Annotated in this window: 50 protein-coding genes and 2 pseudogenes (1 of these 52 running past the window's edge); 26 read left to right on the plus strand and 26 right to left on the minus strand. The window is 63.4% G+C overall.

The genetic code is table 11. The annotated features are described in order from the left end of the window. From PSOLE_RS23845 to PSOLE_RS17180, 12 genes and pseudogenes are all read right to left on the minus strand, one after another. Positions 1-105: pseudogene (locus PSOLE_RS23845) on the minus strand (IS110 family transposase); the annotation flags it as partial. 150 nt (positions 106-255) lie between these two features. After that, positions 256-1,488 (minus strand): multifunctional CCA addition/repair protein, encoded by a 1,233-nt coding sequence (locus tag PSOLE_RS17130; protein ID WP_074858723.1) that lies wholly within the window; start codon positions 1,486-1,488, stop codon positions 256-258. Between the two features lie 57 nt (positions 1,489-1,545). After that, positions 1,546-3,111, minus strand: coding sequence for a SpoVR family protein (locus PSOLE_RS17135; RefSeq protein WP_003463540.1), 1,566 nt, complete (start codon positions 3,109-3,111; stop codon positions 1,546-1,548). A gap of 9 nt (positions 3,112-3,120) precedes the next feature. Continuing rightward, positions 3,121-4,392, minus strand: coding sequence for a YeaH/YhbH family protein (locus PSOLE_RS17140; RefSeq protein WP_074858721.1), 1,272 nt, complete (start codon positions 4,390-4,392; stop codon positions 3,121-3,123). Between the two features lie 74 nt (positions 4,393-4,466). Continuing rightward, the gene (locus PSOLE_RS17145) at positions 4,467-6,389 is read right to left on the minus strand and encodes a PrkA family serine protein kinase (RefSeq protein ID WP_074858717.1); all 1,923 of its coding nucleotides are present in this window, start codon (positions 6,387-6,389) and stop codon (positions 4,467-4,469) included. Between the two features lie 283 nt (positions 6,390-6,672). Next, positions 6,673-7,002, minus strand: coding sequence for a thiosulfate sulfurtransferase GlpE (gene glpE / locus PSOLE_RS17150; RefSeq protein WP_003463537.1), 330 nt, complete (start codon positions 7,000-7,002; stop codon positions 6,673-6,675). A 39-nt stretch (positions 7,003-7,041) separates the two neighbouring features. Next, positions 7,042-7,860, minus strand: a complete 819-nt coding sequence (locus tag PSOLE_RS17155; RefSeq protein WP_003463533.1) for a symmetrical bis(5'-nucleosyl)-tetraphosphatase — start codon at positions 7,858-7,860, stop codon at positions 7,042-7,044. Then, complete coding sequence (apaG, locus tag PSOLE_RS17160) at positions 7,860-8,240, minus strand: Co2+/Mg2+ efflux protein ApaG (RefSeq protein ID WP_074858716.1); 381 nt, start codon at positions 8,238-8,240, stop codon at positions 7,860-7,862. The genes PSOLE_RS17155 and apaG overlap by 1 nt, the downstream gene beginning before the upstream one ends. Positions 8,241-8,269: 29 nt before the next feature. Further along, positions 8,270-9,079, minus strand: a complete 810-nt coding sequence (rsmA, locus tag PSOLE_RS17165) for a 16S rRNA (adenine(1518)-N(6)/adenine(1519)-N(6))-dimethyltransferase RsmA (protein WP_074858714.1) — start codon at positions 9,077-9,079, stop codon at positions 8,270-8,272. Positions 9,080-9,192: 113 nt separating this feature from the next. Next, a complete protein-coding gene (pdxA, locus tag PSOLE_RS17170; RefSeq protein WP_074858711.1) occupies positions 9,193-10,188 on the minus strand; it encodes a 4-hydroxythreonine-4-phosphate dehydrogenase PdxA in 996 nt (331 codons plus the stop codon). A gap of 96 nt (positions 10,189-10,284) precedes the next feature. Next, positions 10,285-11,577: a peptidylprolyl isomerase gene (locus tag PSOLE_RS17175; RefSeq protein WP_088339333.1), complete on the minus strand. Its 1,293-nt coding sequence runs from the start codon at positions 11,575-11,577 to the stop codon at positions 10,285-10,287. After that, a complete protein-coding gene (locus tag PSOLE_RS17180; protein ID WP_074858708.1) occupies positions 11,558-14,317 on the minus strand; it encodes an LPS-assembly protein LptD in 2,760 nt (919 codons plus the stop codon). Before PSOLE_RS17180 ends, PSOLE_RS17175 begins: the two co-directional genes overlap by 20 nt. Before the next feature lie 124 nt (positions 14,318-14,441). Between PSOLE_RS17180 and PSOLE_RS17185 the strand changes: the two genes are divergently transcribed. The 3 genes from PSOLE_RS17185 to PSOLE_RS17195 are packed head-to-tail and all read left to right on the plus strand — an operon-like array spanning position 14,442 to position 16,897. Beyond that, positions 14,442-15,467, plus strand: coding sequence for an aminoglycoside phosphotransferase family protein (locus tag PSOLE_RS17185; protein ID WP_074858705.1), 1,026 nt, complete (start codon positions 14,442-14,444; stop codon positions 15,465-15,467). Continuing rightward, entirely contained in the window at positions 15,464-16,135 is a 672-nt protein-coding gene (gene murU / locus PSOLE_RS17190; RefSeq protein ID WP_074858702.1) for an N-acetylmuramate alpha-1-phosphate uridylyltransferase MurU, read from the plus strand. The genes PSOLE_RS17185 and murU overlap by 4 nt, the downstream gene beginning before the upstream one ends. After that, entirely contained in the window at positions 16,136-16,897 is a 762-nt protein-coding gene (locus PSOLE_RS17195) for a DnaJ domain-containing protein (RefSeq protein ID WP_074858699.1), read from the plus strand. It begins immediately after the preceding gene. 21 nt (positions 16,898-16,918) lie between these two features. Here PSOLE_RS17195 and PSOLE_RS17200 read toward each other — a convergent pair whose 3' ends face one another. Further along, on the minus strand, positions 16,919-17,908 hold the full coding sequence (locus PSOLE_RS17200; protein ID WP_074858697.1) for an alpha/beta hydrolase family protein: 990 nt from the start codon (positions 17,906-17,908) through the stop codon (positions 16,919-16,921). A 113-nt stretch (positions 17,909-18,021) separates the two neighbouring features. Here PSOLE_RS17200 and PSOLE_RS17205 point away from each other — a divergent pair. From PSOLE_RS17205 to trpE, 13 genes and pseudogenes are all read left to right on the plus strand, one after another. After that, positions 18,022-20,426: pseudogene (locus tag PSOLE_RS17205) on the plus strand (PAS domain-containing sensor histidine kinase). Then, entirely contained in the window at positions 20,423-21,052 is a 630-nt protein-coding gene (locus tag PSOLE_RS17210) for a response regulator (RefSeq protein ID WP_003463520.1), read from the plus strand. Before PSOLE_RS17205 ends, PSOLE_RS17210 begins: the two are co-directional and overlap by 4 nt. A 261-nt stretch (positions 21,053-21,313) precedes the next feature. Continuing rightward, positions 21,314-22,411 (plus strand): ABC transporter ATP-binding protein, encoded by a 1,098-nt coding sequence (locus tag PSOLE_RS17215; RefSeq protein ID WP_074858694.1) that lies wholly within the window; start codon positions 21,314-21,316, stop codon positions 22,409-22,411. A 53-nt stretch (positions 22,412-22,464) separates the two neighbouring features. After that, positions 22,465-23,496 carry an ABC transporter substrate-binding protein gene (locus PSOLE_RS17220; protein WP_074858691.1) on the plus strand — a complete coding sequence of 344 codons (1,032 nt, stop codon included), beginning with the start codon at positions 22,465-22,467 and terminating at the stop codon, positions 23,494-23,496. Between the two features lie 154 nt (positions 23,497-23,650). Beyond that, positions 23,651-24,898: an ABC transporter permease gene (locus tag PSOLE_RS17225; RefSeq protein ID WP_074858687.1), complete on the plus strand. Its 1,248-nt coding sequence runs from the start codon at positions 23,651-23,653 to the stop codon at positions 24,896-24,898. A 204-nt stretch (positions 24,899-25,102) separates the two neighbouring features. Then, a complete protein-coding gene (locus PSOLE_RS17230; RefSeq protein WP_021488781.1) occupies positions 25,103-25,930 on the plus strand; it encodes an ABC transporter permease in 828 nt (275 codons plus the stop codon). A gap of 103 nt (positions 25,931-26,033) precedes the next feature. Beyond that, positions 26,034-27,398: a sigma-54 interaction domain-containing protein gene (locus PSOLE_RS17235; RefSeq protein WP_074858684.1), complete on the plus strand. Its 1,365-nt coding sequence runs from the start codon at positions 26,034-26,036 to the stop codon at positions 27,396-27,398. A gap of 177 nt (positions 27,399-27,575) precedes the next feature. Further along, the gene (locus tag PSOLE_RS17240) at positions 27,576-28,724 is read left to right on the plus strand and encodes an iron-containing alcohol dehydrogenase (RefSeq protein WP_074858681.1); all 1,149 of its coding nucleotides are present in this window, start codon (positions 27,576-27,578) and stop codon (positions 28,722-28,724) included. A 77-nt stretch (positions 28,725-28,801) separates the two neighbouring features. Then, on the plus strand, positions 28,802-30,181 hold the full coding sequence (locus PSOLE_RS17245; RefSeq protein ID WP_074858678.1) for a hypothetical protein: 1,380 nt from the start codon (positions 28,802-28,804) through the stop codon (positions 30,179-30,181). Between the two features lie 59 nt (positions 30,182-30,240). Next, entirely contained in the window at positions 30,241-31,701 is a 1,461-nt protein-coding gene (gabD, locus tag PSOLE_RS17250) for an NADP-dependent succinate-semialdehyde dehydrogenase (protein ID WP_003463511.1), read from the plus strand. A gap of 359 nt (positions 31,702-32,060) precedes the next feature. Beyond that, positions 32,061-32,735 (plus strand): ribulose-phosphate 3-epimerase, encoded by a 675-nt coding sequence (gene rpe / locus PSOLE_RS17255; RefSeq protein ID WP_013717380.1) that lies wholly within the window; start codon positions 32,061-32,063, stop codon positions 32,733-32,735. After that, positions 32,732-33,412 carry a phosphoglycolate phosphatase gene (locus PSOLE_RS17260; RefSeq protein WP_074858675.1) on the plus strand — a complete coding sequence of 227 codons (681 nt, stop codon included), beginning with the start codon at positions 32,732-32,734 and terminating at the stop codon, positions 33,410-33,412. Before rpe ends, PSOLE_RS17260 begins: the two co-directional genes overlap by 4 nt. Positions 33,413-33,686: 274 nt before the next feature. Further along, positions 33,687-35,165: an anthranilate synthase component I gene (gene trpE, locus PSOLE_RS17265; RefSeq protein WP_074858672.1), complete on the plus strand. Its 1,479-nt coding sequence runs from the start codon at positions 33,687-33,689 to the stop codon at positions 35,163-35,165. A gap of 223 nt (positions 35,166-35,388) precedes the next feature. On the opposite strand, the gene PSOLE_RS17270 is transcribed toward trpE, so the two are convergent. Genes PSOLE_RS17270 through PSOLE_RS17290 form a run of 5 tightly spaced genes read right to left on the minus strand, consistent with a single transcriptional unit; the run spans position 35,389 to position 41,564 of the window. Further along, on the minus strand, positions 35,389-37,119 hold the full coding sequence (locus tag PSOLE_RS17270; protein WP_074858671.1) for an acetyl/propionyl/methylcrotonyl-CoA carboxylase subunit alpha: 1,731 nt from the start codon (positions 37,117-37,119) through the stop codon (positions 35,389-35,391). Continuing rightward, the gene (locus tag PSOLE_RS17275; RefSeq protein ID WP_074858669.1) at positions 37,116-38,729 is read right to left on the minus strand and encodes a 5-oxoprolinase subunit B/C family protein; all 1,614 of its coding nucleotides are present in this window, start codon (positions 38,727-38,729) and stop codon (positions 37,116-37,118) included. Before PSOLE_RS17275 ends, PSOLE_RS17270 begins: the two co-directional genes overlap by 4 nt. Before the next feature lie 9 nt (positions 38,730-38,738). Next, positions 38,739-39,545: a putative hydro-lyase gene (locus PSOLE_RS17280; protein WP_074858666.1), complete on the minus strand. Its 807-nt coding sequence runs from the start codon at positions 39,543-39,545 to the stop codon at positions 38,739-38,741. Continuing rightward, on the minus strand, positions 39,542-40,312 hold the full coding sequence (locus PSOLE_RS17285) for a LamB/YcsF family protein (RefSeq protein WP_003463498.1): 771 nt from the start codon (positions 40,310-40,312) through the stop codon (positions 39,542-39,544). Before PSOLE_RS17285 ends, PSOLE_RS17280 begins: the two co-directional genes overlap by 4 nt. A gap of 16 nt (positions 40,313-40,328) precedes the next feature. Continuing rightward, positions 40,329-41,564, minus strand: a complete 1,236-nt coding sequence (locus tag PSOLE_RS17290) for an NRAMP family divalent metal transporter (RefSeq protein WP_074858664.1) — start codon at positions 41,562-41,564, stop codon at positions 40,329-40,331. Between the two features lie 275 nt (positions 41,565-41,839). Here PSOLE_RS17290 and PSOLE_RS17295 point away from each other — a divergent pair, with 275 nt between their 5' ends. From PSOLE_RS17295 to trpC, 4 genes are all read left to right on the plus strand, one after another. Continuing rightward, on the plus strand, positions 41,840-42,502 hold the full coding sequence (locus PSOLE_RS17295; RefSeq protein WP_039965204.1) for a GntR family transcriptional regulator: 663 nt from the start codon (positions 41,840-41,842) through the stop codon (positions 42,500-42,502). A gap of 270 nt (positions 42,503-42,772) precedes the next feature. Next, the gene (locus PSOLE_RS17300) at positions 42,773-43,369 is read left to right on the plus strand and encodes an aminodeoxychorismate/anthranilate synthase component II (RefSeq protein ID WP_074858729.1); all 597 of its coding nucleotides are present in this window, start codon (positions 42,773-42,775) and stop codon (positions 43,367-43,369) included. Then, entirely contained in the window at positions 43,366-44,412 is a 1,047-nt protein-coding gene (gene trpD / locus PSOLE_RS17305; RefSeq protein ID WP_074858662.1) for an anthranilate phosphoribosyltransferase, read from the plus strand. Before PSOLE_RS17300 ends, trpD begins: the two co-directional genes overlap by 4 nt. Then, on the plus strand, positions 44,409-45,248 hold the full coding sequence (gene trpC / locus PSOLE_RS17310; RefSeq protein WP_074858659.1) for an indole-3-glycerol phosphate synthase TrpC: 840 nt from the start codon (positions 44,409-44,411) through the stop codon (positions 45,246-45,248). The genes trpD and trpC overlap by 4 nt, the downstream gene beginning before the upstream one ends. Positions 45,249-45,297: 49 nt before the next feature. Here the strand turns inward: trpC and crp are convergent, their stop codons facing one another. Then, complete coding sequence (gene crp, locus PSOLE_RS17315) at positions 45,298-45,942, minus strand: cAMP-activated global transcriptional regulator CRP (RefSeq protein ID WP_055985421.1); 645 nt, start codon at positions 45,940-45,942, stop codon at positions 45,298-45,300. Positions 45,943-46,176: 234 nt separating this feature from the next. Here crp and PSOLE_RS17320 point away from each other — a divergent pair, with 234 nt between their 5' ends. Continuing rightward, entirely contained in the window at positions 46,177-46,599 is a 423-nt protein-coding gene (locus tag PSOLE_RS17320; protein WP_017675647.1) for an OsmC family protein, read from the plus strand. Between the two features lie 45 nt (positions 46,600-46,644). Here PSOLE_RS17320 and coq7 read toward each other — a convergent pair whose 3' ends face one another. Together coq7 and PSOLE_RS17330 are read right to left on the minus strand one after the other, a co-directional pair. Continuing rightward, positions 46,645-47,292, minus strand: coding sequence for a 2-polyprenyl-3-methyl-6-methoxy-1,4-benzoquinone monooxygenase (coq7, locus tag PSOLE_RS17325; protein WP_074858656.1), 648 nt, complete (start codon positions 47,290-47,292; stop codon positions 46,645-46,647). Positions 47,293-47,497: 205 nt separating this feature from the next. Further along, the gene (locus tag PSOLE_RS17330; RefSeq protein ID WP_244597220.1) at positions 47,498-48,268 is read right to left on the minus strand and encodes a formylglycine-generating enzyme family protein; all 771 of its coding nucleotides are present in this window, start codon (positions 48,266-48,268) and stop codon (positions 47,498-47,500) included. A 191-nt stretch (positions 48,269-48,459) separates the two neighbouring features. Here PSOLE_RS17330 and PSOLE_RS17335 point away from each other — a divergent pair, with 191 nt between their 5' ends. Continuing rightward, positions 48,460-49,941 (plus strand): AAA family ATPase, encoded by a 1,482-nt coding sequence (locus PSOLE_RS17335; RefSeq protein WP_088339332.1) that lies wholly within the window; start codon positions 48,460-48,462, stop codon positions 49,939-49,941. On the opposite strand, the gene PSOLE_RS17340 is transcribed toward PSOLE_RS17335, so the two are convergent. The 5 genes from PSOLE_RS17340 to hemJ all read right to left on the minus strand — a co-directional run bounded on the left by PSOLE_RS17340 (position 49,942) and on the right by hemJ (position 54,487). Further along, entirely contained in the window at positions 49,942-50,730 is a 789-nt protein-coding gene (locus PSOLE_RS17340; RefSeq protein ID WP_074858650.1) for an SDR family NAD(P)-dependent oxidoreductase, read from the minus strand. Between the two features lie 9 nt (positions 50,731-50,739). After that, on the minus strand, positions 50,740-51,702 hold the full coding sequence (locus tag PSOLE_RS17345; RefSeq protein ID WP_039965202.1) for a DUF805 domain-containing protein: 963 nt from the start codon (positions 51,700-51,702) through the stop codon (positions 50,740-50,742). A 124-nt stretch (positions 51,703-51,826) separates the two neighbouring features. Then, positions 51,827-53,089, minus strand: coding sequence for an alanine racemase (locus tag PSOLE_RS17350; RefSeq protein ID WP_074858647.1), 1,263 nt, complete (start codon positions 53,087-53,089; stop codon positions 51,827-51,829). Continuing rightward, on the minus strand, positions 53,086-54,048 hold the full coding sequence (locus PSOLE_RS17355; protein WP_074858644.1) for an NAD(P)H-dependent flavin oxidoreductase: 963 nt from the start codon (positions 54,046-54,048) through the stop codon (positions 53,086-53,088). The genes PSOLE_RS17350 and PSOLE_RS17355 overlap by 4 nt, the downstream gene beginning before the upstream one ends. A gap of 10 nt (positions 54,049-54,058) precedes the next feature. Continuing rightward, entirely contained in the window at positions 54,059-54,487 is a 429-nt protein-coding gene (gene hemJ / locus PSOLE_RS17360; protein ID WP_017675639.1) for a protoporphyrinogen oxidase HemJ, read from the minus strand. A gap of 134 nt (positions 54,488-54,621) precedes the next feature. Here hemJ and argC point away from each other — a divergent pair, with 134 nt between their 5' ends. From argC to erpA, 4 genes are all read left to right on the plus strand, one after another. Then, complete coding sequence (gene argC / locus PSOLE_RS17365; protein ID WP_003463435.1) at positions 54,622-55,656, plus strand: N-acetyl-gamma-glutamyl-phosphate reductase; 1,035 nt, start codon at positions 54,622-54,624, stop codon at positions 55,654-55,656. Further along, complete coding sequence (locus tag PSOLE_RS17370) at positions 55,653-56,396, plus strand: DUF6776 family protein (protein ID WP_242408763.1); 744 nt, start codon at positions 55,653-55,655, stop codon at positions 56,394-56,396. The genes argC and PSOLE_RS17370 overlap by 4 nt, the downstream gene beginning before the upstream one ends. After that, positions 56,386-56,796: a bactofilin family protein gene (locus tag PSOLE_RS17375; RefSeq protein ID WP_074858641.1), complete on the plus strand. Its 411-nt coding sequence runs from the start codon at positions 56,386-56,388 to the stop codon at positions 56,794-56,796. The genes PSOLE_RS17370 and PSOLE_RS17375 overlap by 11 nt, the downstream gene beginning before the upstream one ends. A gap of 72 nt (positions 56,797-56,868) precedes the next feature. Beyond that, on the plus strand, positions 56,869-56,897 hold the 5' portion of the coding sequence (gene erpA / locus PSOLE_RS17380) for an iron-sulfur cluster insertion protein ErpA (RefSeq protein ID WP_003463426.1). The gene runs 322 nt beyond the window's last position; 29 of the gene's 351 nt are visible here — the first part of the coding sequence; the start codon lies at positions 56,869-56,871; the stop codon falls past the right edge of the window.

Here is a 56,897-nt window from a genome sequence, read left to right on the forward strand (position 1 = left end):
ATGCCGTTTGAGTTGCTTGCGGCATTTGACCTGCTCATGGCTGTCGACACCATGAACTTGAAAAACCTGCTTTGCCAAATCCACGCCTATGCGTTTAAGTTTCATGCGGGCTCCCCCTCCGGGATTGTTTGTTTCGTAACCTTCAGTCTGGCGCAATGACGCCGTAGGAGGGAGGAGTCCATCTCATTGGGCTACGGCTGTTGCGGCGGTCTGTAGGAGCCGGCTTGCCGGCGATGATCGCCCGCAAGCGGGCTCCTACGAGGGGGCATGTTGCGCCTTGTAGGCCTTGAGCGCTTGCAGGCGCTCGCGGTTGAGCGCTTCGCCCAGCTCCGCCCCTTTGAATCCCTTCTCCACGAGCGGTTTGACCGGCACCTGCCGCGCTGCTTCGGCAGCACCGAGCAGGTAAGCAGCTTGTGGATAATCGCGCTGCTCCAGACCCAAGCGGCCACGCGCGTCCATCTCGCAGGCGGCGACGAATTCGACGAATCGCTGCGGGCGGCGGAACACGTCGAAGCGTTGCAGCAGTTCCAGTAGTGTCGAGGGTCGCAACTCCAGTGCGCGATGACCGTGGGTATGAAACTCACCGACCAGCATGGCCAGCTCGGCGCAGTCACGCGGCGCCTTGCAGCGCGCGTTAATCGCCTGGATCAGGCGCAGTCCCTTGTGCTCATGGGCGATATGCCGTGGCCACTCGGCTTCCGGTGTCAGGCCTTTGCCGACGTCATGCAGCAGGCAGGCCCAGCGCACGTTCAGCGGCTGGTCGTGCTCGGCACACTGGCGCAGGACGCTGAGCACATGCACGCCGGTATCGATCTCCGGGTGGTGTGTTTGCGGTTGCGGTACACCGAACAGATCGTCCACTTCCGGCAGCAGGGCTGCCAGGGCACCGCAGTCGCGCAGTACCTGGACGAACACGTCTGGACGCGGCTCCATCAGGGCGCGGGAGATTTCTTTCCAACTGCGTTCAGCGGTGAGGTGGGTCAGCTCGCCGGATTCGGCCAACTGACGCATCAGTGCCAGGGTTTCAGGTGCGACGCTGAAACCCAGCGGCGCATAGCGTGCGGCAAAGCGGGCGACGCGCAGGACGCGCAACGGATCTTCGGCGAATGCCGGCGAAACGTGGCGCAGGATGCGGGCTTCAAGATCATGCTGGCCACCGTAGGGATCGATCAGGTTGCCGTGATCATCCTCGGCCATGGCGTTGACGGTGAGGTCGCGGCGGATCAGATCCTGTTCCAGGGTGACGTCGGGGCTGGCGTGGAAGGTGAAGCCGCCATAGCCGCGCCCGCTCTTGCGCTCGGTACGGGCCAGTGCGTACTCCTCGCCCGTTTGCGGGTGCAGGAACACCGGAAAGTCGGCGCCCACCGGGCGATAGCCGAGTTCGAGCATCTGCTCGGCGCTGGCGCCGACCACGACCCAGTCCACTTCACTTACGGGACGGCCAAGCAGGCGATCGCGCACAGCGCCGCCGACTTTGTAGATCTGCATGTATGTTCCTCCACTGAGCGCAGAGGATACCGAAGAACGTGCCGGGTGCGCAGGCGCTCAAATCGGCGGGATGATCAGGTCCAGCCTCGGGTAGTCGCTTTCGCCCTCCGAGCTGCCGCGCGGTGGCACATGCTGAGTGGTGATCAACTGATCGCCCTGGCACACCTCCAGATGAATGTCGAAGCCCCACAGCCGATGCAGGTGCTTGAGCACTTCGCCAGTGGAGTCGCCCAGTGGTTTGCGGTCGTGCTGCTGGTGGCGCAGGGTCAGCGAGCGGTCGCCACGGCGGTCGATGTTCCAGATCTGTACGTTGGGTTCGCGGTTGCCCAGGTTGTACTGGGCGGCGAGCAGTTCACGGATGGTGCGGTAGCCGGGTTCGTCATGAATGGCAGGCACCAGCAGTTCGTCCTTTTGGTCGTCGTCGAGAATGCTGAACAGTTTGAAGTCGCGAATCACCTTGGGCGAGAGGAACTGCAGGATGAAGCTCTCGTCCTTGAAGCTGGTCATGGCGAACTTGAGCGTGGTCAGCCAGTCGCTGCCGGCGATGTCGGGGAACCAGCGCTTGTCTTCCTCGGTGGGGTTCTCGCACATGCGGCGGATGTCGCGGTACATGGCAAAACCCAGAGCATAGGGATTGATGCCGCTGTAGTAGGGGCTGTCGAACGGTGGCTGGTAGACCACGCTGGTGTGCGACTGCAGGAACTCCATCATGAAGCCGTCGGTAACCAGGCCTTCGTCATACAGGTCGTTCATCAGGGTGTAGTGCCAGAAGGTGGCCCAGCCTTCGTTCATCACCTGGGTCTGGCGTTGCGGGTAGAAGTACTGGGCGATCTTGCGCACGATGCGGATCACTTCGCGCTGCCAGGGCTCCAGCAGAGGTGCGTGCTTTTCCAGGAAGTAGAGGATGTTCTCCTGTGGTTCGGCGGGGAAACGCTTGCTGTCCTTCTCGCCGCCTTTGTCCGCACTTTTGGGAATGGTGCGCCACAGATCGTTGATCTGCTTCTGCAGGTGTTCTTCGCGCTCCTTCTGCCGGCGCCGCTCTTCCTCGGCGGAGATGGGATAGGGCCGCTTGTAGCGGTCGACGCCGTAGTTCATCAGGGCATGACAGGAGTCGAGCAGTTCCTCCACCGCGTCGATGCCGTAACGCTCCTCGCACTGCATGATGTACTGCTTGGCGAACACCAGGTAATCGATGATCGAGCTGGCGTCCGTCCAGGTGCGGAATAGGTAGTTGCCCTTGAAGAAGCTGTTGTGGCCGTAGCAGGCGTGGGCGATCACCAGCGCCTGCATGCAGATGGTGTTCTCCTCCATCAGGTAGGCGATGCACGGATCGGAGTTGATCACGATCTCGTAGGCCAGGCCCATCTGCCCGCGCTTGTAGCCTTTTTCGGTGGCCAGGAAGTGTTTGCCGTAAGACCAGTGGTGATAGCCCAGCGGCATGCCGACCGAGGCATAGGCATCCATCATTTGCTCGGCGGTGATCACTTCGATCTGGTTGGGGTAGGTGTCCAGCGCATAACGTTCGGCGATGCGCGCGATTTCCTTGTCGTATTGGCGAATCAGGTCGAAGGTCCATTCCGAACCGGTAGAGATCGGTTGGCGTTTCTTGGCGGTGGCGCTCATGGCAACTCCTCAACTCACCAGACGGCGCTGGAACAGTTCGCGGAACACCGGGTAGATGTCCGCGGCGGACACCAGTTGCTGCTGGGCGAAGCTGTCGGCGAAGGCTTCGGCAACTTGTTCGTACTCGAACCACAACGCCTGGTGTTCGCGTGGGGTGATCTCGACGTAGGTGAAGTACTGCACGAACGGCATGATCTGGTTGATCAATATATCCCGGCATACCGGTGAATCGTCATTCCAGTTGTCGCCGTCCGATGCCTGGGCGGCATAGATATTCCATTCGTTGACCGGATAGCGCTCGGCCATCACCTCCTGCATCAGCTTCAGGGCGCTGGAGACGATGGTGCCGCCGGTCTCGCGAGAGTAGAAGAACTCCTCCTCGTCCACTTCCTTGGCACTGGTGTGGTGACGGATGAACACCACGTCGATCTTGTCGTAGTTTCGTTTGAGGAACAGGTACAGGAGGATGAAGAAACGCTTGGCCACATCCTTGGTGGCCTGGGTCATGGATCCGGAGACGTCCATCAGGCAGAACATCACCGCCTTGGAGCTGGGGTTGGGCTGCTTGGTCAGTAGGTTGTACTTGAGGTCGAAGGTGTCGAGAAACGGCACACGATGGATGCGTGCACTGAGCCGCTCGATTTCCTCCTGAATGGCCTGGATATCGCCGAAGTTGTCCGGCTCTTCCCGGCGTAGTCGTTCCAGTTCGGCCTTGGCTTCGCGCAATTTGGCGCGGCTGGAACCAGACAGGGCGATGCGCCGTGCGTGGGCCGAACGCAGGGTGCGCACGATGTTGATGCGCGAGGGGTTGCCCTCGTTGCTGATACCGGCGCGCACGGTCTTGAAGGTTTCCGCACCGGTCAGGTGGCGCTTGACCAGATTGGGCAACTCCAGGTCCTCGAACATGAAATCGAGGAATTCCTCCTGGGTGATCTGGAAGACGAACTCGTCCATGCCTTCGCCGGAGTTGCTCGCCTTGCCACTGCCGCGGCCGGCGCCGCCGCCTTGCGGGCGTGGAATGCGCTCGCCAGTGGTGAACTCCTTGTTGCCGGGGTGGACGATGGTCTGCTTGCCGCCACGGCCATGGTGCAGCACCGGCTCGTCGATATCACGGCCAGGAATGCTGATCTGCTCGCCGTGCTCCATGTCGGTGATGGAGCGCCGGCTGACGGCTTCCTCCACCGCCTTCTTGATGTGTTCACGGTAACGCCGCAGGAAGCGCTGGCGGTTAACCGTGCTCTTGTTTTTGCCGTTGAGGCGTCGGTCGATCACGTAGCTCATGACGTCTCCCTAGCCTGCCCATAGCCACAGGCAGGCAGCGAATGACCCGGCACGCGCCGCGCGCCGGATTAGGCTTACTGAGACTTGCGAACCCGCAGGTACCACTCCGATAGCAGACGTACCTGCTTCTCGGTGTAGCCGCGCTCGACCATGCGTTTGACGAAGTCGTTGTGCTTCTGCTGATCCTCCTTGTTGCCCTTGGCGTTGAAGCTGATGACCGGGAGCAGGTCCTCGGTGTTGGAGAACATCTTCTTCTCGATGACCACGCGCAGCTTCTCGTAGCTGAGCCAGGAGGGGTTCTTGCCATTGTTGTTGGCACGGGCACGCAGCACGAAGTTGACGATCTCGTTGCGGAAGTCCTTCGGGTTGCTGATGCCGGCCGGCTTCTCGATCTTCTCCAGTTCCTCGTTGAGCGCCACGCGGTTGAGGATTTCGCCGGTTTCCGGGTCGCGGTATTCCTGATCCTGAATCCAGAAGTCGGCGTACAGCACATAGCGGTCGAAGATGTTCTGCCCGTATTCGCTGTAGGACTCCAGGTAGGCGGTCTGGATTTCCTTGCCGATGAACTCGATATAGCGCGGCGCCAGGTATTCCTTGATATAGCGCAGGTAGCGCTCGCGCACCTCGGCGGGGAACTGTTCCTGCTCGATCTGCTGCTCCAGCACGTACAGCAGATGCACCGGGTTGGCGGCGATCTCGTGCGGATCGAAGTTGAACACCTTGGACAGGATCTTGAAGGCGAAGCGGGTCGACAGACCATTCATGCCCTCATCGACACCGGCGCTGTCGCGGTATTCCTGGATCGACTTGGCTTTCGGGTCGGTGTCCTTGAGGTTTTCGCCGTCGTAGACGCGCATCTTCGAGTAGATGTTGGAGTTGTCTGGCTCTTTCAGGCGCGACAGGACGGAGAACTGCGCGAGCATCTTCAGCGTGTCCGGCGCGCAATGCGCCTTGGCCAGCGAGCTGTTGATCAGCAGCTTGTCGTAGATGCGGATTTCATCGGTCACGCGCAGGCAGTACGGCACCTTGACGATGTAGATGCGGTCGATGAAGGCCTCGTTGTTCTTGTTGTTGCGGAAGCTGTGCCATTCCGATTCGTTGGAGTGGGCCAGCAGGATGCCGCTGTAGGGAATCGCACCGAGGCCTTCGGTGCTGTTGTAGTTGCCTTCCTGGGTGGCGGTCAGCAGCGGGTGCAGCACCTTGATCGGCGCCTTGAACATCTCGACGAATTCCATCAGGCCCTGGTTGGCCCGGCACAGCGCGCCCGAGTAGCTGTAGGCGTCGGCGTCGTTCTGCGGGTATTCCTCGAGCTTGCGGATATCCACCTTGCCGACCAGGGCGGAGATGTCCTGGTTGTTTTCGTCGCCCGGCTCGGTCTTGGCCACGGCGATCTGGTTGAGGATTGAGGGGTACAGCTTGACCACGCGGAACTGGCTGATGTCGCCGCCGAACTCCTGCAGGCGCTTGGTGGCCCACGGCGACATGATCGAGCTGAGGTAACGGCGCGGGATGCCGTAGTCCTCTTCGAGAATGGCGCCGTCTTCGGTGGCGTTGAACAGCCCCAGCGGCGACTCGAACACCGGCGAGCCCTTGATGGCGTAGAAGGGCACCTTCTCCATCAGTTGCTTGAGCTTTTCCGCCAGCGAGGATTTACCGCCACCCACCGGGCCGAGCAGATAGAGAATCTGCTTCTTCTCTTCCAGGCCCTGCGCGGCATGCCTGAAGTAGGAGACGATCTGGTCGATGCACTCTTCCATGCCGTGGAAGTCGGCGAAGGCCGGATAGCGGCGGATGACCTTATTGGAGAAGATGCGTGACAGCCGTGAATCGCTGGAAGTGTCCAGCAGTTCCGGCTCGCCAATGGCCATCAGCAGGCGCTCGGCCGCAGTGGCGTAGGCGCTGCGATCCTGTTTGCACAGTTCGAGGTACTCCTGCAGCGAGTAATCCTCCTGGCGGGTCGCCTCGAAACGTTGTTGGAAGTGACTGAAAATGCTCATGACTTCACCTCGCTCGATGCTGAAAGCTGGCTCGGGATCGGTCGTGCGTGCAGGTGCTGGGTAACTCCGGCTCCGAAGAAGTCGGGAACAATCCCCCAAAACCCAAAAGTCGTTACCGATGGCCCGATGCCGGTTTGCCGGCTCTACCTTCAGTGGGATGGCCTGATTAACAGAATAGTTCGTTCTGCAGAGCGTCAAGGGCGGGACAGCGATAACGGGATGTTACCGTGCGTCGGGGAAGGGCGGCAGGCCAGAGCGGGCGCGGCCTGCCGGCTGAAGAAATTTATTCTTCGCTGCTTTGCGCGGTTTCGCTCGGGTAAGTGGCGTGCCACAACTCGAAACCACCGTCGAGGCTGTACACCTCGGAGAAACCCTGGGCGACCAGGTAGGCTGCGGCGCCCTGGCTGGAGTTGCCGTGGTAGCAGGAGACGATCAGTGGCGCGTCGAGGTCGGCGTGGCTGATGAAGTCATGCAGTGAGTGGTTGTCCAGGTGGCGCGAGCCGCTGATATGGCCATTGGCAAAGCTGTGCGGGTCGCGGATGTCGACCACGACGGCGCCCTGGGCGCGCAGTTCCTGCGCCTGTTGCGGGGAGATACGCTTGAATTCGCTCATGTTGGTGCCTCGCGTGATTCTTGGGGGCGCCTTGGGCGCTTATTCCTTGGGACAGGTGCAGCGGTGCAGTGCTCCGCTGTCGACGTCGAGCAGGGTCATCGCACCACCCCAGACGCAGCCGGTGTCCAGTGCGTAGAGGCCTGGTTCGCTGCAATTGCCTTCCAGCGCCGCCCAGTGGCCGAAGATGATCTTCTCGCCGCGCATCTTGCGCTGCGGGTGGCTGAACCAGGGGGCGAAGCCGGGCGGCGCGTTGTCGGCGCCTTCCTTGCTCTTGAGGTCCAGCGTGCCATCTGCCTTGCAGAAGCGCATGCGGGTGAAATAGTTGGTGATGACGCGCAGGCGGGTTACGCCATGCAGGTCCTTGTGCCACTTGGCTGGTTCGTTGCCGTACATGCCATCGAGAAACAGCGGCAGACGGGCATCGTCACGCAGCGCCTCTTCGACCTCGGCGGCACGACGCAGCGCCTTGCTCAGCGTCCATTGCGGCGGGATGCCGGCATGTACCAGGGTCACCTTGCGCTCGGCGTCGTGGTGCACCAGCTTCTGCATGCGCAGCCAATCGAGCAGATCGTTGCGGTCCGGCGCATCGAGAATCTCGCGCAGGGTATCGCCCTTCTTCAGACGCTCGATGTTGTGGGCCACGGCCAGCAGATGCAGATCATGGTTGCCCAGCACACAGGTCACGGCGTGGCGAATGGAGTAGAGAAAACGCAGGGTCTCCAGCGACTGCGGGCCGCGGTTGACCAGGTCGCCGACCAGCCAAAGCTGGTCTTGCGCGGGATCGAAGGACACTTGCTCGAGCAGGCACTTGAGCGGTTTGAGGCAACCCTGCAGGTCGCCGACGGCATACACCGCCATCAGTGAAGGGCTCCCGGTACAGCCAGGCGGAAGGGCGCGATAGTCGCGTCGAAGCGTTTGCCGTCCTCGGCGAGCATCTGGTAGCTGCCCTGCATGGTGCCGACCTGGGTGGTCATGACCGTTCCGCTGCTGTAGGTGTGGCTGGCGCCGGGCTCGATATGCGGTTGCTGGCCGATCACGCCGGCGCCGCGCACTTCCTGCACGCGGCCGTCGCCGTCGGTGATGATCCAGTGGCGCGACAACAGCTGAGCGGGCAGCTCGCCGTTATTGACGATGGTCACGGTGTAGGAGAACGCGTAGCGGCTCTGCTCCGGCTGCGACTGCGCGGCCAAGTAGCGGGTGGTGACGCTGACGTCGATCTGATAACAAGGGTCGGACATGCGAATGATCCGTTGGGCGTGATTGCAGTTTAGTCCTGCGCAGCAGAGGGCTGTAGAGCCAGTTGGTCGGCCAGGCGGACGAAGGCGGCCAGATCCAGTTGCTCGGGGCGCAGGCTGCCGTCGACCCCTGCCGCTTCGATGGCATCGGCGGGCAGCAATTGCTTGAGCGTGTTGCGCAGGGTCTTGCGGCGCTGGTTGAAGGCCTCACGCACGACGCGTTCGAGCAGGCGATGGTCTTTGGCGGGGTGCGGCAGGGTTTCATGCGGCACCAGGCGGACGATGGCCGAGTCGACCTTGGGTGGTGGGTTGAAGGCCCCGGGGCCGACGTTGAACAGGTGTTCCACGCGGCAGTGGTATTGCACCATGATCGACAGCCGCCCCCAATCGCCGCCGCCCGGGCCGGCGGCCATGCGCTCGACCACTTCTTTTTGCAGCATGAAGTGCATGTCGCGAATCAGCGGTGCGTTGTCCAGCAGGTGGAAAATCAGCGGCGTGGAGATGTTGTAGGGCAGGTTGCCGACAACGCGCAGGCTGCGTGGTGGCGCGTCGAGGCGGGCGAAGTCGAATTTCAGTGCGTCGCCCTGATTCAGGCGAAAACGCGGATTGTCGCCGAACTTGTTTTGCAGGATGGGGATCAGGTCAAGGTCGAGTTCGATCACGTCGAGCTGCGCGCCGCTGCCGAGCAAACCCTCGGTAATGGCGCCCTGGCCCGGGCCGATCTCCAGCAGGCGTTCGTCTTCCTTGGCGCGAATGGCGCGCAGGATACGGTCGATCACCCCGGCATCATGCAGGAAGTTCTGGCCGAAGCGCTTGCGCGCGCGGTGTTGGTATTCGGGCATGTACGGCTCCGCGCAACGCCTCGAGTCGTGTTGCTCGAGGCTGGATGCAAAAAAGAAAGTCGCACAGTCTACCAGCGAATGGCGCCGCGGGCGCGGGCCGCGGTCTCAGTGGTTCATTCCTGGCGGCTGGCGGCCATCTGGTAGGCGGTTTCCAGTGCCACCTGCAGGCTGCCGATGTCCACCTTGCCAGTACCGGCCAGATCCAGGGCGGTGCCATGATCCACCGAGGTGCGGATGATCGGCAGGCCCAGCGTGACATTGAGCGCCGCACCGAAGCCCTTGAACTTGAGCACGGGCAGGCCCTGGTCGTGGTACATGGCCAGTACGGCATCGGCCTGTTCGAGATACTTGGGGGTAAACAGAGTGTCGGCCGGCAGCGGGCCGATCAGGTTCATGCCTTCGCTGCGCAGACGCTCCAGCGTCGGTTCGATGATCTCGATTTCCTCACGTCCTAGATGCCCGCCTTCGCCGGCGTGCGGATTGAGGCCGCAGACCAGGATGCGCGGCTCGGCGATACCGAACTTGCTTTGCAGATCGGCATGCAGGATGCGCGTCACACGCTCCAGGCGTTCGGCGGTGATGGCGGCTGCGACATCCTTCAGTGGCAGGTGAGTGGTGACCAGCGCGACGCGCAAGCCGCGGGTCGCCAGCATCATCACCACCTGCTGGGTGTGGGTCAGTTCGGCGAGAAACTCGGTGTGACCAGAGAAGGCGATACCCGCTTCGTTGATCACACCTTTGTGTACGGGGGCGGTGATCATTCCGGCAAATGTCCCGTCCAGGCAGCCTTGGCCAGCGCGGGTGAGGGTCTGCAGCACATAGGCAGCATTGGCGGGCGTCAGTTTGCCGGGGACGGCAGGTGTCGCCAGGGGCGTATCCCAGACGTAGAGGCCGCCAGCCGCTGCGGGGCTGTTTGGCCATTGCTGCGGGCCGACGGTCAGCAATTCGATATTCAGCCCCAGTTGCTTAGCGCGTTCTGCCAGTAGCTCGCGGCTGGCGATGGCGACCAGAGGCGCTGGCTGCGCCTGCTGGGCCAGCAGCAGGCAGAGATCGGGGCCGATACCGGCGGGCTCGCCAGGTGTGAGGGCAAAGCAGTGCTGCGCAGTCATGGTCGCTCTCTGTGCGGGCTGGGGCGTCAGTTTACGCTGCCGGGCCAATAACGAAAAAGCCCGGCACTTGGCCGGGCTTTTGGAGCAATACCGCTATTACAGCTTGATCTCGACGTAGGCTTCGTCGCGGATCTGGCGCAGCCAGGCCTGCAGCTCTTCGTCGTACTTGCGGTTACGCAGCAGGTTTGCGGCCTGTTGCTCGCGGAACTGCGCGCTGTTATCGGTAGCGCGGCGGCCCATGACTTGCAGCACGTGCCAGCCGTACGGGCTCTTGAACGGCTTGGACAGCTCGCCGCTGGCAGTGTTGTTCATCACTTCGCGGAATTCGGGCACCAGCGCCTCGGGGTCGATCCAGTTCAGGTCGCCGCCATTGAGTGCAGAACCCGGATCTTCCGAGAAGTTCTTCGCCAGTTCGGCGAAGTCCTCGCCATCGACGATGCGCTGGTACAGGCGCTCGGCCAGGCGACGGGTTTCTTCTTCGCTGCGAATCTCGCTGGGCTTGATCAGAATGTGGCGAACATGCACTTCGTCACGCACCTGAGTATCGCCACCACGTTTCTCGATCAGCTTGAGGATGATGAAACCACCCGGCGTGCGCACCGGCTCGGTGACTTCGCCCGGGTTCAGCTGGCTGATCATGTTGTCGAACGGTGGCGGCAGCTGACCGGCTTTACGCCAGCCCATCTCGCCGCCTTCCAGCGCGTTTTCACTGGCCGAACGGGAAATCGCCAGTTGGGCGAAGTCTGCGCCTTGCTGCAGCTGCTGATACACCTCCTGCGCCTGCCGCTCGGCGGCCTGGATTTCACTGGAGGACGCGCCCTCGGGAACTGGAATCAGGATGTTGGCCAGACGGAACTCTTCCGACAGCTGCATCTTGCCCAGGTCGGAGGCGAGGAAGTTCTGCACTTCCTGGTCGGTGACCTGGATGCGTTCGGCCACGCGGCGCTGACGCACACGGCTGATGATCATCTCGCGACGCACCTGATCACGGGCATCGGCATAGGACAGGCCATCACGAGCCAGCGCTTCGCGGAACTGCTCCAGGCTCATGCCGTTGCGCTGGGCGATGGTGCTCATGGCCTGGTTCAGCTCTTCGTCGGTGATACGAATGCCGGAGCGCTCGCCGATCTGCAGCTGGATGTTCTCGATGATCAGGCGTTCGAGCACCTGCTGGCTGAGTACATTCTCCGGAGGCAGGGCGCCACCGCGCTTGTCGATGGTCTGTTGCACTTCACGCAGGCGAGCGTCGAGCTGGCTCTGCATGACCACGTCGTTGTCGACGATGGCCACGACGCGATCCAGTGGGCGAACCTGGGCCTGAGCCGTTGCCGCCAGCAGTGCTGCGCCCAATAGCAGGGGGCGCAGGCGATCAGAAAGCTTGGTCTTCACGTTCACGGTAACCTTGAATGCCTTGGTCGAGGAAAGTTTCCACCTTGTTGCCCACAACGCCACCGAGGCCCTTGAGGACGATCTGCAGGAAGATGCCGCGGTCCGGCTCGTCGTTGCGCGATGGATTGAGGCTGACTTCGTCGTAATCGATCCAGTAGCGGTTGATCAGGCGCAGCTTCCAGCAGCAGCTGTCGTATTCGAAACCACCGAAGGCTTCCAGAGTACGGTTGCGGCCATAGTCGTACTGCCAGCGCGAAATGACACTCCACTGTGGAGCCAGCGGCCAGATGACGGAGAAGTCATGCTGGTCGATCTTGTAGTAGTCCTTGATCTCGTTGGCTGTATCTGGGGCGTAATCGCCACCGAAAACCCACCGGCCGCTCTCGCGGTCATAACGCAGTGTGTCGTTACGATAGCGATAGCCCAGGTTGACCACCTTGTTCGGGTTGGCTTCCGGCTGGTAGTGGAACATGGCGCTGCCGGAGCGGGTGCGGCTGGTATCCGGGTCCCAGTTGAAGGTCGAGTTGAAGCGCCAGTCGCGGTTGAAGCGGTACATGTACTCCAGTGCGTATGGCGACACGTCGCTTGTGGCATCCGGGCGGGCCCGGTAGTCGATGCCCGGCATCTGCACCTTGCGGTCTTCGAAGTAGAAGGCCTGGCCGATGCTGAAGCGCTGGCGCTCGAAGCCGTTCGGCTCGATCCAGCGGCTGGTCACGCCCAGCGACAGTTTATTCTCGTCGCCGATGCGATCCTTGCCGGTGAAACGGTTCTCGCGCCACAGCGAGGCATAGCTGAAGGTCGACTCGCCGCTATCGAACACCGGGATATCGGTCTGGTCTTCTTCCGGTACGTAGAGATAGAAGGCGCGCGGTTCCAGAGTCTGGCGGAAGTCCTTGCCGAACAGTTGGGTATTGCGGTCGAAATACAGGCCGCTGTCGACGCTGAACAGGCCGACACCACGGTTCTGCGTACCCTTGTACTCCTGCTCGGCCAGCAAGCTGTTCTTGCCCTGGCTATCGAGGCTAAGGTCGTAGTGGGTCTGCATGTACTTGATCTGCGGCTTGAGGAAACCCCAAGTCCAATCCAGTGGCAGGCTGACAGCCGGCTCAAGATGCATTCGCTCGCCAGTGGCACGAGCTAAGCCGCGCAGGCGGGCGTCATACCAAAGACCTTCATTAACACCGTCTTTGTTAATGACTTCGCCTGAGCGCAGGTTGCGATCAAAGCGTACGTACTCGGTACCATAGGTGAAGTCCAGTCCGCCCGGATTGAACGGCAGTTTGCCGTCCAAAGTGATCTGCGGCAGACGGTCATACGGCGTCACATCGGTGATATTGGCCAGTTCGTAGGCATGCAGGTTCAGCCGCGCGCGGTAACTGTCACCACGATAGGTCAGGGTGCCGCGCTGGTTGACATAGGTCTGCTTGTCGATACCCAGGTCGGTATCGAGATCCTGGAAGTAGTAGGGATCGCTGATGTCGGTGTAGTCGACTTCGGCGAGCAGGCGCGAGTTCAGGCCCTGCTTGTGCTGCCAGCTGTACATCCAGCGCTGCTCTTTATACTCGGGCATCAGCTTGCGTTCGTCTTCCTTGTCATTCAGCCATGCGCCGCCGACCTGGCCTTCGCTGCTTTCGGTCAGGTAACGGAACTCACCTTCCATCAGTAGACCGCGTTTGGCCATGTAGGTCGGATAAAGCGTGGCGTCATAGTTCGGCGCCAGGTTGAAGTAGTAGGGCGTTTGCAGCGAGAAACCATTGCTGCTCGACGTGCCGAAGCTCGGCGGCAGGAAGCCGGACTGGCGGCGATCATCGATCGGGAAGTAGATGTACGGGGTGTAGAACACCGGAATGTCCTTGACCCGCAGCGTTACGTTGGTCGCGGTGCCGAAGCCAGTCGCCGGGTTCAAGGTGACGTTGTTACCCTTCAGGTGCCAGGCATTGTCGCCCGGTTCGCAACGGGTATAGGTGCCATCCTTGAGACGGATGATCGCGGTCTCTTCGCGCTTGGCGTAGAGCGCGCTGCCGCGCACGTGAGCCTGATGCATCACGTATTCGGCGTTGTCGATACGCGCTTCGCCGTTATCCAGTTGCAGTTCGGCGCGGTCGCCGACCACCAGCATGCCCTTGTCGCGCAGGCGTACGTTGCCGACCAGCTCGCCACGGTTTTCCGTCTGGTGCAGGCTCGCTTCGTCGGCCTCGACCTGCATGCCGGACTGGCGCAGGACGACGTCACCGGCGAGGGTGGCGATCTGCTTTTCCTGCTCGAAACGCGAGGCCTTGGCGGAAACGTACATCGGCGATTCGTCCAGCGGCGTGGTGTCATCCATGCCCGGGCGCAGTGGCTCGACATAGGCGCCTGCGCAGTAGGGGCCGGCTTCGGCCAGTTGCGCTGCGGTCAGCTTCTCGCGTGGGACCCAGTCCAGGTGGCTGTAATCGGGGCTGCGCGAGGCGAGGGCGCGGCCCTTGCTCTCGGTGACCAGCACTGGCGCGGCTTCCTGCCTGGTGCTGGCCTCGCTGCTCGAGCCGCTGCTGCTGACAGCATCACGGCTGTGCAGCGGGCGCGGGGGCAGGGCGCTGGCCACTGATTTCGGTGCGCAGGCCCAGCCGCCCGTGGGCGATGCCTGGCAATCGTATTGCTCGGCGGCAAAGGACTGTAGGCTGAACGCGGGCTGTAAGGCCAGGAGGCTGCCGGTGACCAGCAGCGGGAATTTCTTGCGGAACGCGGGGTATTTTACTGCCATCTTGTTAGTCCGGGCTTCCTGCGCGCTATCGGCCCAGGGGCCGCACGCCTCTCGATGGGCTGAAAAAGATGCTGGATAATAAAGCATGACCCGCGCAACGGCTAGCGCCGTCGGAGACCCCTAGATGTCTGAACACGATGTACGTCTGCAACAGCTGCAAACCTGGCTCGCCGAGCAACTGCCAGCCCTCTTCGCGGAGCGCGAATGGGGCGCGGTGCCTGCGGCCGTGCTCACGCCTGCCAGCAGCGACGCCAGTTTTCGCCGCTATTTTCGTTGGCAGGCCGGTGAGCGCAGCCTGATTCTGATGGATGCGCCGCCGCCCCAGGAAAACTGCGAGCCCTTCGTGCGTATCGCGGCTCTGCTGGCCAGCGCTGGCGTGCATGTGCCGCAGGTGCTGGCTGCCGATCTCGAGCGGGGCTTCCTGATGCTTGATGATCTGGGCCGGCAGACCTACCTGGATGTAATCAACGAAGACAATGCCGACGAGTTGTTCGACGATGCCATCGAGGCCTTGCTGCAGCAGCAGCGTTTGCCCCTCGACAGCCACCTGCCGCATTACGACGAGGCGTTGCTGCGTCGTGAGTTGCAGCTGTTTCCCGAATGGTACGTACAACGCCACCTGGGGCTTACCTTTACACCCGAGCAGGACGCCGCCTGGCAGCGTATCAGTCGCCTGTTGATCGACAGCGCCCTGGCGCAGCCCAAGGTGGTCGTGCACCGCGACTTCATGCCGCGCAACCTGATGCAGAGCACGCCCAATCCCGGTGTGCTGGATTTTCAGGATGCCGTCAACGGCCCGGTCACCTACGACATCACCTGCCTGTTCAAGGATGCCTTCCTCAGCTGGCCCGAGGCGCGCGTGCAGGCCTGGCTGCACGGGTATTGGGAGCGCGCCAAGGCGGCGGGTATTCCGGTGCAGGCATCGCTCGACGACTTTCTGCGGGCCAGCGACCTGATGGGCGTGCAGCGTCACCTCAAGGTCATCGGCATCTTTGCACGTATCTGTCATCGCGATGGCAAGCCCAAGTACCTCGGCGATGTGCCACGTTTCTTCACCTATATAAGGACTGTGCTGGCGCGTCGTCCTGAATTGGCCGAGTTGGGCGAGCTGTTCGCCAGCCAGGGAATCGATGAAGGAAGCTCTGCATGAAGGCGATGATCCTCGCGGCGGGCAAGGGCGAACGTATGCGGCCGCTGACCCTGCATACGCCCAAGCCGCTGGTTAAGGCGGCGGGCGTGCCGTTGATCGAGTACCACATCCGCGCCCTGGCTGCTGCAGGCTTCACCGAGCTGGTGATCAACCACGCCTGGCTAGGCAAGCAGATCGAGGACTACCTCGGCGATGGCTGGCGCTTCGGCGTGCGTATCGTCTATTCCCCCGAAGGTGAGCCGCTGGAAACGGGGGGCGGCATCTTCAAGGCGCTGCCGCTGTTGGGTGCCGAGCCATTTCTGGTGGTCAATGGCGATGTCTTCACCGATTACCCCTTCGGCGCGTTGCGTGAGCCGCTCGCCGGTCTGGCGCATCTGGTGCTGGTGGATAACCCGGCGCATCACCCGCAGGGCGACTTCGTTCTGGCGGCGGGTCAGGTTCGTGACGGTGAGGCGACAGGCGAGCGGTTGACCTATAGCGGTCTCGCCGTGCTACACCCGCGTCTGTTCGGCTCTTCTCAGCCCGGCGCCTTCAAGCTGGCGCCGCTGCTGCGTGAGGCGATGGCGGCCGGGCAGGTCAGTGGCGAGCATTATGGTGGCTGCTGGGTCGATGTCGGTACGCACGAGCGTCTGGCCGAAGTCGAGCGTTTGCTACAGGAGGCACGCTAGGTGTTGTGGCCGGCCACCATGCTCGGGGCAGCGGCCGGGCTCGCCCTGGCCAGCATCCCTGGCGCACTGCTGGGCGGTCTGCTCGGGCAGGTGCTGGATCGTCGTCTGCGCCTGCATGGTTGGGACAATCTGCGCGAGCGTCTGGGCGGTCGTGCTGCGCCGCCGGATGACGACCTGCTGTTTCTGATGCTGGGGCGTCTGGCCAAGAGTGACGGCCGGGTGGTGCAGAGTCATATCCAGCAGGCACGCTCGGAAATGCAAAGGCTGGGGTTGGACGCTGCGGCTCAGCGACGTGCCATCGAGGCCTTTGCCCGTGGCAAAACCGGGCGTGACAACCTGCGTGCGCCGCTGCAGCGTCAGCGTGTGCGCGCCGATGCAATGCTGCGGGCCTGCTGGCGCATGGCCTGGGTCGATGGACGGGTGTCGCCCAGCGAGCATGAGCTGATCCTGCTCTGGGGCAAGTGGCTCGGCTGGGACAGCACCCGGCTTGATAGCCTGGGCGCGGAATACGCGCCGCGTCGCAGTCAGCAGCCGGCACCGGCTGGCGGCAATTACCAGGAGGCGCTGCGCCTGTTGGGCGTCAATGAAGGCAGCGAGCCTGAGCAGATCAAGCGCGCCTACCGGCGCCTGCTCAGCCGCCATCACCCGGACAAACTGGCCGGCTCCGGCGCTTCGCCTGAGCGCATTCGTGAAGCCACCGACACCACGCGTCAACTGCATCAGGCCTATGCGTTGATTCGTCAGCGCCGAGGCATTCGCTAGCAGGTAGTTTTCAACGGACTGCTAGCTGCCTGCGGTGCGGATATGCTGCGTCAACCAGCCACGCAGGCGGCGGTAGAGTTGTTCGTGCTGCACGTCCAGATTGCCAGGCAGAGCTTTCATCGCTACCTGGATGTAGTTGGGCAGCTTGGCGCGCTTGCTCGCCTGCAGGCGTTTCAACGCAGCCATGCGGTCGGTGGCTTGGTCCTTGTAGAAGAAGTCGCCGGTGGCCACGGCCAGCTGCGCGACCATCTCATCCAGTGGCGGCGCGAAACCGGCAGGTAGTTCGGCTGCCACCATCAGCAGATTCTGCACGTTGTCCGGCTGGCGCTCGCTCAGGTAGCGCGCAGCCCAGTAAGCGCCACTGCCATGACCGAGGAGGACGATAGCCCTGGCCTGCTGCTGGTTGGCGAAGGCGATGGCGGCATCGATGCGCGCCATCACCCGCCCGGCATGCGCCAGACGCCGTTGCTCCGGGCTGATCGCGCCGCTGCCCGCAGGTTGTGCAGCCTCGTCTACGGTCGCGTCGGACGCGCTCTCGATGGCAGGAGCGCTCTCGGTAATGGTGGTATCGCTTTGCGGTGCCGCTGTTGCAGTGGCGGCAGTGCGCAGTGGCAGCGGGTCACCGTCCGGGTCCGGCAGCGTCAGGCTCAAGCTGTGCCAGCCGGCGTCGGGCAGCTTGCGTCGCAGCGGGCCGATCGCGGCGGCGCCGTCGGCGTTTTCCACATCAGCGGGCAGCAGAATCACCGCCCCACTGGGCTCGCCGACGTTGGCTGGCAGCCACAGGGCGAGAAAACTTTCGGCGCCGGCCTGCAGCATCTGCTGCTCACGTTTGTCCAGACGTTGCTCCAGCGTCTGCGCCTCGCTGATGCTGCGTTCGGGCAACAGCGGGCGTTCGCTCGCCGCGGGGGCGTCGGCGCTATCAGCCGGCGCATCCTCGGCCGGCTCCTCGGCCCAGGCCGCGGGACAGGAGAGCAGGCAGAAACCGAGCAGTGCTAGTGAATGAAGGCGCATCGATGAGGCTCCTGATCGTCTGCTACAGAGCCTAATGCCGGGCTCCGCTTTTGTCAGGCGATTGGCGCAAGACTGGAGTAAGGTAGGGGATCGCGTCAGCGGATTCGCCGTGCATGAATTTCCTTCTTCGTTCCCTCGCCCTCCTGCTGATGCTGGCTATGTCTACTGTCTGGGCCGAGAGCGCGCGTATGCCGTTGCGTCCGGCTTTCGATGCCGAGCAGCGCGCCTGGCTCAAGGAGCATCCCGTGCTGCGCGTGGGCCTGATCCAGCAGGCGCCTTGGGTTCTGCGTGGCCAGAACCGACGGTTGACGGGCGCCAATGTCGAGCTGATGCAGCGTCTGCTCGAAGGCATGGGCGTCGCGCCGGACTGGCGCCTGTATCCGAATCTGGAGGCGCTGGAGCGGGCAGCCAGCGCGGGCGAGGTGGATCTGGCGCCAGGCCTGCAGCAGACGCCGGCCGGCCTGCGCATCTGGCATTACTCCATGCCTTACCTGCGAGTACCGCATCTGGTGGTCGGCGAGCGCAGCGGCAATGGTGCGGTGGACCTCGACCAGTTGCCGCTGGAGCAGATGGTGGCCCTGCGCTCGCCGAGCCAGGCTGCCGAATACCTGGAGCGCACTCATACCAACCTGCGTCTGCGGGCGACGCCTTCGGAGCGTTCGGCGCTGTTGCTGGTGCTGAATCAGGAGGTCAGTTATGCGGTGCTGGACGAGGTGAGCCTCAGCCTGCTGCTGCGCGAGTCGCGTTTCTCCAGCCTGAGCATCGTTGGCGACATCGGTTTGCCGCAGCTCCTGCGCCTGGCCACGCGCCGCGATCAAGCGCTGTTGTCCGGTATCGTCGATCAGACCCTGAAGGCGCTGCCGGCGCGCGAACTGGAGGAGTTGCGCGACACCTGGATGCCGCTGCGCTATCCACAGTCCACCGATTTCGTCGGCTTCTGGAAGACGCTCGCGCTATTTTTCGGCCTGCTGCTGATGCTGGGGGCAACCGCGCTTTATCGGCAGCGGCAGCAGACACGTTCGCTGGAGCGTGGGCTGTTGGCCGCACGCGGCGAGCTGGATCGTCACCAGCAGGCCGCCGAGGCATTGCGCCTGAGCCAGTTCTCCATCGACCACAGCACGGTCGGCATCCTCTGGGTCAACTGGGACAGCCACCTGCGCTACGCCAACCGCGCCGCCGAACGCATGCTCGGCTACGCCCCCGGTGAGCTGGTGGACAAGCCATTGAGTCAGTTGGAACCCGGCCTGCATATGGACCGCTGGCTCAACCTGTGGAAGCGCGTGCGCGAGCAGGACGAGGGTTCACCCAGCTTTGAGGTCGACTGCCTGCGCGCCGATGGCAGCCGCATGCCGGCTGACGTATCGCTGAGTTTCCTACGCTATCGCCAGGCCGAGTACCTGGTGGTGTTTCTCAGCGACGTCACCGAACGCCGTCGCGCTCGTGCGGCATTGGAGGAGAGCGAGGCGCGCTTCAAGGGCATCGCCGGCAACGTGCCCGGCCTGGTGTTCCGCCTGGAGCGCGCCGGGCCGGGAGCGGTGGTCAACTTTGCCTACATCAGCGAGGCCAGCCAGGAGATGGTCGGCTGGCCGGCGCAGGAGCTGCAGCGTGAGGAGCGCGGCATCCGCAGCCTGGTACATCCGCAGGATCTGAACAGCTATCTGAACAGCCAGACGCTGGCGCTGGAAGGCGAAAGCGACTGGTACTGGCAGGGGCGCATCCTCACCGCCGAGCAGGAGGTGCTGTGGGCGGACATTCGTACCACCGCGCGTCCGCTGGGCAATGGCCGGGTGGTGTGGGACGGCATCCTCTGGGATATCACCGAGAACAAGCTGGCCGAGCTGGCACTGGCCATTCGCGGGCGCGTCTGCGCGAACTATCGGCGCACCTGGAAAGCGTGCGTGAGGAAGAGAAGGCGCGTATTGCCCGCGAAGTGCACGACGAGCTTGGTCAGGTATTGACTGTGCTCAAACTGGAGACGGCCATGTGCGAGCTGGTCTGCGCCGGGCAGATGCCTGAACTGGACGAACGCCTGGCGAGCATGAAGCGTCTGATCGCCCAGCTGTTCCAACTGGTGCGTGATGTGGCTACGGCGCTGCGCCCGCCGATTCTCGATGCCGGCATTGCCTCTGCCATCGAGTGGCAAGTGCGGCGCTTCGAGGAGCGCACGCAGATTCCTTGCCTGGTCGAAGTGCCGGAGCACCTGCCGCATCTGCCGGATGCCCAGGCCATCGGCCTGTTCCGCATCCTCCAGGAGGCGCTGACCAACATCATGCGCCACGCTGGCGCGCACAGCGTCGAGGTGCGTTTGTGGCAGGAGTGCGGCAGCCTGTGTCTGTCGGTGGTCGACGATGGCAAGGGCTTCGATCCGGTGCTGCGCAAGCCGGGGCAATCTTTCGGCCTGGTCGGCATGCAGGAGCGCATGCTCATGCTTGGTGGCCAGTTGCAGATTGACAGCCAGCCGGGCGAGGGCACTACCCTGTGTGCGCGCATCAATCTGGAAGAGGAGATCGCAGCGTGATTCGGGTACTGGTGGCCGAAGACCACACCATAGTGCGGGAAGGCATCAAGCAACTGATCGGCATGGCACGCGATCTCGAGGTAGCGGGCGAGGCATGTAACGGCGAGCAACTGCTCGAGGTGCTGCGGCGCACGCCTTGCGACGTGGTGCTGCTGGATATCTCCATGCCCGGTGTCAACGGTTTGGAGGCCATTCCGCGCATCCGTGCGCTGACCGAGGCCCCGGCTATCCTGGTGCTGTCGATGCACGACGAGGCGCAGATGGCGGCGCGTGCGCTCAAGGCTGGTGCCGCCGGTTATGCCACCAAGGACAGCGACCCGGCGCTGCTGATCACCGCGATTCGCAAGGTGGCCAGCGGTGGGCGTTATATCGACCCGGCATTGGCCGACCGCATGGTCTTCGAGGTCGGCCTGACCGATTCGCGTCCGCCCCATGCGCAACTGTCCGAGCGCGAGTTCTCGGTGTTCGAGCGTCTGGTACGCGGCGAAGGCGTCAACGACATCGCTCTGCACCTGGCGATCAGCAACAAGACCGTGAGCACACACAAGGCGCGCCTGATGCAGAAGCTTGGCGCGCATTCGATGGCGGATCTGGTGCGTTACGCCATGGAGCATCGCCTGGTCTGAGCGACCGCTTTCGTAGGAGCGGCTGGGCGGCACTCCGCTTCAGTCGCGATGAATCGCCCACCGGAGCTTCGCGGCTGAAGCCGCTCCCACGGTTTTCATGCGCTGTATAACCGATGCGATTACTCGGAATTTGTAGGGCAATCCCTACACAAGAATTTCCTCGCGCCTGATATCAGCTTGTCATCCCGCCCGATTTTTCACCCGGTCTTGTCAACCTACTCTTGAGTCATCGGCCTGAGACAAGAACAAGGGTGTGGTGTGATGGCAAACGATGTACTGGTGAGCTTCCGTGGCGTACAGAAGAGCTATGACGGCGAAACGCTGATCGTCAAAGACCTCAACCTGGATATCCGCAAGGGTGAGTTTCTGACCCTGCTCGGCCCGTCCGGTTCCGGCAAGACCACCAGCCTGATGATGCTGGCCGGTTTCGAGACGCCGACCGCTGGCGAAATCCTCCTCGATGGCCGCTCGCTGAACAAACTGCCGCCGCACAAGCGCGACATCGGCATGGTGTTCCAGAACTACGCGCTGTTCCCGCACATGACCGTGGCCGAGAACCTGGCCTTCCCGCTGAGCGTGCGTGGCATGTCGCGCACCGATATCAGCGAGCGGGTCAAACGCGCCCTGTCGATGGTGCAGCTCGATTCGTTCCGCAACCGTTACCCCGGCCAGCTTTCCGGTGGTCAGCAGCAGCGTGTGGCCCTGGCCCGTGCGCTGGTGTTCGAGCCGCAGCTGGTGCTGATGGACGAACCCCTCGGCGCGCTGGACAAGCAACTGCGCGAACACATGCAGATGGAGATCAAGCACCTGCACCAGCGCCTGGGCGTAACCGTGGTCTACGTCACCCACGACCAGGGCGAGGCGCTGACCATGTCCGACCGCGTGGCTGTGTTCCATCAGGGCGAGATCCAGCAGATCGCCCCGCCGCGCGAACTCTACGAAGCGCCGCACAACACCTTCGTTGCCCAGTTCATCGGCGAGAACAATCGTCTGGCTGGCGAGCTGGTCAGTCGCGATGGCGAGCAGTGCGTGGTGCGCCTGGCGCGCGGTGAGGAAGTGCGCGCCACAGCGGTCAACGTCGGCGCCGTCGGTGAGGCGGTGAGCCTGTCGATCCGCCCCGAGCGCATTCGCCTCAACGGCCACAGCGAGGCCTGCCCGAACCGCTTCTCCGGGCGCATCGCCGAGTTCATCTACCTGGGCGACCACGTGCGCATCCGCATGGAGGTCTGCGGCAAATCCGATTTCTACGTCAAGCAACCCGTGGCCGAACTCGATCCGGCGCTGGCGGTTGGTGACCTGGTTCCGCTCGGCTGGTCTGTCGAGCATGTCCGCGCGCTGGATCCACTCCACGTCGAGTGAGCCTTTCGCGCAGTGCTTCACCTTTACCCCGTAACACAGAGGAGCTGATAAGAATGACGAAATCCCTGAAGCTCGCGGCGTTGGCCCTGGGCGTTAGCTGTGCCATGCCGGCACTGGCGGTGGACCTGACCGTGGTTTCCTTCGGCGGCGCGAACAAGGCGGCGCAGGTCAAGGCCTTCTACGAACCTTTCGAGAAGGAAACCGGCAACAAGGTGCTGGGCGGCGAATACAACGGTGAAATGGCCAAGGTCAAAGCCATGGTCGACACCCGCAGCGTGAGCTGGGATCTGGTGGAGGTGGAGTCGCCGGAGCTGGCCCGCGGTTGCGACGAAGGTCTGTTCGAGGAGCTCGAGCCGGCCCAGTTCGGCGATGAAGCCAACTTCATCGACGGCGCCATCCAGCCGTGCGGCGTCGGCTTCTTCGTCTGGTCCACGGTGCTCGCCTACAACGCTGACAAACTCAGCGCAGCGCCGACCAGTTGGGCCGACTTCTGGGATGTGGCGAAATTCCCGGGCAAGCGCGGCCTGCGCAAGGGCGCCAAGTACACCCTGGAATTTGCCCTGATGGCCGACGGCGTGCCGGTCAAGGACGTGTACAAGGTGCTCGCCACCAAGGAAGGTCAGGATCGCGCATTCAAGAAGCTCGATGAGCTGAAACCGAACATCCAGTGGTGGGAGGCCGGCGCTCAGCCGCCGCAGTACCTCGCCTCCGGCGACGTGGTGATGAGCTCGGCCTACAACGGCCGCATCGCGGCGGTGCAGGGCGAGAGCAACCTACAAGTAGTGTGGAACGGCGGCATCTACGACTTCGACTCCTGGGCCATTCCGCGTGGCGCCAAGAACGCCGAGCTGGCCAAGCAGTTCATCGCCTTCTCGGTCAAACCCGAAGCGCAGAAGACCTACTCGGAGAACATCGCCTACGGCCCGGCCAACAAGCAGGCCATCGAGCTGCTGGCGCCGGAGCGTCTGAGCCTGATGCCGACCACCCCGGAAAACATCGCCAACCAGGTGGCCATCGACGTGACCTTCTGGGCTGACTACGGCGAGCAGCTGGAGCAGCGTTTCAACGCCTGGGCGGCCCGTTAACCCGTGCGTCGCGCAGCGACGCCTTCCTCGTCCCCTTCTCCTACGGGAGAAGGTGGCGCATAGCGCCGGATGAGGGGGCGGAGCTGCCCAATCGATGTTTGTCGTATCCCCGAATTTCTGCCGCCAGATGCGGCCTTAGCTTGCGGAGTTGTCCATGGCCGCCGTACTGCCTGCCAATGATTTGCCCGGGCCAAGCCTGAAGCAGCGACTGGCCCGTGCCGAGCGTCTCAATCGCTTGAAGTCCAAGGCACTGATCCTGCCGCTGTTGCTGTTCCTTCTGCTGACCTTCCTGCTGCCCATCGGCGCCTTGCTGCTGCGCAGTGTGGACAACCCGGAAGTGGTCGGCAGCCTGCCGCGCACCGTCGAGGCGATTGCTGCCTGGGATGGCCGTGGCCTGCCGGATGAGGCGGCGTACCGGGCGATTGCCAGCGATATGCTCGAAGCGCGGCGTAACCAGAGTCTGGGCGATCTGTCCAAGCGCCTGAACATGGAACTGGCGGGCTTTCGCAGCCTGGTCAGCGCCACCGCGCGCAAACTGCCGCTAAGCGAGGAACCGGCGTCCTACCAGGAGGCCTTCCTCGATATGGACGAGCGCTGGGGTGATCCCGCCTACTGGCAGGTGATCCGCCGCAATGCGTCGTCGGTCACGCCTTACTACCTGCTGGCAGCGCTCGATCACCGCATCGACGACCTCGGCGAACTGGCCAAGGCCACGCCGGATCAGGCCATCTATCTGGATATCTTCGCCCGTACCTTCTGGATGAGCCTGGTGATCACCGCCATCTGCCTGGTGCTGGCTTACCCGCTGGCCTACCTGCTGGCCAACCTGCCGACGCGGCAGGGCAACCTGCTGATGATTCTGGTGCTGCTGCCGTTCTGGACCTCGATTCTGGTGCGGGTGGCGGCCTGGATCGTGTTGCTGCAGTCAGGAGGGTTGATCAACAGCGCGCTGATATCGCTGGGCATCATCGAGCAACCGCTGCAACTGGTGTTCAACCGCAGCGGCGTGTACGTGGCCATGGTGCACATCATGCTGCCGTTCATGATCCTGCCGATCTACAGCGTGATGAAGGGTATCTCGCCCAGCTACATGCGCGCGGCGGTGTCACTCGGCTGCCACCCGTTCGCCAGCTTCTGGCGGGTGTACTTCCCGCAGACCCTGGCCGGTGTCGGCGCCGGTTGCCTGCTGGTGTTCATCCTGTCGATTGGCTACTACATCACCCCGGCGCTGCTGGGCAGCCCGAATGACCAGATGATCAGCTACTTCGTCGCCTTCTACACCAACACCACCATCAACTGGGGCATGGCCACGGCCCTCGGCGGCCTGCTGCTGGCCGCGACGCTGGTGCTGTACGTGGTGTACAGCTGGCTGGTCGGCGCCAGCAAGCTGAGGCTTGGCTAAAAAACGGTCTGCGCAGCAGGCCATCTGATGCCCCTCTCCCGCTTGCGGGAGAGGGTGCCCGAAGGGCGGGAGAGGGTGCTTGTTTCGGCACCACTGCTTCTCGGTAACCGAACACGGGAGGAGGGCGCATGAAGAGCGCCCTCTCCCCCAGCCCCTCTCCCATAAATGGTAGAGGGGAGCTAAACGCTAAATGGAGTCACAGCCATGCTCAGCCCCTACATGTCACCCGTCGAGCGCCTCTGGTACTACGGCCTGCGCATTCTCTGCGGCCTGGTGCTGCTGTTTCTGATCCTGCCGGTGCTGGTGATCGTGCCGTTGTCGTTCAACTCCGGAACCTTCCTGGTCTACCCGCTGCAGGGCTTCTCGCTGCGCTGGTACGAAGACTTCTTCATGTCCGCCGACTGGATGCGCTCACTGAAGAACAGCCTGATCATCGCCCCGGCCGCCACCCTGTTGGCCATGGTCTTCGGCACCCTGGCCGCCATTGGCCTGACCCGTGGCGAGTTCCGTGGCAAGGCCCTGGTGATGAGCCTGCTGATCTCGCCGATGATCGTCCCGGTGGTGATCATCGGTGTTGCCAGCTACCTGTTCTTCGCCCCGCTAGGCATGGGCAACAGCTACCTGTCGCTGATCCTGGTGCACGCAGTGCTCGGCGTGCCGTTCGTGATCATCACCGTGTCGGCGACGCTGCAGGGCTTCAACCACAACCTGGTGCGTGCCGCCGCCAGTCTCGGCGCCTCGCCATTGACGGCGTTTCGCCGGGTGACCCTGCCGCTGATCGCGCCGGGCGTGATCTCCGGTGCGCTGTTCGCCTTCGCCACCTCGTTCGACGAAGTGGTGGTGACCCTGTTCCTCGCCGGCCCCGAGCAGGCCACCCTGCCGCGGCAGATGTTCAGCGGCATCCGCGAGAACCTGTCGCCAACCATCGCCGCCGCGGCGACCCTGCTGATCGGTTTCTCCGTCCTGCTGCTGCTGACTCTGGAGTGGCTGCGTGGGCGTAGCGAGAAGCTGCGAACTTCGGCGCCGGAATAAATCGCTGCAGCTGCATGCTTAGGGCCTCGCCGGGAAACCGGCGGGGCCTTGCTCGTTTCCGGGCGTAGAATGTGTAGTTTCTCCTTCGTAACAAGGCGGCCAGATGGACTTCGATGATCCCGGTTTTCGTGAGCTGATCGACGCGTTGCACGATGGCGTCTACATCACCGACGCCGATGGCATCACCCTAAAGGTCAACAGTGCCTATGAGCGCCTGACCGGGCTGCGTGCCGAGGATGTCGTCGGCCAGCACATGCAGGCGCTGGTAGAGCAGGGTGTGATCTCGCAGTCGGTGTCCTTGCGTGTGCTCAAGGAAGGCAAGGCGCTGTCGCTGATGCAGAGCGTAAGCCAGGGCAAACGCCTGCTGGTCAGTGGTACGCCGATCTTCGCTGCCGATGGACGCGTGCGCTACGTGGTCAGTACCGTGCGCGACATGACCGAGCTGCTGCGCATGAAGCACGAGCGCGACGAGCTGCAGCAACTCAAGCAGCTGCGCAACAGCACGGCCAAGCTGCATGCCGGGCAGCGTGACGATCTGCTCGATGCCTCGCCAGTCGCCGATCAGCCCACCTCCGGGCGCGTCTTCATGCAGGCGCGGCAGGTCGCGGCCAGCGACGTGAAGGTGCTGTTGCAAGGGGAAACCGGCGTCGGTAAGACCCTGATCGCCCAGTACATCCACAAGAGCAGCCCGCGCGCGGCGCAGCCGTTTCTGGCGCTGAACTGCGGTGCGCTGCCGGAGAACCTGATCGAGGCTGAGTTGTTCGGCTATGTGCCAGGCGCGTTCACCGGCGCCGGTAGCAAGGGCAAGCGCGGTCTGCTGGAGCTGGCGCACCACGGCACGGTCTTTCTCGATGAGATCGGTGATCTGCCATTGCCGCTGCAGGTCAAGCTGCTCAAGGTGATTGAGGAGAGTCGCTTCATTCCGGTCGGTGGTCTGGAGCTGAAGGAGGTGGATGTACGCATCATCACCGCCACCCACCACGACTTGCGCACGATGGTCGCCGAGGGCCGTTTTCGCGCCGACCTCTACTACCGCCTCAACGTCGTGCCGATCCACATTCCGGCGCTGCGCGAGCGCCCCGAGGAAATTCAGCCGTTGCTGGATTTCTACCTGGCCGAATTCAATCAGCGTTATGGTCGATTGCTGAGCTGGGAGCTCGAGGCGCTCGACGCGCTGACCGACTACGCCTGGCCCGGGAACATCCGTGAGCTGATCAATCTGGTCGAGCGCCTGGTGGTGACCTGCAGTGGTGAACGCATCGAACTGTGCGATCTGCCGGAGGAAATGCGCGTCGCTCGCAGCGATGTCGACGACCTGCTGCCATTGCGCAAGCAGGTGGAGAACCTCGAGCGGCGCCTCATCCGCCGCGCCCTGATGCAGCACAAGACCACCCGTGAAGCGGCCAAGGTGCTCGGTCTGAGCCAGGCGACGCTGGTGCAGAAGATGAAGCGCTGGGAGCAGGGTTGATTGGAAAATGGATCGTAAAAGGCTCATTTGATTGGTTTTCTGATCAAGCGCAACCCGCTGCGCGCTGTGACAAATCGACGCAAGCCTTCTAGCACGCCGCTTTCAGCGAGCTGGCACAGGATTGGCTATGGCAAGCCCCGAACCCGCTCAGCACAACAACGCACAAGGGGCCTGCTGATGAACACTGCCGCATTCAAGATCGCCAACAAGCTACTGACCGGCCAGGGTGCCGTGGAGCAACTGGCTCTCGAACTGTCTCGACTGAATATCACCAATCCGCTGATCGTCACCGACACCATCCTGATCAAGTCCGGTACGGTCGAGCATGTCCTCAAGCAACTCGGCGAGCGCCGCTATGGCATCTATGACGGTGTCGAGCCGGAGCCGGAGATCGCCATCGTCGAAGCCTGCGCCAAGGTCTATCGCGACGGCGGCCACGATGGCCTGATCGGCGTCGGTGGCGGCAGCGCCATCGATATCGCCAAGGCGGTGGCTGGCTATGTCGGGCATGACGGTGCATTGGAAGAGTTGTTCGGCGTCGATCAGATCAAGCGTAAAGGCCCGCCGCTGATTGCCATTCCGACCACTGCTGGCACCGGCTCGGAAGTGACCAATGTGTCGATCCTCTCCGACAAGCAGGCGCAACTGAAAAAGGGCATCGTCAGCGATTACCTGCTGCCCGACGTGGCCCTGGTTAGCCCGCTGATGACCCTGACCTGCCCGCGTGGCGTGACCGCCGCCAGTGGCGTCGATGCGTTGGTGCATGCGGTGGAGTCCTACCTGTCGGTCAATGCCTCGCCGATCACCGACGCCCTGGCCATCGCCGCAATCAAGCTGATCGCCAAGGCGCTGCCCAAGGCCTACGCCAATCCGGCGGATCTGCTCGCTCGCGAAGACATGGCCACTGCCAGTCTGATGGCTGGCATGGCCTTCGGTAATGCCGGCGTGGGCGCTGTGCATGCGCTGGCCTACCCGCTGGGCGGTCGCTTCAATATCGCTCACGGCGTCAGCAATGCCTTGCTGCTGCCCTACGTGATGGCCTGGAACAAGCTGGCCTGCATCGAGCGCATGGCCGAGATCGCTGCTGCTCTCGGTGTGCAGACCTATGGCCTGAGCGACAAGGCCGCCGCCGACCTGGCCGTCGAGGCCATGGCCGAGCTGTGCGCCAGCGTCGACATTCCCAAGGGCATGCGCAGCTTCGGCGTGCCGGAAGATGCCATCCCGGCCATGGCCGAAGAGGCCAGCAAGATCGACCGCCTGATGCGCAACAACCCGCGCCGCCTGACGGCCGGCGACATCGAGCAGATCTACCGCGCCGCCTACTGATTACCGCAACGAAGATGAAAGGCCCCAGTGTACTGGGGCCGGCTGAAATACAACTCTAATAAAGCTGGGTGACTCAAATGTCCGAACTGCATCAACAAGACCTTGGTGTGGAAGCCCCCTACTGGCCGGTGGGGCCATTCAAGGTGCGTCTGCCTTTCATTCATTACCGCTTTGAAATCTCCGACTACATGCAGGGCCTGCTCATGTGCGCGGTGGATCTGGCGGCGATTCCGCTGATGACCGAATTCCTCGGCATGCCCTTCGAGGTGGCGCTGGCAGTGGTCATGCTCAATGGCCTGCTGTACTTGACTCACCATTTGCTGGGCGATCCGGTCGTTCCGGGCTGGATCACCCCGGCGATCCCACTGCTGATGGCCTACTGCAGCCAGTTCCCGGAGGGCCCGGAGCGGGTGCATGCGCTGATTGCCTTCCAGTTGATGCTGGGGATATTTTCCATCGGCCTGGGCATGACCGGCATGGCGCGCAAGGTGGTGTCGCTGGTGCCTTCCGCGCTCAAGGCCGGCATCATCATGGGCGCCGGCCTCAGTGCGGTGGTGACGGTGTTCAAGGAAGGCGGCCGTTTCGATGCCTTCCCCTGGACCATTTCCATTGCCATCGGCATCGCCTTTTACCTGGTGTTTTCCATCCATTTCCAGGAGCTGAAGAAGCGCAACCGCTTCTGGTGGAACTTCGCCAAGCTGGGCATCTTCCCGATCATCCTGCTGGCGGTGATCGTCGCGCCGATCTTCGGTGAGGCGCCGTGGCCGAGCATCGAGTGGGGCTTCAGCCAGCCGGACTTCGTCACCCTGTTCAACGAATACACGGTGTTCGGTCTGGGCATGCCGCCGCTGATGATGTTCATCACCGCCATTCCCACCGTGTTCGCCGCCTATCTGGTGGTGTTCGGCGACGTGCTCGGCGCCAAGGCGATCCTCGGCGAAGCCGACCATGTGCGCCGTGACGAGAAGGTCGACTTCAACCCCGACCGCTCGCACCTGATCTTCGGTGGGCGCAATGCCTTCATGAGCATCTTCGGGCCGGACGTGGCCATGTGTGGTCCGCAGTGGTCCGCCATGCAGGTGGTGATCACCGAACGCTTCAAGGGTGGCGCCAAGGCGATGAAATCCATCTACGGCGGCGTCGGCTCGTTCCGTTGGGGCACCAACACCGGTCTGCTGCTGTTGCCGGTGGTGACCCTGGTGCAGCCGATTCTCGGTGTGGCGCTGGCGCTGACCCTGCTGATCCAGGGCTACGTCAGCGTGCGCCTGGGCATCATGGAGGCGCGCAGCCAGCGTGACCTGGGCATTGCCGGCGTGATCGGCGCGGTACTGGCGATCAAGGGTGCCGGCTGGGCATTCGCCATCGGCCTGGGACTGTGCCTGCTGATCTACGGCACCCGTTTCTTCCGTGGCGAGAACGACCAGACCTTCACCAAGGATCTGCCGCCGGCCGAGTGATTCCTTTCGATTGAATATGTCAGTTGGGCGCCGAGTGCGCTCAACTGCAGGAGCGACTTATGCAACTCAACGATCCCGATCTGCTGCGCCACCAGGCCTATATCGACGGCAAGTGGTGCGATGCACCCGATGGGAGTGCCACGGAAATCTTCAACCCGGCCAATGACCAATCGCTGGGTTTCGTGCCCAACCTGGGCGCCGACGAAACCCGCCGCGCCATCGAGGCCGCCCAGGCTGCTCAGCCGGCCTGGCGCGCACTGACCGCCAAGGAGCGCGCCGCACGTCTGCGCAAATGGTACGAGTTGATGCTGGCCAATCAGGAAGATCTGGCGCGGATCATGACGGCCGAGCAGGGTAAGCCGCTGACCGAGGCGCGCGGTGAGGTGCTTTACGCGGCATCCTTCATCGAATGGTTCGCCGAGGAAGCCAAGCGCGTCTACGGCGACACCATCCCAGGCCACCAGCCGGACAAGCGCCTGATCGTGACCAAGGAGCCCATTGGCGTGACCGCGGCGATCACGCCCTGGAACTTCCCGGCGGCGATGATCACCCGCAAGGCCGGTCCGGCGCTGGCCGCTGGCTGCGCCATGGTGCTCAAGCCGGCGCCGCAGACACCGTTCAGTGCCCTGGCGCTGGCTGTGCTGGCCGAGCGCGCGGGCATCCCGGCCGGGCTGTTCAGCGTACTGCCGGCCGATGCCGAGCGTTCCCGCGAAGTCGGCGCTGAGCTGTGCGCCAACCCCATCGTGCGCAAGTTGTCGTTCACCGGCTCCACCGGCGTTGGCATCAAGCTGATGGAGCAATGCGCTCCGACCCTGAAGAAACTTTCGCTGGAGCTGGGCGGCAATGCGCCGTTCATCGTCTTCGAGGATGCCGATCTCGACGCAGCGGTCGAAGGCGCGCTGGTGGCCAAGTACCGCAACGCCGGGCAGACCTGCGTCTGCGCCAATCGCCTGTATGTACACGAGGCCGTCTACGATGCCTTTGCCGAAAAGCTGGCTGCGGCCGTGGCCAAACTGCGGGTTGGCCCGGGTGATGAAGCAGGCGTCGTCATTGGGCCGTTGATCGACGGTAATGCCGTGGCCAAGGTGCAGGCGCATCTGGCCGATGCGCTGGAGAAGGGCGCCAAGGTGCTGCAGGGCGGCAAGGCGCATGAGCTGGGCGGGCACTTTTTCGAGCCGACGGTCATCACCGACGTCACCCCTGATATGCGTGTGGCCCGTGAAGAAACCTTCGGTCCGCTGGCGCCACTGTTCCGCTTCAACGACGAAGCCGAGGTGGTACGCCAGGCCAACGACACCGAGTTCGGCCTGGCCGGCTACTTCTATACCCGCGACTTGGGGCGCACCTTCCGTGTCGCCGAAGCGCTGGAGTACGGCATGGTCGGCATCAACACCGGGCTGATCTCCAACGAGGTAGCGCCATTCGGTGGCATGAAAGCCTCCGGCCTCGGTCGTGAAGGCTCCAAATACGGCTTGGATGAGTACCTGGAGATCAAGTACCTCTGCCTCGGCGGTATCTGAATCAGGTCGCTATTGTGGGAGGGGCTTTAGCCGCGACTGGCTTGGCACAAGGCCAGACGCTCGCCGCTGAAGCGCCTCCCACTGTCTCCTGCGCTTGTCGATCAAGGGCGCCACAGCCGTTACAATGCGCGCCACCGTGATCCAGCACTACGAACCGTTTGCGATCTGCTGCGCGTCGGCCAGCCGTCGTTAAAAACAGGCTCGGAATGCTCATTTACTTCAGTAAACTCCGCTTGATTCGCTGCGCTCCCCCTACGGGCCAGCCTGCGGCTGTTACTTCACTTCGTTACGTTCTCGCCAGTTTTTGCCTAGCCCGGCTCTAGCTCGCGAGATCCCAAATCGGTTCTCAGAGGTGCGCCATGCAACCCTTCGCCATCGCCCCGTCGATCCTTTCCGCTGACTTCGCCCGCCTGGGTGAAGAAGTGGACAACGTACTCGCCGCCGGTGCGGACATCGTCCACTTCGATGTCATGGACAACCACTACGTGCCCAACCTGACCATCGGCCCGATGGTCTGCTCGGCGCTGCGCAAGTACGGCATCACCGCGCCGATCGACGCACACCTGATGGTCAAGCCGGTGGATCGCATCATCGGCGACTTCATCGAGGCCGGCGCCTCGTACATCACCTTCCACCCGGAAGCCTCCGAGCACATCGACCGTTCGTTGCAACTGATCAAGGCCGGCGGCGCCAAGGCGGGTCTGGTGTTCAATCCGGCCACCCCGCTGGACGTGCTCAAGTACGTGATGGACAAGGTCGACATGATCCTGCTGATGAGCGTCAACCCCGGCTTTGGCGGGCAGAAGTTCATTCCCGGCACCCTCGACAAGCTGCGTGAGGCGCGCGCGCTGATCGACGCCAGCGGTCGCGAGATCCGCCTGGAGATCGACGGCGGCGTCAACGTGCAGAACATCCGCGAGATCGCCGAAGCGGGCGCCGACACCTTCGTCGCCGGCTCGGCGATCTTCAACCAGCCTGACTACAAGGCGGTGATCGACGCCATGCGTGCCGAGCTGGCCCAGGTGCGTGGATGAAACCGCTGCGCGCGCTGTGCGCCGGTGAGCTGCCGCGCCTGGTGATGTTCGACCTGGACGGCACGCTGATTGACTCGGTGCCCGATCTGGCCGCAGCGGTCGACCGCATGCTAGCAGAGCTGGAGCGCCCGCCGGCTGGCGTTGAAAAGGTCCGTGACTGGGTCGGCAATGGCGCACGGGTGTTGGTGCGCCGTGCCCTGGCCGGTGGTCTGGATCACGCCGCCGTGGGTGACGCCGAGACGGAAGAGGCACTGGCGCGCTTTCTCGATATCTATGCCGACTGCCACAACCTGACCGCGCTCTATCCCGGTGTGCACGAGCTGCTCGAGGCGCTCAGCACTGCAGCCGTGGAACTGGCGGTGGTGACCAACAAGCCGGAGCGCTTCGTCGCGCCGCTGCTGGAGCAGGTTGGCCTGGGCGGCTATTTCCGCTGGATCATCGGCGGCGATACCTTGCCGCAACAGAAGCCGGACCCGGCGGCGTTGTTGCAGGTGATGCGCTTGGCTGATGTCACCGCGGCGCAATCGCTGTTCATCGGCGACTCGCGCAACGACGTGCTGGCCGCGCGCGCTGCGGGCGTACCGTGCATCGCAGTGAGCTATGGCTACAACCATGGCCGGCCGATTGCCGAGGAAGAGCCGAGTCTGGTGGTTCATAGCCTGGCTGAGTTGCTGTAATCGCATTTGTGCGTAGGAGCCCGCTTGCGGGCGATGATTCGGTTGATCGCCCGCAAGCGGGCTCCTACGGGTTGCTTAGCCTGAGCGGCTGCGCTACCTTGGTCGCTCTCCCTATTCCCCGCCTGTCGAGATCGCACCGTGGTGGTCAGCTGCAAACTCTGGATGAAAGTGATCAAGGCTCTGGCCCGTTGGCGCTGGCGCGCCTGATCCCGTCCTGCCGCCGCTGCGCGGCCCGTTTGCACCCGACCGTTTACCCCGAGCCATGAGGCTGATCATGACCCATGAAGAATTCCTGCGTTTAGCCGCTGAAGGCTACAACCGCATTCCGCTTGCCTGCGAAACCATCGCCGACTTCGACACGCCGCTGTCGATCTACCTGAAACTGGCCGATGCGCCCAACTCCTACCTGCTTGAATCGGTGCAGGGCGGCGAGAAATGGGGCCGGTACTCGATCATTGGTCTGCCGGCGCGCACCGTGCTGCGTGTGCACGGTCATGACGTGGTGATCACCACCGACGGCGTCGAGGTCGAGCGTCACGAGTGCGCCGATCCGCTGGCCTTCGTCGAGCAGTTCAAGGCGCGCTACAAGGTGCCGACCATCGCCGGGTTGCCGCGTTTCAATGGTGGCCTGGTCGGTTACTTCGCCTATGACAGCGTGCGTTACGTCGAGCCCAAGCTGGCTGCCGGGGGGAACCCCGATGCGCTGGGCACGCCGGACATTCTGCTCAACGTCTCCGATGCCGTGGTGGTGTTCGACAACCTGGCGGGCAAGATGCACGCCATCGTGCTGGCTGACCCGGCCGAGGCGGACGCCTTCGAGCGTGGCCAGGCGCAACTGCAGGAAATCCTGCATAAGCTGCGTCAGCCGTTCACACCGCGTCTGGGTGTGGATCTGAACAAGCCGGCAGGCGAGGAGCCAGCGTTTCGCTCCAGCTTCAGCCGCGAGGATTACGAACGCTCGGTCAGCGCCATCAAGGACTACATCCTGGCCGGTGACTGCATGCAGGTGGTGATTTCCCAGCGCATGTCGATTCCGTTCAAAGCGGCGCCCATTGATCTGTACCGCGCGCTGCGCTGCATCAATCCGACGCCTTACATGTACTTCTTCAACTTCGGCGACTTCCACGTGGTGGGTTCGTCGCCCGAAGTGCTGGTGCGCGTCGAGGACAACCTGGTCACCGTGCGGCCCATCGCCGGCACCCGCCCGCGTGGCGCTACCGAGGAGCAGGACCTGGCGCTGGAACAGGACCTGCTGGCCGATGCCAAGGAAGTTGCCGAGCACCTGATGCTCATCGACCTGGGCCGCAACGACACTGGCCGCGTCTCGGAAATCGGCTCGGTGAAACTGACCGAGAAGATGGTCATCGAGCGCTACTCCAACGTCATGCACATCGTTTCCAACGTCACCGGCGAGCTGAAACAGGGCCTGACCTCGATGGACGCCTTGCGCGCCATTCTGCCGGCCGGCACGCTGTCCGGTGCGCCGAAGATCCGCGCAATGGAAATCATCGACGAGCTGGAGCCGGTCAAACGCGGCGTCTACGGCGGTGCAGTCGGCTACTACGCCTGGAACGGCAATATGGACACGGCGATTGCTATTCGTACCGCCGTGATCAAGGACGGCGAGCTGCACGTCCAGGCCGGCGCCGGCATCGTCGCTGACTCGGTGCCAGCCCTTGAGTGGGAAGAAACTCTGAACAAGCGCCGCGCCATGTTCAAGGCCGTGGCGCTGGCGGAGCAGGGTTCGCGCTGATCGTAGCGGATAGCAAGAAGGGCAGCTTAGGCTGCCCTTCTTGTATTCGATTTCCTGGTATAGCTGCGCTCTACGCCAGTTCGTAGGGCGGACTCAGGAGCGTAGCGAACAGTCCGCCAAATCATGCCAATCCTGGCACAAGGGTAACGGCGTACTGCTTCGCGAGTACGCCCTACCGTGTTGGACATCCCTGTCCGTTCCTCACAAAGTCGCGGCGCCTTGCTCAGCCCTCCAGCCTGGCCAGCGCCGCCCCCGCATTCAGATAGGCGCCAGCCTGTTCACGAATACGCAAGGTGCCATCCGCTGGCGCGGTGACTTGGGTTTCCATCTTCATGGCTTCCATGACCGCGATCACTTCGCCGGCTTTCACCTGAGCGCCGTCCTCGGCCAGCCAGGCGTGCAAGTTGCCGGAGATCGGCGCGCTGATCAGGCCTTCTTCGGCGACAGGCGCAGCGGCCTGTGGTGCCGTCTGGGCGCTGCCGCCCAACGGCGCCAGGCCTTGCAGCAGGGCGCTGGGTAGGCCCAGTTCATGGCGCTTGCCGTCGATCTCGATAAAGGTGCGCAGCACCGTATCGCCAGCAGCCGGCAAGGTGCGCGGTGCCAGGGTGATCTGCTCGGCGAAGTCGGTCTCGATCCAGCGCGTGTGCACGGCGAAGTGCCCACCGGTGAAATCGTCGTGATCCATCACCGCGCGGTGGAAGGGCAGCACCGAGGCGATACCCTCGATCTGGAGCTCGGCCAGGGCGCGGCGCGCGCGGGCGATGGCCTGTTCGCGGGTGGCGCCGGTGACGATCAGCTTGGCCATCATCGAGTCGAAGGTGCCAGGCACCATCGAGCCGCTTTCCACGCCGCTGTCCAGGCGCACACCGGGGCCGCTCGGGGCGCGGAATTCGCTGATCTTGCCGGGGGTGGGCAGAAAGCCCTTGCCGGCGTCTTCGGCGTTGATACGAAACTCGAAGCTGTGGCCGCGTGGCGTCGGTGTTTCACTGAACGACAGCGGCAGGCCGTCGGCAATGCGCAATTGCTCGATGACCAGATCGACGCCGGCGGTTTCCTCGGTGACCGGGTGTTCGACCTGCAGGCGGGTGTTCACCTCCAGGAATGACAGTGTGCCATCAGCGCTGAGCAGGTATTCCACGGTGCCGGCGCCGACATAGCCGGCCTTCGCACAGATGGCGTGGGCGGACTGGTGAATGCGCTGGCGCTGCTCATCGGTGATGAAAGGCGCCGGGGCTTCTTCCACCAGCTTCTGGTTGCGGCGTTGCAGCGAGCAGTCGCGGGTGCCGACCACCACCACGTTGCCGTGGCTATCGGCGATCACCTGGGCTTCGATATGCCGTGGGCGGTCGAGGAACTGCTCGACGAAGCATTCGCCGCGCCCGAAGGCGGCTTCGGCTTCACGAACCGCCGAGGCATACAGTTCGGCCACTTCGTCCATGCGCCAGGCGACCTTCATGCCGCGTCCGCCGCCGCCGAATGCGGCCTTGATGGCGATCGGCAGGCCATGCTGTTCGGCGAAGGCCAGCACCTCGGCGGCGCTCTGCACCGGGCCGGGCGTGCCGGCCACCAGGGGCGCGCCGACCTGCTGGGCGAGCTTGCGAGCTTCGACCTTGTCGCCGAGCACATCGATGGTTTCCGGGTTCGGGCCGATCCAGATCAGCCCTGCGCCTTGTACGGCGCGGGCGAAGTCGGCACGCTCGGAGAGAAAGCCGTAGCCGGGGTGCACAGCATCGGCACCGGCGCGCTTGGCGATGGCCAGCAGCTTGTCGATGTTCAGGTAGGTGTCGGCCGGGCGCTCGCCGTCCAGCCCATAGGCTTCGTCGGCCTGGCGCACATGCAGGGCGTCGATATCGGCATTGGCGTACACGGCCACGGAGGCTACACCGTAATCACGGCAGGCGCGGGCGATACGCACGGCGATTTCACCACGGTTGGCGATCAGGACTTTTTTCATGGTTGGTTCTTCGCATCGGCAGTGAGATGGGAGGCGTCGGGCTCGAGTTCGGCGAACGCCTCGATCGGGTTGAAGCGGATCTGCGCGTTGATCGGGATTTGCCCGGCCAGATCCAAGTGGTGGCTGGCCACGGCGGCAATCACCGGGTAGCCGCCGGTCAGCGGGTGGTCGGCGAGAAACAGCACCGGCTGGCCGCTCGCGGGCACCTGTATGGCGCCCAGTGAAGTGCCTTCGCTGGGCAGTTCGTCATGCTTACAGCGCTCCAGCGGCACCTCGCCTTCCAGGCGAATGCCGACCCGGTTGGATTGCGGGGTGACGCGCCACAGCTGGCTGCTCAGGCGTTCGATGGCCGCCGGGGTGAACCAGTCGCTGCGCGGCCCCATCACCACATCCAGAGTGATGATGTCCTTGGCGGTGGGCAGCTCGAAAGCCGGGCCTTCACTCGTCGATACGCTGCAACCGGCGCTGATTGCCTCGAAACCCAGCCGGTCTCCAGCTTTCAGCGGCGGCGGGCCGACCTGGGCCAGGCTGTCGTAGGACAGGCTGCCCAGCACCGGCGCCACGGCAAAGCCGCCGCGAATCGCCAGGTAACTGCGCAGCCCGGCCTGGGGCGCGCCGAGGCTGACGCGGTCGCCGTCGTCCAGTTCGATGGGCTGGTAATTACCGGGCTGCCATTGCAGGCCGCTGGCAGTGGTGACGGTGATGGGCGTTTGCGCGCCGGTAATGGCGATGAGCGTGCGACCGTGGCAGAGGAAGCTCAGACCGCCGAGCACCACTTCCAGGCAGGCGCAGGCCGAGTCATTGCCCACTGTGCGATTGGCCGCGCGTAGGGCACCGCGATCCAGGGCGCCGGACATCGACACGCCCTGGTCGGTATGACCTGCGCGGCCAAGATCCTGCAGCACCGTTTGCAGGCCGGGGCTGAGAATTTCAAGATGGGCACCGGCCGGCGGCTTGCTGGCTGTCGTTTGTTTATGGGCGGGCAGACCACCTGCCGGCAGCGGGCCGGCATCCACAAAACGCACCTTGTAGCCAGGGCGCAGCAGAGCCGGCTCGTCGCGCTGCAAATCCCACATCTGCAACGGTGTGACGCCGATGATCTGCCAGCCACCGGGGGTGGCCTTGGGATACACGCCGCTGAAGTTGCCCGCGAGGGCCACGGCGCCGGCTGGAATGCGCGTGCGCGGCGTCTGCCGGCGCGGCACCTGGAAGTCGGCGCCGCCGGTCAGGTAGCCGAAGCCGGGGGCGAAGCCGCAGAAGGCCACTTCGTAATCGGCGCTGGTGTGGCGGCGTACCACTTCCTCACGGCTGATGCCCAGCAAGCTGGCCACTTCGTCGAGGTCTTCGCCGTTGTAATGCACGGGAATTTCAACGCGGCGGCTCTCGCGGGTGCTGCGCTGGCTCAGGTCGCGGCGGGCGATGTCATCGATCAACGCCTGGCGGTCGATAGCGCTGGGCCGGTACTGGATCAGCAGCGTCCGCGCCGCCGGGACGACTTCCTCGACCCCGGCGATAGGCTCGGCCTGCAGCGCGTCGAACAGCGCCAGGGTTTCGTCGAGATCCTGCAGTTCGACGAGCAGCGTATCGAGGTTGGCTGGGAGAAAACGCACGGGCTTGTCCTATACGTGGTACGTGCTGTCAGGCACGTCAGTGATGAACATATGGCCCGGCGAATGGGTGATCGCGAAAGGCACGCCGGAGGCCATGACCGCCGCCTGGGGCGTCACGCCGCAGGCCCAGAACACCGGCACTTCGCCGGGCTCGATGCGCACCGCATCGCCGAAATCCGGCGCCTGCAGGTCTTTGATGCCGAGCCGATCCGGCTCGCCGATATGCACCGGTGCGCCGTGCACCGAAGGATAACGCCCGGAAATGCCGGCCGCCTCGGCCACGCGATCCGCCGGGATCGGCCGCATCGACACGACCATCTCGCCATGCAGGCGACCCGCCGGACGGCAGGCACGGTTGGTACGGTACATCGGTACGTTGCAGCCATCTGCTATGTGCCGCACCTCGATGCCGGCCTCCTGCAGGCCGGTCTCGAAGGTGAAGCTGCAGCCAATCAGGAAGGTCACCATGTCGGCGTGTTCCGCCCAGGCGGCGGTAGCGTCGCTGACTTCCTCGGCCAGCTTGCCATCGCGCCAGATGCGGTACAGCGGCAGGTCGGTGCGCAGGTCGGCGCCTTCTGCCAGTACCGTGTGCGGGCTGCCGGCGTCGGTCACGTCGAGTACCGGGCAGGCCTTGGGGTTGCGCTGGGCGTAGAGCAGAAAGTCATAGGCCCAGTCGCGGGGCAGGGCGATCAGGTTGGCCTGGGTCATGCCCGGTGCCACGCCGGCAGAGGGAGTGACCAGGCCGTTGCGGTAGCGGATACGGGCTTCGCGCGCGGCGGCGATGGCGGCTTGCTGCGCTCGTTGGATGGCATTCATTGGGCGGCTCCGGCGAAGGATTGCAGGGATACGCCGGATTGCTCCAGCAACTGGCGCACCTCGCGGGCCATCTGGATGGCACCGGGGCTGTCGCCGTGCACGCAGATCGAGTCGGCGTCGATATGGGTGGTGCTGCCGTCGATGGCTTCCACCGTGCCGGTCTGCACCAAGCGCAGCATGCGCTGGGCCACCTGCTCGGCGTCATGCAGCACGGCACCGGGTTCGCGGCGCGAGACCAGGGTGCCCTGCGGCGTGTAGGCACGGTCGGCGAAGGCCTCGGCGATGCAGGTCAGGCCTTCGCCACGGGCCAGCTCGACCAGCGGCGAGCCAGCCAGGGCGACCAGCACCAGGCGTGCATCGACGGCGCGGATCGCCTCGATCACCGCCAGAGCCTGGCGCGTGTCGTGGGCGATGGTGTTGTACAGCGCGCCATGGGGCTTCACGTAGCGCACCGATGTACCGGCGGCAGTGGCCAGGGCCTGCAGGGCGCCGATCTGGTAGATCACGTCGGCAGTCAGATCAAAGCTGGCGATATCCATGTTGCGGCGGCCGAAGCCGACCAGGTCCGGGTAGGCGACATGGGCGCCAATGGTCACGCCCTTGGCCGCTGCGGCCCTGAGGGTACGCAGGATGCCGGCCGGGTCGCCGGCGTGGAAACCACAGGCGACGTTGGCGCTGGTGACGATGTCGAGCATTGCGGCATCGTCGCCCATGCACCACTGGCCGAAGCTCTCGCCCAGGTCGCTGTTGAGGTCGATGGTTGGCATGTTGGGTCTCCTGGAGTCAGGCCACGTTGAGGAAGGCGAAAATCGGGCCGACCGATTTGACCGCCATGTACCAGGTCAGGATGCAGGTAACGGCACCCAGGGTCAGCAGCCAGCGTGGATAGTGGTAGCCGCCCATCAGGTCGGATCGACGCCAGCCGACGTAGACGAAGATGCTCAGGCCAATCGGCAGAATCAGGCCGTTGAAGCCGCCAGCGAACACCAGCAGAGCGGCTGGCGCAGTGCCCAGCATGAGATAAGCGCTCAGCGACAGAGCAATGAACAACACCGTAGCGCGGTTACGCCCACGTTCGCTGATGCCAGGCATGAAGGCGGTGATGAAGGACATTGAGGTATAGGCCGCGCCGATCACGCTGGTGATGGCCGCAGCCCAGAGCACCAGGCCGAAAGCGCGCAGGCCGAGTTGGCCCGCCGCCGCCTGGAAGGCTTGTGCCGCCGGGTTGGCGCCCTGGCCTGAGGTGTCAATCACCACGCCGCTGGCAGCTACGCCGAGAATCGCCAGGAACAGGATGTAGCGCATTACGCCGGTGACCGCGATACCGCTCAGCGCTGCCTTGGTAACTTCCTTCACATGCTCCTCGCCGACCAGGCCGCGATCCAGCAGGCGGTGTGCGCCGGCGTAGGTGATATAGCCGCCCACAGTGCCGCCGACGATGGTGGTGATGGTGGCGAAGTTGATCGTGTCCGGCCACACAGTTTGGCGCAACGCTTCGCCCAGGGGCGGATTGGAGGCGATGGCGACGAACAGGGTGAGCAGGATCATCAGCAGGCCCAGCACCACGATCAGACGGTCAACTGCGATGCCTGCGCGCTTGGACAGGAAGATACCGATGGCGACGAGCGCACTGAGGCCGCCGCCCCATTTCGGATCCAGCCCCATCAGCGCATTCAGGCCCAGGCCGGCACCAGCGATGTTGCCGACGTTGAACACCAGCCCGCCGAAGATCACCAGCACCGCCAGCACATAGCCGCTACCGGGAATTGCCGCGTTGGCCAGGTCCGAGGCGCGCATGCGGGTCAGGGTGACGATACGCCAGACGTTCAGCTGGACAACGAAGTCGATGAGGATCGAAGCAAGGATGCCGAAGGCAAAGGCGGCGCCCATGGTTGCTGTGAAGGTGGCGGTCTGGGTGATGAAGCCTGGGCCAATGGCCGAAGTGGCCATGAGGAAAATGGCCGCGATCAATGATGAGCGGCGTGAGCGGGCGAAGTCAGCGGTGGTCTGGGCTTGCATGGGGCGCTCCTGGATGGGGGAGGATCTGTTGTCCATGACAAGGCAATCACTGTGCCAAGACCCTTCGAGTCGGGCTGTATTGTTGGTTAATGCTGAGCATATTGTTCAACAATAAATATTTTATGGTTCATCAATATGCACTGTTTTGTTACCTAATTACCCGATTGTGTTCCATTGCTGTGCAACTGGTGACACCCGGCAGCGCTTGCTTCGGGGGGCGGACTCATGGAGCATCTGCGAGCCCGGCAGCCCCACCAAGCACAATGGATGGAACGATGAGCAAAGACATGCCCGACAACCCGCGCACTCTTGGCGAAACAGTGACGGCCGAAATCCGCCGCAAGCTGGTCGATGGTGAGCTGGTGCCTGGTCAGCGCCTGTCAGAGGCTGCGCTGAGTGAAAGCCTGGATATTTCTCGCAATACCCTGCGCGAAGCTTTCCGTGTGCTGACCCAGGAAGGTCTGCTCAAGCACGAGCCCAATCGTGGAGTGTTCGTCGCCATACCGGATATGGCCTCGATCATCGATATATACCGAGTGCGCCGGTTCATCGAATGTCAGGCACTGGCTCAGGCCTACCCCAAACATCCCGCCGTGCAGCGCATGGCACAGGCCGTGGCCGCAGCCGAACGTTGCCGTGAGGCGCAGGACTGGAGCGGCGCGGGGACCGCCAACATGGCGTTTCACGCCGCCATCGTCGAACTGGCCGACAGTGAGCGCCTCAATACCTTCTATGCCCATCTGTCCGCCGAGCTGCGCCTGGCCTTCGGTCTGCTCAACGATGCCGAGCTCCTTCATTCGCCCTACATCGACATGAATGCGGCAATTCTCCAGCGCCTCGAAGCCGGTCAGGTTCAGGAGGCTGCGCAGGCGCTTGATGCCTACCTGGTGCAGTCCGAACGCACCGTGCTGGCTGCTTATGCGCGTCGCGTACGTTGAACCGCCGTTCACGGTTGCGCCTGGCCATGAGCTGGGCTACTGTGCGGCAATCGTGAAGCGAGATACCCCTGTGACCTTCAGCAGCACCCTTCTGATGCGTCTCCTCAAGGCCCTGGCCCGTTGGCGCTGGCGCGCCTGACCTTTCCCTTGCCGGCCCGGCCGGTTCGTTATCGTTCGCTCCCGTTGTTTCCCCTGTCGTCGAGCCGTGCTCGGGCGTGAAACCTGTTCTTCGGGGCTACCAAGGCAGTACATCAAGAGGCAATGCATACCATGCTGCTGATGATCGACAACTACGATTCCTTTACCTACAACGTCGTGCAGTACCTGGGTGAGCTGGGCGCTGATGTGCACGTGATTCGCAACGATGAATTGACCGTCGCTGAGATCGAAGCGCTCAAGCCCGAGCGCATCGTCGTCTCCCCCGGCCCCTGTACGCCGACCGAAGCGGGGGTGTCCATCGAGGCCATCCTGCATTTCGCCGGCAAGCTGCCGATCCTCGGCGTCTGCCTGGGCCATCAGAGCATCGGCCAGGCCTATGGCGGCGACGTGGTGCGCGCGCGCCAGGTGATGCATGGCAAGACCAGCCCGGTGTTCCATGAGAACAAAGGCGTGTTCGCCGGTCTGAACAACCCACTCACCGTGACCCGCTATCATTCCCTGGTGGTCAAGCGCGAAACCCTGCCGGATTGTCTGGAAATCACCGCCTGGGCCCAGCATGAAGATGGCTCGGTCGACGAGATCATGGGCCTGCGCCACAAGACCCTGAACATCGAGGGCGTGCAGTTCCACCCCGAGTCCATCCTCACCGAGCAGGGTCACGAACTGTTCGCCAACTTCCTCAAGCAGACCGGAGGCGTGCGCGCATGAATATCAAGGAAGCCCTGGGCCGCATCGTCGCCCAGCTCGATCTGACCACCGAGGAAATGCAGGCGGTCATGCGCGAGATCATGACCGGCCAGTGCACCGACGCGCAGATCGGCGCCTTTCTCATGGGCATGCGCATGAAGAGCGAGACCATTGACGAGATCGTCGGTGCCGCCAGCGTCATGCGTGAGCTGGCCTCGCCGGTGAAGATCGACGCCGAGCGGCTGGTCGACACCTGCGGCACCGGTGGCGATGGCATGAACATCTTCAACGTCTCCACTGCGGCGGCTTTCGTCGTCGCTGCGGCCGGTGGCAAGGTGGCCAAGCACGGCAACCGCGCAGTCTCCGGCAAGAGTGGCAGCGCCGATCTGCTGGAAGCCGCCGGCGTCTACCTGGGGCTCAAGCCGGAGCAGGTCGCGCGCTGCGTCGAGAGTGTGGGCGTCGGCTTCATGTTCGCGCCGTCTCATCACGGGGCGATGAAGCACGCCATCGGCCCGCGCCGCGAGCTGGGCCTGCGCACCATCTTCAACATGCTTGGCCCGATGACCAACCCGGCAGGCGCCAAGCATCAGGTCATCGGCGTGTTCAGCCAGGCGCTGTGCCGGCCGATGGCCGAAGTGCTGCAGCGTCTGGGCAGCGAGCACGTGCTGGTGGTGCACGCGCAGGACGGCCTGGACGAGGTCAGCCTGGCCGCGCCGACCTTCGTCGCCGAGCTGAAGAATGGCGTGGTCAGCGAGTACCGCATCCAGCCTGAGGATTTCGCTATCAAGAGTCAGAGCTTGATCGGCCTGACCGTCGACAACGCCGAGCAGTCGCTGGCGCTGATCCATGATGCCCTCGGCCGGCGCAAGACCGACAACGGTCAGAAGGCCGCCGATATGATCGTGCTTAATGCTGGCGCAGCGCTCTACGCTGCGGATCATGCCAGCAGCCTGCGCGAAGGTATGCAGCTGGCCCATGACGCCCTGCACACCGGCCAGGCGCGTGAGAAGCTGGAGGAGCTGGTGTCCTTTACTGCGGTATTCAAACAGGAGAACGAAGGGTGAGCGTACCAACCGTACTGGAGAAGATCGTCGCCCGTAAGTTCGAGGAAGTGGCGGCGCGGCGCGCCCAGGTCAGCCTGGCCGAAGTCGAGGCTGCTGCACGCAGTGCCGACGCACCGCGAGGCTTCGCCCGCGCACTGCTCGAGCAGGCGGCGCGCAAGCAGCCGGCGGTGATCGCCGAGATCAAGAAGGCCTCGCCGAGCAAGGGTGTGCTGCGCGCCGACTTCGTCCCGGCAGATATCGCCCGCAGCTACGAGGCCGGTGGCGCCACCTGCCTGTCGGTGCTGACCGATATCGATTTCTTCCAGGGCGCCGATCAGTACCTGCAACAGGCCCGCGCCGCCTGTGCGCTGCCGGTGATCCGCAAGGACTTCATGGTCGATCCGTACCAGATCGTCGAAGCGCGCGCACTGGGCGCCGACTGCGTGCTGCTGATCGTGTCCTGCCTGGATGACGTGCGCATGGCCGAGCTGGCTTCGGTGGCCAAGGACGTCGGCCTTGACGTGCTGGTCGAGGTGCATGACGGCGCCGAGCTGGAGCGGGCGCTGAATACGTTGGACACACCACTGGTGGGGATCAACAACCGCAACCTGCACACCTTCGATGTCAGCCTGGAAACCACCCTCGACCTGCTGCCGCGTATTCCGCGTGACCGTTTGGTGGTGACCGAGAGCGGCATTCTCAATCACGCCGATGTCGAGCTGATGGAGATCAACGAGGTCTATGCCTTTCTGGTCGGTGAGGCCTTTATGCGCGCCGAGAGCCCGGGCGGCGAATTGCAGCGTCTGTTCTTTCCCGAACGCGGCCGGCCTGCAGTAATCGGCGCGGACCCGGAATAACGCGCATGAAAAAGCCGGCAATCAAGCCGGCTTTTTCTATTGGGGCCGTTCAGCGCGTGCCGAAGACCACCATGGTCTTGCCTTTGACGTGTACCAGGCCCTGTTCTTCCAAAGACTTGAGTACACGGCCGACCATCTCGCGCGAGCAACCGACGATGCGGCCGATTTCCTGGCGGGTGATCTTGATCTGCATGCCATCCGGATGGGTCATGGCATCTGGCTGCTTGCACAGGTCGAGCAGGGTGCGCGCGACGCGGCCGGTGACGTCGAGGAAGGCCAGATCGCCGACCTTGCGCGTGGTATTGCGCAAACGTTCGGCCATCTGGCTGCCCAGGGCGAAGAGAATGTCCGGATCCTGCTGGGTCAGTTCGCGGAACTTGGCGTAGCTGATTTCCGCGACTTCGCATTCGGTCTTGGCGCGGACCCAGGCGCTGCGTTCCTTCTCTGAACCATCTTTCTCGAACAGGCCCATCTCGCCGAAAAAGTCGCCAGAGTTGAGATAGGCGATGATCATTTCACGGCCATCGTCATCCTCGATCAGGATGGTGACCGAGCCCTTGACGATGAAGAACAAGGTTTCGCAGCGATCACCTGCGTAGATGATGGTGCTTTTGGCGGTGTAACGACGGCGATGACAGTGCGCGAGAAGCTTGTCGAGATTCTTGATTTTTGGTGTAAGGGTAATAGCAACCATGCCCGAGTCCCGAATATGAAAAGTGAAGGCCTTTGTCCAACGGCAATTTCTTATTTGTTATCCGGCCAAGTGTGCCAGCAATCCGACGTCAGCTTAACAGACACGCTATGAGTGGGGTCTTTTTTGCGACCTGGGTAACATAACCCGGCGGAACTTTAGCGTTATCGACGCACATCGGACTGCTGCCCGGCTGTGCTAATCTGCCGGACTTTTCCACTCTGGGAGCCAAGAACGATGAAAGCGCGTGTGCAATGGGCCGGTGAAGCTCTGTTCCTCGGCGAGTCCGGTAGTGGCCATGCCGTGGTGATGGACGGTCCACCCGATGCCGGTGGTCGTAATCTCGGTGTGCGACCGATGGAGATGCTGCTGATCGGCCTCGGTGGCTGCAGCAACTTCGATGTGGTCAGCATTCTGCGCAAGGGCCGCCAGCCGGTCGAAAGCTGCGAAGTGTTCCTCGACGCCGAGCGCGCAGGCGAGGAGCCCAAGGTGTTCACCAAGATTCACCTGCACTTCGTGGTCAAGGGCCGTGGGCTGAAAGAGGCTCAGGTGAAAAGGGCGGTGGAGCTATCGGCGGAGAAGTACTGCTCGGCCTCGATCATGCTGGGTCGTGCCGGCGTCGATATTAGCCACGATTACGAAATCGTCGAGCTGGGCTGAGGTTCGCTGAAAATGACGAGGGCGCCAATGGCGCCCTCGTTCGTTTCAGATGCGGTAGGTGCTCTTGGTCATCACCTTCGACAGCAAGGTCATGCCGAACTTGATCGGCGCCGGACAGCGCACGCCGCCCGCCGCCAGGGCACTGTTGGCATGTTGCTGTTCGTCGATGCGCATCTGCTCGAGGATGGCGCGCGACTTGGCATCATGCTCGGGCAGTTGCTCCAGGTGCTCGTCCAGGTGTTTGCACACCTGATCCTCGGTGGCGGCGACAAAGCCGAGGCTGACGCGATCACTGACCAGGCCGGCGACGGCGCCAACGCCGAAAGACAGACCGTAAAACAGCGGGTTCAGCACGCTCGGGTGGCTACCCAGTTCACGAATGCGCTGCTCGCACCAAGCAAGGTGGTCGATTTCCTCATCGGCCGCATGCTCCATGGCGCTACGCACTTGCGGCAGCTTGGCGGTCAGCGCCTGGCCCTGATAGAGCGCCTGGGCGCACACTTCACCGGTGTGATTGATGCGCATCAGGCCGGCGACATGACGCGACTCCTCACTGCTCAGCTCGGTCTCGTTCTGCACGATGGCAGGCGAGGGGCGACTCGACGCGCCGCTGAATGGCAGCAGCGTGCGCAGCGCGGCATCGGCTTGCAGTAGCAGGCGGTCGACGGGGGAATACTGGCGTTCGCTGGCCATGGGGCACCTCCAGAGGTAACAACAGCGCTAGTCTACTGCAAAGTCGCCAGGTCGTCCGTGGCTCAGAGGCTGTTCTAAAGTCTCGCGAGCTAGGATCGTGCAAGGCAAAAACAGGCGAGGAAGCGGAGTGTACTTTTGTACATGAGCATTCCGAGCCTGTTTTTAACGCAGCAGGGCCGACGCGCAGCAGACTTAGGACAGTCTCTCAGGGTAGCTCGCGCAGCACGCGAAAGCCCAGGGCATAGTCGCGGTGATGCGGTTGCTTGAGGTCGCGCATGCTGCTGCGCAGGTAGACCGGGCCGCTGTTCCAGCCGCCGCCGCGCACCACGCGCGGGCTATTGTCGAGCAGGCCGGCACTCTGCGTTTCACTGCCGTCGAAGCGCTGCGTGTAGTTGGAAGCTGTCCATTCCCAGACATTGCCTGCAGTGTCATGCAGGCCGAAGCCATTGGCCGGAAACTGGCCAACAGCGGCTGTCTTGTTGCGCAGCAGGCGTGAGCTGGCGCAACCGCGGCAATGAGCGCGCGGTGCCTGTTCGTCGCTGTCGAGCGCGTCACCCCACCAGTAGTAGCTCTGGCTGCCGCCGCGTGCGGCATACTCCCATTCGGCTTCGGTCGGCAGGCGGTAGCGCGCACCTGTCTTGCGTGACAACCATTGGACGTAGGCATGGGCATCGCGCCAGGACACGTGGATCACCGGGCGCTGCGCGGAAAGGCCCCAGCCTTCGTTATCGGGCATGGGCAGCTCGTTGGCGTCGGCGTATTTCTGCCAGTCGGCGAAGGTGACTTCGTAGCGGCCCATGGCGAAGGGGCGATCGAAGGCAATGGTCCGTTGCGGGCGCTCGTTGTCATTGCCTCGTCCGCTGGCATCACCCATACGCAAGGTGCCGGCCGGAATCACCACCATTTCCGGGCCCTGGCCGCCGTTAGGTAAGGGGTCGCTGATGATGGTCTCGTTGGCGACGGCTGGTTGGCTCACCAGCAGTGCACAGGTTGCGATGGCAATGGAGGCGGCGACTGTGACGCAACGCGTGTTCAGCACTTGCACGGCGCGAGGCCTACGGCGACGATCTGCGTGTTTAGGCGATCCATACTGTGTGCTCCGGTCATGCCAAAGCGCAGATGGTAGCGCCGCCAGCCGGGTGGGCCAAATTTCACAAGGAGCAGGTGTTGAAGAACGATATTCATGATCTTGGGCTGGTGCTGGATTCCAAGGTCAAGCTGGTGGTGATCGAGTCCTGGGACGAGTTGCGCGTGCTGGAAACCCTGACTGGCCTGGCGGTCAGGCGTGGTCTCGGCCTGCACACCTGGTCGGTGACCGAGGGCTTGCAGCGCCTGGGCTTCGGTGGCGCGCCGGTCGATGAGTCGCCGACCGTGGAGCCGGAAGCGGCGCTGCGCATGATCAAGGCCGATCCGCAGCCGAACCTGTACGTGATGTGCGACCTGCATCCGTTTCTCGAGGACAATCCTCGGCTGGTGCGTCTGCTCAAGGAAATTGCCATGAGCGAGGCGGCGCATACGCCGACGCTGGTGCTGGTGTCGCATGCGCTCAAGCTGCCTGCCGAAGTACAGCGTTTCGCGGCTCGTTTCAGTCTCGCGCTGCCGTCGGAAGACGAGCTACTGAGCATCGTGCGTGACGAAGCGACGCGTTGGAGCGAAGGCAATCGCGGCGTACGCGAGCGTACCGACAACCGCACCTTGCAGCAGGTGGTGAAGAACCTGCGCGGCCTCAGCCATGCCGAGGCGCGGGCGCTGGCGCGCAACGTGATCTGCGACGACGGCGCGATCACTCAGGAAGACATCCCCGAACTGAACAAGACCAAGTTCCAGTTGCTGGATCTGGAGGGCGTGCTCAGCTTCGAATACGACACTGCACGCTTCGCCGAAGTCGGCGGGTTGGTCAACCTCAAGCGCTGGCTGGCCGGACGTCAGGCCGGCTTTCTCGAAGGCAAGCTCCTGGATGCGCCGAAAGGCGTGATGCTGGTCGGGGTACAGGGCGGTGGCAAGAGCCTGGCGGCCAAGGCGGTTGCCGGGCTCTGGGGCTTGCCGCTGCTGCGTCTGGACTTCGCCTGCCTGTACAACAAGTTCTTCGGCGAGACCGAGCGCAACCTGCGTGAGGCGCTGCGTCTGGCCGAACAGATGGCGCCCTGCGTGCTGTGGATGGACGAGGTGGAGAAAGGGCTTGCCAGTGGCGACCACGACGGCGGCGTGAGCCAGCGCGTGCTCGGCACCCTGCTGACCTGGATGGCCGAGCGCAAGGCACCGGTGTTCGTGGTGGCCACGGCCAATGCCATCGACCGTCTGCCGCCGGAACTGGTACGCAAGGGGCGCTTCGACGAGCTGTTCTTCGTCGACCTGCCCAGTGCCGAGGTGCGGGCCGACATCTTCCGTATCCACCTGCAGCGCCGTGAACTGGAACCAGACACCTTCGATCTCGCGCAACTGGCTGCTGCCAGCGAGGGCTACTCGGGTGCCGAGATCGAGCAGGCGGTGGTCAGCGCGCTCTACGCTGGTCAGGCGCAGCAGCAGGCGGTCGATCAGGGGTTGCTGCTGCGCGCGCTGCAGAGCACGGCGCCGCTGTCGGTGGTGATGGCCGAGCGCTTGATGGCGTTGCGCGAGTGGGCCGATGGGCGGACGGTCAATGCCGGCTGATCAGGCGCCGGTGAAGGGGCGGGTCAGGCGACCACTGAGTTTGCGTACCAGCCAGCGCGGCGCGAGGCGTGGACTCAGGGCCAGCAGGCGGTTGCGCCAGCCGGGAATGATGATGGCGCGGTTCTTTTCCAGTGCGCGAACGGTGATCAGCGCCACTTCTTCGGCGCTCATCATCAGCTTGCTGCCGGCAATCCGCGTGACGTCCATCTGCGCCGTACGGAAAAAGGCGCTGTGGGTCGGGCCAGGACAGAGTACTGACACACGCACGCCGCGGCCTCTCAGCTCCTCGCGCAAACCCTCGGAAAAATTCAGTACATAGGCCTTGCTGGCGTAGTAGCTGCTCATCCAGGGGCCGGGCTGAAAGGCCGCGACCGAGGCGACGTTGAGAATCTGCCCGCTGCCGTGCTCGGCCATGCGCTGACCGAGTGCGTGACACAGGCGGGTCAGCGCCAGCACGTTAACTTCCAGTTGCTCCAGCTCGCGACTCCAGTCCTGTTCCAGGAACGGACCTGCGCAGCCGAGGCCGGCGTTGTTCACCAGCAGATCGACATGCCACTGGCCTTCTTCCAGTTCCAGTAGCAGACCGGACAATTGCAGCGGCTCGCTAAGGTCGCAGAGACGAAACAGCACCTCGACGCCGAAGCGCTGGGCCAGCTCGCAGGCGATGCTTTCCAGTGCATCACGCCGGCGCGCCACCAGGATCAGGTTGCGCCCCCGGCGTGCCAGGGCTTCGGCCAAGGCCAGGCCAATGCCGCTGGACGCGCCGGTGATCAATGCATAGCTGCGCATGGTCGGGAATTACTGCTCCTGATACTCGGCGGCGCGCTCGACATAGCCCTGATACTGGGGAATGGCGATGGCAGCGACGATGCCGCTGATGGGGATGAGCAGGAACAACCAGGCCAGTACCTTGACTGCGGTGCTGTTGGGGGGCGGTGGCGGGCCGTAGCGGTTGACGCCTTGAGTGCCGGGGATGATCAGCATCAGCAGGGCGAACACGCTGCCGACTACCGGGATCAGGTGTACCAGCAGCAGCCAGCCGGACCAGCCGATGTCATGCAGACGCTGCACGCCGATGAAGATACCGATCACCACAGCTGCAATACTGACGATGCCCAGCGCCAACATGGCCAGGGTCGAGGACATGGCTGCAATGCCGGTACCGATCAACATGATCGGGATGAAACACAGCGTCATTGCCATCAGCCAGCCCAGGTAACGCACGCGGCCGATCCGGCCGCTGACGCCGAGGACCTTGAGCTCGGAGTACTGCGGCAATTGCTCGGCGACATTTGCCTGTGGCGGTGCGTAGGGCGATGCAGCCGCTGCGACAGGTACCGGGGCCGGAGCGGCTTCGGCCAACTGTGCCTGGCGCGCGAGGTATTTCTCGATGATGATGCCGCAGGCGGAGCACTCGCTCGCCTTGGCCTGCTCATGACCGCATTTGGGGCAGGTCATATGCGGTGTGGCCGCGTCTACAGCCTGCTCGGTTTCGGCTTCGGTTGGCACCAGGCTCAGGCTGGCGGCCTGATCCAGCTCCTTGCGCACCTTGGCCCCCGCCTTCTGCAGAGCATTGAGGTACTGCTCCGCCTCGCCTTCACCCAGATCACGCTTGAGCGCCACCGGCGTTCCGCTGAACAGACTGTCGATACGGGCAAGGTCGCTCTTGAACAGACGGGCCAGGTTTGTCTTGACCATTTCCAGCGATGCCTCGGGCATCAGTTGGCCGTCGAACACGATCTTGTAGCGCGGTTGATTCATGCGAGCTTCCTTGTCGGCGGGAAGTGGGGGGAGCGAGCGCCCGTTGAGCAGCAAGCGAGGCATAAGCCTAGAGTGCCGCGAGGCCAATATACAAGCGGCCTGAAGCGCCGCTCATGGCTATTGTTCAGCTGTTACCTATTGTGCTCCAGCGGCCGACCAGTTGGCCGCGGCGTAGTAGACGTATTTCGCTGAAATCGCCCAGCACGCCTTCGCTGATCGCGGGGCGCAGAAATACCCAATCGTTGTTCGTCAGTCGTGTGCCTTTACCACCCACCAGGCGCTCCTGGTTGGCGCTACGGCCGTAGAGTTCGTCGTAGTCGAGCCCGGCCGGTGAGACGGGCTGCGCCGGCCAGCGACCGCCGTAGAGGTAGTAGGCGTTCTCTCGGTTGGGGTTCCAGGCGCTGATCAGGGGGTGCAGCGGTTGCAGGTAGGGCAGGGCGCCGTCGACCGTCTTGAGTATGGGGCTGGCGATCCACAGGGCCGGCTGATGCTCCTTGAGCAGTGGCGTGTCGAACTCCGCGGGCTTGAGCAGGGCGGAACCGACGGCGACTTCATTGAGCGAAGTCTCCTGCTGGCTGTGCAGCAGGTAGGTCAGGCTGCCGGCACCGTTGAGCAGCGGCTTTGCTGGCCAAAGATCGCTGAACCCCTGAGCGCTGCTGATAAATAGTCGATAGCGCTCATCGGCCTCGCTGAATGCTCGTAACTGATTCTGCCAGGGTGGGCTGTGCGCGACATGCGCGTCATAACCCATCAGCCCCTGCAGACGCAGTGCCGGCTGCTGGCGAAGCTGCAGCAGCGCTTGAGCCAGCGTTTGCGGCGTGGCGAAACCGCCGCGCTCCAGGCCAACGCCGATTTCCAGCGCAATGCGCAGCGGTCGCCCCAGCGCCTTGGCCAGCTCACTGTATTGCATCAGGCGCTGCTGGCTGTCGATCAGCCAGGTCACCTGGCGGTCGGGATCGAAATCCAGGTGGTGCGCAAGCTGGCGATAGAAATTCAGCGCAGCGGCAACCGGCATGGGTTTGCCAAGCAGCAGGTCGGCCTGGGGAAAGCTCCTGGCCAGGTGGTTCAGTTGCGGCTGATGAAAGACCATGAAGCGCTGGGTCTGCAGGCGCTTGGCCAGGTATTCCAATAGGCCGGTGCTGGCCAGCGATTTGGCCACCAGGCGCAGTTGGAGGCGACCGCCCAGTCTTGCGGCCAGCAGGTCGGCGTTGGCGTCGAGCCGATCGAGGTCGAGCAGCAGGGTGGGGATGCCCTCGCCATCGCGCTGCAACTGCCGGTTGAGCTCGGCGAAGTAGGCGTCATGCTCGCGACCTCGATCAGTTGGGCGCAGTGCCCAGCCGCCGAGTAGACCGAGCGCGCCCAGGCCCAGCAGGTGGCGACGCTTCATCGCGGCCAGCGTTGCCCCAGCGCTTGGCTACGTGTCAGTGCGGCGCGATATTCGTGGTCGAGTCGCGACACCAGCTCCTGCACCGACGGCAGATCGTCGATGCCGCCGACGCCCTGGCCGGCCGACCAGACGGTTTTCCAGGCCTTGGCTTCTTCATCCATCGGCTTGAGCTTCTCGCCGTAGTTGATATCGCCCTTGTTCTGCAGCTGCTTCAGGTCGTAGCCGGCCTGTTCCAGACTCTGGCGCATGAAGCTGGCCGGTACACCGGACACGGCGGGTGTGTGAATGATGTCGGCGGCCCGCGCTTCGAGAATCATCGCCTTGTAATCGGCCGACGCGTTGTTCTCGGTCGTGGCGATGAAGCGGGTGCCCATATAGGCCAGGTCGGCACCGAGCAACTGCGCGGCGAGAATTTCGTGGCCGTGGTTGAGGCAGCCGGACAACAACACGGTCTTGTCGAAGAACTGACGAATCTCGGCCAGCAGGGCGAAGGGACTCCAGGTCCCGGCGTGGCCGCCAGCGCCGGCTGCCACGGCGATCAGGCCATCCACGTCGGCCTCGGCAGCTTTTTCGGCATGGCGGCGGGTGGTCACGTCATGAAACACCAGGCCGCCGTAGCTGTGCACCGCATCGACCACTTCCTTCACCGCGCCCAGACTGGTGATGACGATAGGCACGCGGCGTTCGACGCAGATGGCCAGGTCCGCCTGCAGGCGCGGGTTGCTGTTATGCACGATCAAATTGACGGCATAAGGCGCGGCGTTGCTTGCCAGGCTGGCTTCGATCTCATCGAGCCAGGCGGCGAAACCGGCGCTCTCGCGCTGGTTCAGCGCCGGAAAACTGCCGACGATGCCGCTGTTGCAGCAGGCACTGACCAGCGGCGGGTTGGACACCAGAAACATCGGCGCAGCTACCAGAGGCAGGCGCAGGCGTTGATCGAGCAGGGCAGGTAGAGACATGGCGAATTCCTCAGAAGGGGCGGACGACGACCAGGATGACGATGCCCAGCAGAGCCAGCACCGGCGCTTCATTGAACCAACGATAGAACACGTGACTGCGGCTGTTCTCGCCGCGGGCAAAGCGCTTGAGCTGAGCGCCGCACAGGTGGTGATAGATCACCAGCGCCACTACCAGGGTGAGCTTGGCGTGCATCCAGCCTTGCGTGAAGTAGTACGCCGAATTGAGGCTGAGTAACCAGATGCCCAGGCCAAGCGTGGCGATCATCGAGGGGATCATGATGCCGCGATACAGCTTGCGCTCCATGATGCAGAAACGTTCGTGACTGGCGGCGTCGCTGCTCATGGCGTGATAGACGAACAGGCGCGGCAGATAGAACAGGCCGGCGAACCAGCAGACCATGGCGATGATGTGCAGAGCCTTGAGCCAGAGATAGAGCATTTTCGCTTCCCGCACTGAAAAATGGCCTCGATAGTAGAGGCAACTGACGGTCTGCGTCACCTCCGCGGTTGGAGCTTGGCCGATGCGGCTTTATCATCGGCAACTTTCCAATGGCTTTTGCAAAGGGGCATGTGATGATCAAGGTCGGTATCGTCGGCGGCACGGGCTACACCGGTGTCGAATTGCTGCGTCTGCTGGCGCAACACCCGCAGGCAGAGGTGACCGTGATTACTTCCCGTTCCGAGGCCGGCCTGCGCGTCGATGAGATGTACCCCAATCTGCGCGGCCATTACCCCGAGCTCGCGTTCAGCGTGCCGGATGTCGCCACCCTGGGCGCTTGTGATGTGGTGTTCTTCGCCACCCCGCATGGTGTGGCCCATGCCCTGGCTGGTGAGTTGCTCGCTGCCGGTACGCGGGTGATCGATCTGTCCGCCGATTTTCGTCTGCAGGACGCCGAGGAGTGGGCCAAGTGGTACGGCCAGCCGCACGGCGCCCCCGAGCTGCTGAGCGAGGCGGTGTATGGTCTGCCCGAGGTCAATCGTGAGGCGATCAAGACTGCGCGCCTGATCGCCGTACCCGGCTGCTACCCGACCGCTACTCAGCTGGGGCTGATCCCGCTGCTTGAAGCTGGACTGGCTGAGACCGGTAGCCTGATCGCCGACTGCAAGAGCGGTGTCAGCGGTGCCGGTCGTGGCGCCAGCGTTGGTTCACTGTTCTGTGAGGCCGGCGAGAGCATGAAAGCCTACTCGGTCAAGGGCCACCGCCACCTGCCGGAAATTCGCCAGGGGCTGCGCCAGGCAGCAGGTAGCGATGTCGGCCTTACCTTCGTACCACACCTGACGCCGATGATTCGTGGCATTCACGCTACCCTGTATGCGCGCGTGGCCGATACCTCGGTCGATCTGCAGGCACTGTTCGAGAAGCGTTACGCCGGCGAGCCTTTCGTCGATGTGATGCCGGCGGGCAGCCACCCGGAAACCCGCAGCGTGCGCGGAGGCAACGTTTGCCGCATCGCCGTGCACCGTCCGCAGGGCGGCGACCTGGTGGTGGTGCTCTCGGTGATCGACAACCTGGTCAAGGGGGCCTCCGGCCAGGCGGTGCAGAACATGAACATCCTCTTCGGTCTCGACGAGCGTCTCGGCCTGTCGCACGCGGCCCTGCTGCCGTGATACCGGGCTGGGAGGTCCGCCTCAGCGATCCGCGTCGTGAGCGCAGACGCCGTTGGCTGCAACTGCTGCTGGTGCTCGCCGTACCGGCGGCCTTTGCCCTGGGATGGTACTGGCCACAGGTGCAGCCTCAGCAGACGCCCGAAGATACGCACGCACTGCTGACCCGTGTTGCCGAACAGGAGCAGGAACTGGAGCTGTTGCGCCAGCGCCTGGCTGTGGTCGGCAGTAGCGACAAGGTCACTCAGCAGGCCATGGAGCAGAATCGCCGCACCATCAAACTGCTGGAGGAGCAGATCTTCAAGCAGCAGCAGGATCTGGCCTTCTATAAAGGCGTGTTGGCACCTGCCAGTCGTCGTGAAGGCATTCGCATTCGCGCCTTTGAGCTGCAAGCCACGGACGCGCCGCAGCGATTCCGCTACAAATTGCTGATGAGCCGAGTCGGTACCAGTGATGAGGCATTGCAGGGGCGCTTGCGTATCACGGTCGAAGGACTGCAGGACGGTAAGCCGGCCATGTTGGAGCTGGCGGCGTTGTCCGACGAGGTCAGCGAGAGCAGCATTGCCTTCTCCTTCAAGCACTTCCAGTCCTTCCCCGAAGCGGGTCGTTTCGGCGAGCTACAACTACCTGAGGGCTTCGAGCCGCGTCAGGTCAAGGTTCAGGCGGAGGTCGAGGGTGACAAACCGCTGAGCCGTACATTCGAATGGATAAAATCAGGAGCGATAGCCACCCATGTGGAGTAAAGACAAGACCAAACCCGACTTGCAGCGCTTCAGCGGTAAGACCAGCCTGATTGCCGTTGGCGCCGAGCTGGTAGGCGACATGCGCTTTCAGGGCGCGGTGCAAGTGGATGGTCGGGTCACCGGTAATCTGTTGGCTACCGAAGGGCTGGTGCGCGTGAGTGCAGGCGGCCTGGTTGAAGGTGAGATACGCGCACCCCATATAGTGATCGATGGAGAGGTGAGTGGTGATGTGTTCGCCAGCGGCCATCTTGAGCTGGGTTCACGCTCCCGGGTTCGCGGCAACCTGCATTACGGCCTGATGGAGATGGCCATGGGGGCGCAGATCGAGGGGCGCCTCTGTCACCTCAAGGATGGTGAGCGGCCACTCGAGCTTCCCGCTGCGCTGGAAGTCGAGCAATAGTTGACCAATTTCGTCGGGCAAGCGGATAATGCACGCCCAAAGCAGTATGGCGCATGGCGCCGGGAGTCCAGAATGAGCGTCGAAACCTTCACCCCTGCCCC

The organism is Pseudomonas oleovorans subsp. oleovorans (assembly GCF_002197815.1).
Taxonomy (GTDB): domain Bacteria; phylum Pseudomonadota; class Gammaproteobacteria; order Pseudomonadales; family Pseudomonadaceae; genus Aquipseudomonas; species Aquipseudomonas oleovorans.

Excerpts from the sequence above, each read along its gene's own strand:
- PSOLE_RS17130 (WP_074858723.1), bottom strand. The coding sequence starts at position 1,488 with ATGCAGATCTACAAAGTCGGCGGCGCTGTGCGCGATCGCCTGCTTGGC.
- PSOLE_RS17135 (WP_003463540.1), bottom strand. The coding sequence starts at position 3,111 with ATGAGCGCCACCGCCAAGAAACGCCAACCGATCTCTACCGGTTCGGAA.
- PSOLE_RS17140 (WP_074858721.1), bottom strand. The coding sequence starts at position 4,392 with ATGAGCTACGTGATCGACCGACGCCTCAACGGCAAAAACAAGAGCACG.
- PSOLE_RS17145 (WP_074858717.1), bottom strand. The coding sequence starts at position 6,389 with ATGAGCATTTTCAGTCACTTCCAACAACGTTTCGAGGCGACCCGCCAG.
- glpE (WP_003463537.1), bottom strand. The coding sequence starts at position 7,002 with ATGAGCGAATTCAAGCGTATCTCCCCGCAACAGGCGCAGGAACTGCGC.
- PSOLE_RS17155 (WP_003463533.1), bottom strand. The coding sequence starts at position 7,860 with ATGGCGGTGTATGCCGTCGGCGACCTGCAGGGTTGCCTCAAACCGCTC.
- apaG (WP_074858716.1), bottom strand. The coding sequence starts at position 8,240 with ATGTCCGACCCTTGTTATCAGATCGACGTCAGCGTCACCACCCGCTAC.
- rsmA (WP_074858714.1), bottom strand. The coding sequence starts at position 9,079 with ATGCCCGAATACCAACACCGCGCGCGCAAGCGCTTCGGCCAGAACTTC.
- pdxA (WP_074858711.1), bottom strand. The coding sequence starts at position 10,188 with ATGACTGCGCAGCACTGCTTTGCCCTCACACCTGGCGAGCCCGCCGGT.
- PSOLE_RS17180 (WP_074858708.1), bottom strand. The coding sequence starts at position 14,317 with ATGGCAGTAAAATACCCCGCGTTCCGCAAGAAATTCCCGCTGCTGGTC.
- PSOLE_RS17185 (WP_074858705.1), top strand. The coding sequence starts at position 14,442 with ATGTCTGAACACGATGTACGTCTGCAACAGCTGCAAACCTGGCTCGCC.
- murU (WP_074858702.1), top strand. The coding sequence starts at position 15,464 with ATGAAGGCGATGATCCTCGCGGCGGGCAAGGGCGAACGTATGCGGCCG.
- PSOLE_RS17200 (WP_074858697.1), bottom strand. The coding sequence starts at position 17,908 with ATGCGCCTTCATTCACTAGCACTGCTCGGTTTCTGCCTGCTCTCCTGT.
- PSOLE_RS17215 (WP_074858694.1), top strand. The coding sequence starts at position 21,314 with ATGGCAAACGATGTACTGGTGAGCTTCCGTGGCGTACAGAAGAGCTAT.
- PSOLE_RS17220 (WP_074858691.1), top strand. The coding sequence starts at position 22,465 with ATGACGAAATCCCTGAAGCTCGCGGCGTTGGCCCTGGGCGTTAGCTGT.
- PSOLE_RS17225 (WP_074858687.1), top strand. The coding sequence starts at position 23,651 with ATGGCCGCCGTACTGCCTGCCAATGATTTGCCCGGGCCAAGCCTGAAG.
- PSOLE_RS17230 (WP_021488781.1), top strand. The coding sequence starts at position 25,103 with ATGCTCAGCCCCTACATGTCACCCGTCGAGCGCCTCTGGTACTACGGC.
- PSOLE_RS17235 (WP_074858684.1), top strand. The coding sequence starts at position 26,034 with ATGGACTTCGATGATCCCGGTTTTCGTGAGCTGATCGACGCGTTGCAC.
- PSOLE_RS17240 (WP_074858681.1), top strand. The coding sequence starts at position 27,576 with ATGAACACTGCCGCATTCAAGATCGCCAACAAGCTACTGACCGGCCAG.
- PSOLE_RS17245 (WP_074858678.1), top strand. The coding sequence starts at position 28,802 with ATGTCCGAACTGCATCAACAAGACCTTGGTGTGGAAGCCCCCTACTGG.
- gabD (WP_003463511.1), top strand. The coding sequence starts at position 30,241 with ATGCAACTCAACGATCCCGATCTGCTGCGCCACCAGGCCTATATCGAC.
- rpe (WP_013717380.1), top strand. The coding sequence starts at position 32,061 with ATGCAACCCTTCGCCATCGCCCCGTCGATCCTTTCCGCTGACTTCGCC.
- PSOLE_RS17260 (WP_074858675.1), top strand. The coding sequence starts at position 32,732 with ATGAAACCGCTGCGCGCGCTGTGCGCCGGTGAGCTGCCGCGCCTGGTG.
- trpE (WP_074858672.1), top strand. The coding sequence starts at position 33,687 with ATGACCCATGAAGAATTCCTGCGTTTAGCCGCTGAAGGCTACAACCGC.
- PSOLE_RS17270 (WP_074858671.1), bottom strand. The coding sequence starts at position 37,119 with ATGAAAAAAGTCCTGATCGCCAACCGTGGTGAAATCGCCGTGCGTATC.
- PSOLE_RS17280 (WP_074858666.1), bottom strand. The coding sequence starts at position 39,545 with ATGAATGCCATCCAACGAGCGCAGCAAGCCGCCATCGCCGCCGCGCGC.
- PSOLE_RS17285 (WP_003463498.1), bottom strand. The coding sequence starts at position 40,312 with ATGCCAACCATCGACCTCAACAGCGACCTGGGCGAGAGCTTCGGCCAG.
- PSOLE_RS17290 (WP_074858664.1), bottom strand. The coding sequence starts at position 41,564 with ATGCAAGCCCAGACCACCGCTGACTTCGCCCGCTCACGCCGCTCATCA.
- PSOLE_RS17295 (WP_039965204.1), top strand. The coding sequence starts at position 41,840 with ATGAGCAAAGACATGCCCGACAACCCGCGCACTCTTGGCGAAACAGTG.
- PSOLE_RS17300 (WP_074858729.1), top strand. The coding sequence starts at position 42,773 with ATGCTGCTGATGATCGACAACTACGATTCCTTTACCTACAACGTCGTG.
- trpD (WP_074858662.1), top strand. The coding sequence starts at position 43,366 with ATGAATATCAAGGAAGCCCTGGGCCGCATCGTCGCCCAGCTCGATCTG.
- crp (WP_055985421.1), bottom strand. The coding sequence starts at position 45,942 with ATGGTTGCTATTACCCTTACACCAAAAATCAAGAATCTCGACAAGCTT.
- PSOLE_RS17320 (WP_017675647.1), top strand. The coding sequence starts at position 46,177 with ATGAAAGCGCGTGTGCAATGGGCCGGTGAAGCTCTGTTCCTCGGCGAG.
- coq7 (WP_074858656.1), bottom strand. The coding sequence starts at position 47,292 with ATGGCCAGCGAACGCCAGTATTCCCCCGTCGACCGCCTGCTACTGCAA.
- PSOLE_RS17340 (WP_074858650.1), bottom strand. The coding sequence starts at position 50,730 with ATGCGCAGCTATGCATTGATCACCGGCGCGTCCAGCGGCATTGGCCTG.
- PSOLE_RS17345 (WP_039965202.1), bottom strand. The coding sequence starts at position 51,702 with ATGAATCAACCGCGCTACAAGATCGTGTTCGACGGCCAACTGATGCCC.
- PSOLE_RS17350 (WP_074858647.1), bottom strand. The coding sequence starts at position 53,089 with ATGAAGCGTCGCCACCTGCTGGGCCTGGGCGCGCTCGGTCTACTCGGC.
- PSOLE_RS17355 (WP_074858644.1), bottom strand. The coding sequence starts at position 54,048 with ATGTCTCTACCTGCCCTGCTCGATCAACGCCTGCGCCTGCCTCTGGTA.
- hemJ (WP_017675639.1), bottom strand. The coding sequence starts at position 54,487 with ATGCTCTATCTCTGGCTCAAGGCTCTGCACATCATCGCCATGGTCTGC.
- argC (WP_003463435.1), top strand. The coding sequence starts at position 54,622 with ATGATCAAGGTCGGTATCGTCGGCGGCACGGGCTACACCGGTGTCGAA.
- PSOLE_RS17375 (WP_074858641.1), top strand. The coding sequence starts at position 56,386 with ATGTGGAGTAAAGACAAGACCAAACCCGACTTGCAGCGCTTCAGCGGT.